This window comes from Micromonospora sp. 15K316 (assembly GCF_004348525.1).
Classification (GTDB): domain Bacteria; phylum Actinomycetota; class Actinomycetes; order Mycobacteriales; family Micromonosporaceae; genus Micromonospora.
This window is the reverse complement of the sequence record NZ_SMKG01000003.1, coordinates 57672-115342: the sequence shown is the minus strand read 5'-3', so window position 1 is coordinate 115342 and position 57671 is coordinate 57672. Positions and strand designations below refer to the sequence as shown.

General features: G+C 71.3%; 41 protein-coding genes, 1 pseudogene and 1 riboswitch (2 of these 43 cut by a window edge). Of the genes and pseudogenes, 22 read left to right on the top strand and 20 right to left on the bottom strand.

Translation table 11 applies throughout. The features are described from left to right. The 4 genes from pseI to E1211_RS01900 all read right to left on the bottom strand — a co-directional run. Nucleotides 1–493: the start of a pseudaminic acid synthase gene (gene pseI, locus E1211_RS01915; RefSeq protein WP_132344708.1), read on the bottom strand. The gene continues 554 nt to the left of window position 1, outside the view; only the first 493 of its 1047 coding nucleotides appear in the window; its start codon is at nucleotides 491–493; the stop codon falls past the left edge of the window. Then, nucleotides 490–1032, bottom strand: a complete 543-nt coding sequence (locus E1211_RS01910) for a GNAT family N-acetyltransferase (protein WP_132344706.1) — start codon at nucleotides 1030–1032, stop codon at nucleotides 490–492. The genes pseI and E1211_RS01910 overlap by 4 nt, the downstream gene beginning before the upstream one ends. After that, on the bottom strand, nucleotides 1029–2171 hold the full coding sequence (locus E1211_RS01905; RefSeq protein WP_132344704.1) for a glycosyltransferase: 1143 nt from the start codon (nucleotides 2169–2171) through the stop codon (nucleotides 1029–1031). The genes E1211_RS01910 and E1211_RS01905 overlap by 4 nt, the downstream gene beginning before the upstream one ends. 89 nt (nucleotides 2172–2260) lie before the next feature. Beyond that, a complete protein-coding gene (locus E1211_RS01900) occupies nucleotides 2261–3586 on the bottom strand; it encodes a polysaccharide pyruvyl transferase family protein (protein WP_132344702.1) in 1326 nt (441 codons plus the stop codon). A 298-nt stretch (nucleotides 3587–3884) separates the two neighbouring features. Here E1211_RS01900 and E1211_RS01895 point away from each other — a divergent pair, with 298 nt between their 5' ends. From E1211_RS01895 to E1211_RS01875, 5 genes are all read left to right on the top strand, one after another. Next, complete coding sequence (locus E1211_RS01895; RefSeq protein WP_132344700.1) at nucleotides 3885–5033, top strand: acyltransferase; 1149 nt, start codon at nucleotides 3885–3887, stop codon at nucleotides 5031–5033. Between the two features lie 215 nt (nucleotides 5034–5248). Beyond that, the gene (locus E1211_RS01890; RefSeq protein WP_132344698.1) at nucleotides 5249–5692 is read left to right on the top strand and encodes a hypothetical protein; all 444 of its coding nucleotides are present in this window, start codon (nucleotides 5249–5251) and stop codon (nucleotides 5690–5692) included. Nucleotides 5693–5840: 148 nt separating this feature from the next. Next, nucleotides 5841–6614 carry a hypothetical protein gene (locus tag E1211_RS01885; protein ID WP_132344696.1) on the top strand — a complete coding sequence of 258 codons (774 nt, stop codon included), beginning with the start codon at nucleotides 5841–5843 and terminating at the stop codon, nucleotides 6612–6614. 363 nt (nucleotides 6615–6977) lie between these two features. Next, nucleotides 6978–7121: riboswitch (cyclic di-AMP (ydaO/yuaA leader) on the top strand. 242 nt (nucleotides 7122–7363) lie between these two features. Further along, entirely contained in the window at nucleotides 7364–8182 is an 819-nt protein-coding gene (locus E1211_RS01880) for a C39 family peptidase (protein ID WP_132344694.1), read from the top strand. 120 nt (nucleotides 8183–8302) lie between these two features. Continuing rightward, on the top strand, nucleotides 8303–9046 hold the full coding sequence (locus E1211_RS01875; RefSeq protein ID WP_132344692.1) for an alpha/beta fold hydrolase: 744 nt from the start codon (nucleotides 8303–8305) through the stop codon (nucleotides 9044–9046). Between the two features lie 55 nt (nucleotides 9047–9101). Here E1211_RS01875 and E1211_RS01870 read toward each other — a convergent pair whose 3' ends face one another. The 4 genes from E1211_RS01870 to E1211_RS01855 all read right to left on the bottom strand — a co-directional run bounded on the left by E1211_RS01870 (nucleotide 9102) and on the right by E1211_RS01855 (nucleotide 14238). Next, nucleotides 9102–10817: a CDP-glycerol glycerophosphotransferase family protein gene (locus E1211_RS01870; protein WP_132344690.1), complete on the bottom strand. Its 1716-nt coding sequence runs from the start codon at nucleotides 10815–10817 to the stop codon at nucleotides 9102–9104. A gap of 43 nt (nucleotides 10818–10860) precedes the next feature. Then, the gene (locus tag E1211_RS01865; RefSeq protein WP_132344688.1) at nucleotides 10861–12357 is read right to left on the bottom strand and encodes a bifunctional cytidylyltransferase/SDR family oxidoreductase; all 1497 of its coding nucleotides are present in this window, start codon (nucleotides 12355–12357) and stop codon (nucleotides 10861–10863) included. Between the two features lie 188 nt (nucleotides 12358–12545). Further along, nucleotides 12546–13343 carry an ABC transporter ATP-binding protein gene (locus tag E1211_RS01860; RefSeq protein ID WP_132344686.1) on the bottom strand — a complete coding sequence of 266 codons (798 nt, stop codon included), beginning with the start codon at nucleotides 13341–13343 and terminating at the stop codon, nucleotides 12546–12548. Then, nucleotides 13336–14238: an ABC transporter permease gene (locus E1211_RS01855; protein WP_132344684.1), complete on the bottom strand. Its 903-nt coding sequence runs from the start codon at nucleotides 14236–14238 to the stop codon at nucleotides 13336–13338. Before E1211_RS01855 ends, E1211_RS01860 begins: the two co-directional genes overlap by 8 nt. Nucleotides 14239–14401: 163 nt before the next feature. Between E1211_RS01855 and E1211_RS01850 the strand changes: the two genes are divergently transcribed. From E1211_RS01850 to E1211_RS01830, 5 genes and pseudogenes are all read left to right on the top strand, one after another. Further along, nucleotides 14402–15055: a TetR/AcrR family transcriptional regulator gene (locus tag E1211_RS01850; protein ID WP_132344682.1), complete on the top strand. Its 654-nt coding sequence runs from the start codon at nucleotides 14402–14404 to the stop codon at nucleotides 15053–15055. Between the two features lie 120 nt (nucleotides 15056–15175). Beyond that, on the top strand, nucleotides 15176–16285 hold the full coding sequence (locus tag E1211_RS01845; protein ID WP_132344680.1) for a DegT/DnrJ/EryC1/StrS aminotransferase family protein: 1110 nt from the start codon (nucleotides 15176–15178) through the stop codon (nucleotides 16283–16285). A 67-nt stretch (nucleotides 16286–16352) separates the two neighbouring features. After that, nucleotides 16353–17363: a Gfo/Idh/MocA family protein gene (locus E1211_RS01840; RefSeq protein ID WP_132344678.1), complete on the top strand. Its 1011-nt coding sequence runs from the start codon at nucleotides 16353–16355 to the stop codon at nucleotides 17361–17363. A gap of 5 nt (nucleotides 17364–17368) precedes the next feature. Next, on the top strand, nucleotides 17369–18412 hold the full coding sequence (galE, locus tag E1211_RS01835) for a UDP-glucose 4-epimerase GalE (protein ID WP_132344676.1): 1044 nt from the start codon (nucleotides 17369–17371) through the stop codon (nucleotides 18410–18412). Nucleotides 18413–18640: 228 nt separating this feature from the next. Next, nucleotides 18641–19731: pseudogene (locus E1211_RS01830) on the top strand (IS30 family transposase). A 42-nt stretch (nucleotides 19732–19773) separates the two neighbouring features. Here E1211_RS01830 and E1211_RS01825 read toward each other — a convergent pair. From E1211_RS01825 to wecB, 3 genes are read right to left on the bottom strand one after another with little or no spacing between them, the layout of a single operon-like run. Continuing rightward, nucleotides 19774–21927 carry a glycosyltransferase gene (locus tag E1211_RS01825; RefSeq protein ID WP_132344674.1) on the bottom strand — a complete coding sequence of 718 codons (2154 nt, stop codon included), beginning with the start codon at nucleotides 21925–21927 and terminating at the stop codon, nucleotides 19774–19776. Then, complete coding sequence (locus E1211_RS01820; RefSeq protein WP_132344672.1) at nucleotides 21924–23399, bottom strand: glycosyltransferase; 1476 nt, start codon at nucleotides 23397–23399, stop codon at nucleotides 21924–21926. The genes E1211_RS01825 and E1211_RS01820 overlap by 4 nt, the downstream gene beginning before the upstream one ends. 43 nt (nucleotides 23400–23442) lie before the next feature. After that, nucleotides 23443–24525 carry a non-hydrolyzing UDP-N-acetylglucosamine 2-epimerase gene (gene wecB, locus E1211_RS01815; protein ID WP_132344670.1) on the bottom strand — a complete coding sequence of 361 codons (1083 nt, stop codon included), beginning with the start codon at nucleotides 24523–24525 and terminating at the stop codon, nucleotides 23443–23445. Between the two features lie 121 nt (nucleotides 24526–24646). Here wecB and E1211_RS01810 point away from each other — a divergent pair, with 121 nt between their 5' ends. Beyond that, nucleotides 24647–26677, top strand: a complete 2031-nt coding sequence (locus E1211_RS01810) for a hypothetical protein (protein ID WP_132344668.1) — start codon at nucleotides 24647–24649, stop codon at nucleotides 26675–26677. Between the two features lie 13 nt (nucleotides 26678–26690). On the opposite strand, the gene E1211_RS01805 is transcribed toward E1211_RS01810, so the two are convergent. After that, entirely contained in the window at nucleotides 26691–27890 is a 1200-nt protein-coding gene (locus E1211_RS01805; RefSeq protein WP_243709290.1) for a hypothetical protein, read from the bottom strand. Nucleotides 27891–28198: 308 nt separating this feature from the next. Between E1211_RS01805 and E1211_RS01800 the strand changes: the two genes are divergently transcribed. From E1211_RS01800 to E1211_RS01790, 3 genes are all read left to right on the top strand, one after another. Next, the gene (locus E1211_RS01800) at nucleotides 28199–29767 is read left to right on the top strand and encodes a glycosyltransferase (RefSeq protein WP_132344666.1); all 1569 of its coding nucleotides are present in this window, start codon (nucleotides 28199–28201) and stop codon (nucleotides 29765–29767) included. 4 nt (nucleotides 29768–29771) lie between these two features. Further along, nucleotides 29772–31055, top strand: a complete 1284-nt coding sequence (locus E1211_RS01795) for a nucleotide sugar dehydrogenase (protein WP_132344664.1) — start codon at nucleotides 29772–29774, stop codon at nucleotides 31053–31055. A gap of 202 nt (nucleotides 31056–31257) precedes the next feature. Then, nucleotides 31258–33003, top strand: coding sequence for a CDP-glycerol glycerophosphotransferase family protein (locus tag E1211_RS01790; RefSeq protein ID WP_132344744.1), 1746 nt, complete (start codon nucleotides 31258–31260; stop codon nucleotides 33001–33003). An 87-nt stretch (nucleotides 33004–33090) separates the two neighbouring features. Here the strand turns inward: E1211_RS01790 and E1211_RS01785 are convergent, their stop codons facing one another. Both E1211_RS01785 and E1211_RS01780 read right to left on the bottom strand, forming a co-directional pair. Beyond that, nucleotides 33091–33633, bottom strand: a complete 543-nt coding sequence (locus tag E1211_RS01785; RefSeq protein WP_132344662.1) for an acyltransferase — start codon at nucleotides 33631–33633, stop codon at nucleotides 33091–33093. A 165-nt stretch (nucleotides 33634–33798) separates the two neighbouring features. Further along, nucleotides 33799–34137 (bottom strand): DUF952 domain-containing protein, encoded by a 339-nt coding sequence (locus E1211_RS01780; protein ID WP_132344660.1) that lies wholly within the window; start codon nucleotides 34135–34137, stop codon nucleotides 33799–33801. Nucleotides 34138–34270: 133 nt separating this feature from the next. On the opposite strand from E1211_RS01780, the gene E1211_RS01775 reads away from it, so the two are divergent. The 3 genes from E1211_RS01775 (at nucleotide 34271) to E1211_RS01765 (ending at nucleotide 36858) form a co-directional block, all read left to right on the top strand. After that, nucleotides 34271–34582, top strand: a complete 312-nt coding sequence (locus tag E1211_RS01775) for a hypothetical protein (protein ID WP_120682790.1) — start codon at nucleotides 34271–34273, stop codon at nucleotides 34580–34582. A 170-nt stretch (nucleotides 34583–34752) separates the two neighbouring features. Next, nucleotides 34753–35409, top strand: a complete 657-nt coding sequence (locus E1211_RS01770; RefSeq protein ID WP_132344658.1) for a response regulator transcription factor — start codon at nucleotides 34753–34755, stop codon at nucleotides 35407–35409. A gap of 9 nt (nucleotides 35410–35418) precedes the next feature. Then, nucleotides 35419–36858, top strand: a complete 1440-nt coding sequence (locus E1211_RS01765; RefSeq protein WP_132344656.1) for a HAMP domain-containing sensor histidine kinase — start codon at nucleotides 35419–35421, stop codon at nucleotides 36856–36858. Nucleotides 36859–37000: 142 nt separating this feature from the next. On the opposite strand, the gene E1211_RS01760 is transcribed toward E1211_RS01765, so the two are convergent. Both E1211_RS01760 and E1211_RS01755 read right to left on the bottom strand, forming a co-directional pair. Then, nucleotides 37001–37960 (bottom strand): TAXI family TRAP transporter solute-binding subunit, encoded by a 960-nt coding sequence (locus tag E1211_RS01760; protein ID WP_132344654.1) that lies wholly within the window; start codon nucleotides 37958–37960, stop codon nucleotides 37001–37003. Nucleotides 37961–38050: 90 nt separating this feature from the next. Then, entirely contained in the window at nucleotides 38051–38962 is a 912-nt protein-coding gene (locus tag E1211_RS01755; protein ID WP_132344652.1) for an AraC family transcriptional regulator, read from the bottom strand. A gap of 80 nt (nucleotides 38963–39042) precedes the next feature. Between E1211_RS01755 and E1211_RS01750 the strand changes: the two genes are divergently transcribed. Further along, the gene (locus E1211_RS01750) at nucleotides 39043–40008 is read left to right on the top strand and encodes an SDR family NAD(P)-dependent oxidoreductase (protein WP_132344650.1); all 966 of its coding nucleotides are present in this window, start codon (nucleotides 39043–39045) and stop codon (nucleotides 40006–40008) included. A gap of 85 nt (nucleotides 40009–40093) precedes the next feature. Here E1211_RS01750 and E1211_RS01745 read toward each other — a convergent pair whose 3' ends face one another. From E1211_RS01745 to E1211_RS01735, 3 genes are all read right to left on the bottom strand, one after another. Next, entirely contained in the window at nucleotides 40094–40768 is a 675-nt protein-coding gene (locus tag E1211_RS01745; protein WP_132344648.1) for a hypothetical protein, read from the bottom strand. A 158-nt stretch (nucleotides 40769–40926) separates the two neighbouring features. Continuing rightward, nucleotides 40927–41724 carry a peroxide stress protein YaaA gene (yaaA, locus tag E1211_RS01740; protein WP_132344646.1) on the bottom strand — a complete coding sequence of 266 codons (798 nt, stop codon included), beginning with the start codon at nucleotides 41722–41724 and terminating at the stop codon, nucleotides 40927–40929. Nucleotides 41725–41734: 10 nt separating this feature from the next. Then, nucleotides 41735–43357 carry a hypothetical protein gene (locus tag E1211_RS01735; protein ID WP_132344644.1) on the bottom strand — a complete coding sequence of 541 codons (1623 nt, stop codon included), beginning with the start codon at nucleotides 43355–43357 and terminating at the stop codon, nucleotides 41735–41737. A 226-nt stretch (nucleotides 43358–43583) separates the two neighbouring features. On the opposite strand from E1211_RS01735, the gene E1211_RS01730 reads away from it, so the two are divergent. Continuing rightward, nucleotides 43584–44570 (top strand): App1 family protein, encoded by a 987-nt coding sequence (locus tag E1211_RS01730; RefSeq protein ID WP_243709294.1) that lies wholly within the window; start codon nucleotides 43584–43586, stop codon nucleotides 44568–44570. A gap of 201 nt (nucleotides 44571–44771) precedes the next feature. On the opposite strand, the gene E1211_RS01725 is transcribed toward E1211_RS01730, so the two are convergent. Further along, complete coding sequence (locus E1211_RS01725; RefSeq protein ID WP_132344642.1) at nucleotides 44772–49448, bottom strand: LamG-like jellyroll fold domain-containing protein; 4677 nt, start codon at nucleotides 49446–49448, stop codon at nucleotides 44772–44774. A gap of 279 nt (nucleotides 49449–49727) precedes the next feature. Here E1211_RS01725 and E1211_RS01720 point away from each other — a divergent pair, with 279 nt between their 5' ends. The 3 genes from E1211_RS01720 to E1211_RS01710 all read left to right on the top strand — a co-directional run. Continuing rightward, nucleotides 49728–56177: an RHS repeat-associated core domain-containing protein gene (locus E1211_RS01720; RefSeq protein WP_243709288.1), complete on the top strand. Its 6450-nt coding sequence runs from the start codon at nucleotides 49728–49730 to the stop codon at nucleotides 56175–56177. A 53-nt stretch (nucleotides 56178–56230) separates the two neighbouring features. Further along, nucleotides 56231–56482 carry a hypothetical protein gene (locus tag E1211_RS01715; RefSeq protein ID WP_132344640.1) on the top strand — a complete coding sequence of 84 codons (252 nt, stop codon included), beginning with the start codon at nucleotides 56231–56233 and terminating at the stop codon, nucleotides 56480–56482. Between the two features lie 987 nt (nucleotides 56483–57469). After that, nucleotides 57470–57671: the 5' portion of a GntR family transcriptional regulator gene (locus E1211_RS01710; RefSeq protein WP_132344637.1), read on the top strand. It continues 17 nt past the right edge of the window; 202 of the gene's 219 nt are visible here — the first part of the coding sequence; its start codon is at nucleotides 57470–57472; the stop codon falls past the right edge of the window.

Here is a 57671-nt window from a genome sequence, read left to right as displayed (position 1 = left end):
TCTCGCCGACCGTGGCCATCCCCGTGGAGATCACCATCGGCTTGCCGGTGCTCGCCACGAGGCGGATCAGCGGCAGGTCCACCAGCTCCGACGAGGCGATCTTGTACGCCGGCACGTCCAGCTTCTCCAACAGCTCCACGGCCGTGTGGTCGAACGGCGAGGAGAAGACCGTCAGCCCGTGCCGGCGGGCCCGCTCGAAGATCGGCTCGTGCCACTCGTACGGGGTGTGCGCCCGCTCGAAGAGCTGGTAGAGGTTCTCACCGCCCCACAGTCCGTGCCCATCGGAGATCCGGAACGCCTGCGCGTCCACGTCGATGGTGATGGTGTCCGGGCGGTACGTCTGAAGCTTGAGCGCGTGCGCTCCGCTCGCCGCCACCGCGTCCACGATGGCCAACGCCCGGTCGAGGCTGCCGTTGTGGTTACCGGACATCTCGGCGACCACGAGGGGTCGCTCTCCAGGGCCGACCCGGTGCGGCCCGATGCTGACTGTCATGTTCCTCTGCTCATCTCCGTCCAGACCACCTGATGCGGCCTGCCCTCGACCTCCCGCTCGTACTGCCGCACGACGCGGAAGCCGAACCGCCGGTGCAGGGCGAGCACCGGCTGGTTGCTGGTCAACGTCTCGCCGCCGAGCGTGCGCGCCCCGAGCGTCTCGAAGGCGTACGCGATCGCCGCCCGCTCCAGGGACAGCCACGCCGGCAGCAGCTCGCCCCGCGCGTCCAGGCCGGCGACGTCGAGATAGAAGCCCCAGGTGAGGGACCGCTCCGGGGAGGTGAGGCCGGCGAAGGTGACGACCCCCGACGGGACGCCTCCGTGCCGGTGTATCAGCACCCGGCGGTCCGGGTCGACGCGGACCTTCGCCCACCAGGCGGTGTGTTCGTCCAGGCCGATCTCGTGGCTGGTCAGGCTCACACCACGGACCTGGGGGTGGTTACGCCAGTCCAGCATCCGGTGCACGTCGCCGTCGTCGGCGGGGCGGAACCCCTCGCCGGCCGCGCCGTCCTCCTCGATCCGCTCGCCGCGCTCGCTCATGCCCGCCCCGTCAGCGCGCCGGCCTGCTCCGCGTGCAGAGGTTGCCCGATCGAACCGACGGCGGCGTCGGTGTCGGCCTCCGCGTCGGCGGCGTCAGCCGGGCCACCGTCGCGCCCGCCGCGCAGCCGGCCGGTCACCCGGTGCGCCTGCCGCAGCGCCGCGTACGCCAGGTAGTCGCCCCGCCCCACCAGCCGGTGCTTGAGCCCCGGAACCCCACCGGGTAGCGCGTAGCCGTCGGTCGGCAGGTAACGGCGGTAGTGCTCGGTCACCCGGCGGAAGAAGGCCCGGCGCAGATGGGGGTGGAGCCGGTCGTCGTTGCCGGCGACCACGAGGTAGTGGTTCACCATCAGCTCGAAGAGGTCGGCCTGCAGCCGCTCGTCGGGGTGGCGCTGCCGCACCCAGTCCATCAGCCGCTCGTACTGGTCGAAGGCGTCGAAGTGCCGGCCGCTGCGGGTCGAGGTGATGGCGCCCAGCCGGCCCCGGCGGTACAGGTAGCAGACCCGGTCCAGCACCGAGATCTTCTCCGCGCCGATCAGCAGCGGGTGGCTGAACGGGATGTCCTCGTACCAGCCCGCGTGGAACCGTAGCCCCAGCTCGTCCAGGAAGGTGCGGCGGACCACCTTGTTCCAGGCGGTGTGCTGCACCCGCAGCAGCTGCGGCCGGTCGGCCAGCCGGACCACGCCCGGCACGTCACGCAGCAGGTGGCTGCTCGCGTCGACCTCCCGCCGGCCGTCCTCGTGCACCCGGAGGTGATCGAGCAGCAGCACGTCCGGTTCGTGCTGGCGAAGCCGGCCCAGCACCGCCGGGATCGTGCCCGGCGGCAGCCAGTCGTCGCTGTCGACGAACCAGACGTATCGGCCGGTCGCCACGTCGAGACCCGCGTTGCGGGCCAGCCCCAGGCCCACGTTCTGCGTCAGGTGCACGAGCCGGATGCCGGACCGGTCGGCCGCGTAGGAGCGCAGCATTTCACCGCACCGGTCCGGCGAGGCGTCGTCGACCGCGATCAGCTCGACCTGCTGCGCCTCGGCGGCCGGGATGTCGGCGCGAATCGACTCCAGGCACTGGTACAGGTATGCCTCGACGCCGTGGACGGGCACGACGAGACTCAGCAGCGGGGCGTGCGTCGGCTCGTTGACCACGCCGCCACCTTCGACCCTGCGGGTGGACGGGTCCGCAACCTCACATGACCGGCGGCGGTGAGCTTACTGAACAGCGGTCGAGCGGGAGGTTAACGGTTGAGGATGCGCCGCATCCGGCCGCCGACGGCCTGCCGTATCTGGACGTGCAACCGCACCTGCTCGAGGCTCTTCATCTCACCGCGCAGCCCGTCGGCGTGGTCGCGCAGCCACTGCAGCCGACCCAGCAGGACGTCCTGGTTGGTGGCGGCGGCGGGCCGTACGGCCGGTGGGTAGTTGGTGGCGCGGACCTGCTCGTCGAAGCGGGCGGGGCTGTCGCTGTCGGCGAAGGCGTTCGGGAGGTCATGCTTGGCGAGGAATGCCAGCATCGTCTCGAATCGCGCCTTGTGCCCGTTGTTGAGGGCCGTGTAGTCCGCCTCCTGGTACAGGTCGGCGGCGTCGACGTCGGCCGGCACGTCCTTCATGACGCGGTGCGGGATCTCGAAGTACCGAGCCAGTTCCAGCGTGCGGGAGTCGTGCGCGAACAGGTAACCCGGCGTACCGGCGATCAGGGCGGTGATGGTGCCGTGGATCCGGGTGCCGAAGTTGAAGTCGAACCCGGAGAGGTAGTCCATCCAGGTGGACGGGTCCACGAACATCCGCACCTTGTCCTCGGTGAAGAGCGGGTGCGAGGTGTGGATCGGGATCTGGCTCGACTTGCCCCGGTCCTCCGGCGCGTCGCCGTAGAGCAGGGTGCCGAGGGTCTTCAGGTCCTGCGGGATGTAGCGCAGGTTCGGGTACTTGCGGTGGTGGTTGGCCACCACCTCCGCCATCGACTTCACGTACGGCGAGATGGTCATGGCGATCCGGTCGTGCTGCTCCAGGAACGCCTTGCGCTTCTCCACCCGAAGGTTCTCCCCGTGCAGGAACATCGACGGGCAGCCGATCACGTCGACCGCCGAGAAGCCCAGGGAGCGGAGGTAGTCGCCGGTGATCTCCCCCCGGACGCCGATGCTGTGCGACCGGTCGAGCACCGCTTTGACGAACGCCTTCACCGCGTCGTCGATGGGGCGCAGGTATTCCAGGTCGCCCTTGACGTTGGTCTGGGCTCCCACCCCGAGCACCACCACCGGGATCCGCAGCCGCTGGATGAGCCGGGTCAGGTTGCCCAGGCGCTCGGCGTAGCTGCGCCGGAAGGCGTTGGCCAGCGGTACGACGAAGACGTCGTACCGCTCGTTGATCATGTCTGCCTCGCGGAGGTTCGCCCGGAACGCCGTCGGGTCGATCCGGGTGTTCGCGGTGCTGAGCAGCTTGTACGCCGCGTGGCTGAACACGAGGTTGCCAGCGTTCTCCCCGATCCAGTTCTGCTCGAAGGTCTCCTCCGGCGAGTAGACGTCGAAGGGGCCCTTCTTGGCCCGCATCAGGATCCGCTGGTGCATCGGTCGCTCCACCTCTCGTCCGTCCGCGACGGCACCTCGCTGCCGTTGGTGCGGTGCCACTCGGAGGTGCGCCGCATCCATCACCTCCGAGCCCCGCGATATTAAGCCACCGGACATGCACGGCATGCCGCGGCGTCGGAGTCGTACGACCGGCCGCCGGTCGTCATCCGCGTGGCGAGATAGGGTGCCCCGAACGGGCGGCCTGGATCAGTGGCGCCGCCGGGCGGCGGCCTCCGGAGCTCCGGGGGACGGCCGGGTCACGGGCGGCAGCCCGGGCGCCCCGGGGGAGGAGAGGTACATGCTGGTGACGGTGGGAGACCCGACGGTGGCGCCGACCGCCGGGGGCGGCGCTCCAGCCGGCCGGCTGCCCTCCCTCACCGGACTGCGCTGGATCGCGGCGCTGCTGGTGTTCGGGTTCCACGCCGGCACCATGCGGATCATCGCCGAGCCCGACTACCAGGGCGTGGTCAGCAAGGTCTTCAGCCTCGGTCTGTCCGGTGTGGAATTCTTCTTCATCCTCAGCGGCTTCGTGCTGGTCTGGTCGGCACGGCCGGGGGAGCCCCGGCGGACCTTCTGGCGTCGCCGGTTTGCCAAGATATGGCCGAACCACGCGGTGCTCTGGGCGGTGGCGCTGCTGGTGGCGCTCTGGTTCGCCGACCCGGTGCGGGTCGGCGTCGCGGTGGAGAACCTCCTCCTGCTCCAGGCCTGGGACTTCCGGGCCGGCCACTTCTACAGCGTCAACAACGTGAGCTGGTCGCTCTCCTGCGAGTTCTTCTTCTACCTCTGCCTGCCGCTGGCGCTGCCACTGGTGCGCCGGGCACGACCCTGGTCGCTCTGGGCGGTCGTCGTCGCGGTGCCACTGCTCATCCTGGCGCTCTGGCCCGCCCAGCTGCTGGTGCCCGAGGAGCACCGCTGGTGGTTCACCCAGGTCTTCCCGCTGACCCGGTCCCTGGAGTTCTGGATGGGGGTGGCCGCCGCCGAGCTGATGCTGCGCGGCCGGTGGCGCGGGCCACGACTTCCGCTCGCCAGCGTCCTCTTCGTCGCCGTCTGGGTGGCCGCCGCGGGCTGGATCCGGGCCGAGTTCTGGGCCGCGCTCCTGGCGGCGGCGTACGTCCTGGTCATCACCGCGGCGGCGGATGCCGACGTACGTGGCCTCCGCTCACCGTGGCGGTCCCGTCCGATGGTCTGGCTCGGTGAGGTCTCGTTCGCCTTCTACCTGGTCCACGTTCTCGTCATGACGACCGTGCTGCGGTTGACGGGAGACTGGGGCGTCGGCTTGCCCGGGTGGTGGGGGCCGGCCGCCGTGCTCGGGTTCCTCGTCCTCAACCTCGCCCTGGCCGGGCTGTTGCACCGCTGGGTCGAGATGCCGATGATGCGCCGGCTCGGTCCCCGCCGCATCCGCCCGCCCGCGGTCGCCGCCGCCCCCGCGCAGGCACGCCGGCGCTGAGAGTCGCGCCGCACCGGACCGACCCGGTCGTCGAGCCTGCCGGGCGACGCCGCGACCGGGACGGCCGACCTCCCGGAAGCCGAGTCGATGGTCACGCCCGGCTCCGACCTTTCCCCGAGCGCCGGAGCGTCCACCCTGGCCGATGCCATCGGCGCGGCGTTCCGACACGCCCGGCTCCGGTACGACTGCGGCGGCGACGGGGGTAGCGTTGCCCCATGCCGTCCCTCGCGCTCACCGATCCCTTGTGGTGGGTGGCGCGTTGGGTCGCTCGGCTGCTGGCCGGCCTCACGGTGCTCGGCGCGTTGACCGTCGGGTCGCTGTCGCCGTTCGAGGCCCCGCAGCCGGGAGCCGCCGCCGAGCAGGCGCCGGTGGGCGCCTCGTGGGCCTGCGGCTGCGCGCCCGCGTCGACCGGGGCCCCCGGCTCGCCGGTCGTCACCGTCGCGGCCGTCACCCACCCGGACGTCACCGTCACGCACCGCGCCACCGCCGACTCCGGGGTCCCGACGGCCGCCGGGCCGGCCGCGCACGGCGTCGCCGGCGAAGGGTCCGCCCTCGCCGCACCGGTCGCCGCCTCGGTCACCGTCGCGGCCACCGAGGCGGAGCCGCAGCGCAACGCGATCCGGACCGTTCGCGCGCCCCGGGCCCCGCCCGGAAGCTGACCCCGACGGCAGGGGCGAGCAGGTCGCCCCGCCGTGCCCGCCGAACGTGTCAACCGCGCCCGCCCCGGCGCCCGGCGTGGCCGAACCGGCCTCGCCCGGCCGGCCGGGCGGCTCCCGCATTCGCGTCTGCCTGTTCTGAGGTGCCGACATGGAGAAGACCGTCCTCTACCAGTTCCTCGTCGAGGTGCCGCAGGCCGCCGCCATCTGGTCGGCCCTGCTGCTGCTGGCCCTGATCGTGCTCACCGTGCTGGTCGCCCGCCCCGACCGCGACCGGCCGGAGGGCGACCCGAGCGCCCCGGCCGTGCCGACCGACCGCGAGCTGGCGGCGGCCGAGTCGGCCGACCTGCGCCGGTACGCCGACGAGGTGGCCGTCGCCGCGGCCGGCGCGGCGCAGACCGCCCGCCGGAGGCGGGCCGCGTGGTCATCGGCCCAGACCGACCTGGACCGGGCCTGGGCGGCGTACGACGAGGCCGAGAGCGCCGCCCGCCGGTTCGTCGGCGCCGGTGCCCTGCCGACACCCCGCACGCCTCGCACCCCGATGGAGTACGCGGCCCGGGAACGCCACCTGCACCGGGCGGCCACCGCGGCGTACTGGCGGGGTGATCTCACCCTGCGCCAGCTCGGCGACGTCTTCGGCCGGCGTGACGGCTGGGATCCCCGGCTGCACCCGGTCGACCAGGAGGTGCGCCTGGCCCGGGTGGTGCGGGACGGGCGGCTGGCCGGCTACCGGGCGGCCCAGGAGCGGGAGCGCAACGCCTGGCGGGACGCCGAACTCGCCGCCGACGCGGCCCGTGCCCTGGCCGCCGAGGCGTACGCGGCGGCGGCCCGGGTCCGCCCGGCCCGGTCGACGGCGAGCCGGCCGGCGGCCACCGCCCCCGCCCGGCTGGTGACCGCCCGTTGGCGGCCGGCGAGGGTGGGCTGACCGGGCGGTTCCCGGGCCTCGCTGCGGCTCTCCGGCGGCGGCCCGGCGAGGTCATCGGCCGGCTTCCGCTCCAATTCGGCGCGGCAATTCGGTGACGCCGGTCACAGGAATCCGGAAACGGTCAGTGGGATCAACCGATCCCAATCCTCCCCGCCTGCCGGAGAGGTTGCCGACGAGCTGTCCCGTTGTGGCCCTCCGGGTGCCACCCGAACTGCGCGTCCCATTGATTCACGCCAGCGCCGCACCGCCCGGAAAAATTGTTCGGTGGAACAGGTTTGAGCAGGTGAGACGGGGTTGGCAGGCCCAGCGGCGGCCAGTACTGTCAGCCCGTCCGGTGCGGTAACCGATCGCAAGTGGCGACGCCGCGCCGACCCGCCTAATCGTCGATTTCACGAGCCGGGGACCCACATGTACGTCCGGGGTGAATCCGCGAGCCACGGCCCGCGGTAGGGCGATCTTCCCGCCCGAATCCGTCAGCTAACCCGGTAGGCGGTGCCGGAAGGAGTTCCATCCCTGTGGTGCACGAACCCACCCCTCGGCCGTCCCCGAACCTCCACGGCGCCCCGGTGCCCGCGCTCGCCCGCCCCGTAGCAGCGAGCTGATCCGGCACCCGCGTCTCGCCGCCCGGTCCACCGGGCGTCCCCTGAGCGACCCACCAAACGTTCCGCGGACCCGGTCCGCGTGGTGCCGCCTACCCGGTCTCCGGTACGGCTGCCGGTCGCTCACCCCCCCCGAACCGTGGAGGAACCGTGAAGCACACCTTGAAGCGTCAGCTCCGTCGCCTGGCCGGCGCGCGCCCGTACCAGGTCGCCGCCGCCTCCGCCACCGCCGTGGTGCTGGCGACCACCACCGGCGCCCTGCTCAACGGCGCCGACGAAGCACCCGCCGCGCAGCGCGCCTCCGCCGCGGTCGCGGCGGAACTGCGCAGCGACGCCGGCATCGCCTCCCTCGGCGAGCAGCGGCCCGCGACGCCGGCGACCAGTTCGCCCACGACCAGCGCGCCGGCGGCGAAGAAGTCCGCGGACCCGGACCTGACCCGCAAGCCGGCACCGCCGAAGCCGCCGGCGAGCAAGGTCCTCGACTACGACTACCAGGCGCAGACCACCTTCTACTACTGCGGGCCCGCCGCCACCCGGAACGCGCTCAGCGCCGCCGGCATCGAACGCAGCCAGGACGACCTGGCCGCCCGCCTCGGCACCACCGAGATGGGCACCAACTCCGCCGAGGACACCACGCGGGTGCTGAACGCGATGGTCAAGGGCAACCCGTACAAGACCACGATGTTCCCGACGGCGCCGCGTCCGGCCCAGATGGACCAGCTCCAGGCCGACGTCGTCCGGGCCATCACCGACGGGCGCGGCGTGGTCGCGAACATCGTCGGCGACGCCGTCGACACCGACGGCGGCTGGCACTCCTTCGGCGGCGGGCACTACATCGCCGTCGTCGGCTACCGGGACCAGGGCCGCACCGTGAAGATCGCCGACTCGGCGAACCCGGCCGTGCCGTCGTACTGGATCACCACGATCGACCTGGCGAACTGGATGACCTCCCGCGGTTACTCCGCCTGACGACCGCGCGCACGTCGGGCGCCGGCACCCCTGACTCGGGGGCCGGCGCCCGACGTCGTTGCGGCCCGCTGTCGGATCTCCGCCCTCGCCCTGCCGACGCCCCGGTGGCACACTGCGTCCATGACCGACGCCGATGCCCGTACCGCCGGTCGGCCCGCCCTGCTGCTGCTGCACGGCATGGGCGCGACCGGCGAGGTGTGGCTGCCCGGGGCGGCGCTGCTGGAGCGGCGGTGGGCGGGGCGCTGGCTCGCGCCGGACCTGGCCGGCCACGGCACGTCACCGCCGCTGCCCGCCTACTCCTTCGCCGCGCTGGCCGAGCGGGTGGCCGCCGCGCTCGCACCGGAGGAGCGTCTGATCGTGCTGGGTCACTCGCTCGGCGGGGTGGTCGGCCTGACACTCGCCGCGCGCGGCTCCGGGCTGCCGGTCGCCGCCGTCGTCGGGCTCGGCATCAAGGCGATATGGTCCGACGCCGAGCTGGCGAAGGCGCGCGAGTTGGCCGCCCGTCCGGTCGCCTGGTACCCCAGCCGGGACGAGGCCGCCCAGCGCTACCTGCGGGTCTCCGGGCTGGCCGGGCTGGTCGCCCCGGACGATCCGCGGGTGACGGCCGGGCTGCGCGAGGTTGACGGGCGCTGGCGACTGGCCATGGACCCGGGCGCGTTCGCCGTCGGCGAGCCGGACCTGGCGGCGTTGCTGGCCGCCACCGACGTGCCGGTCCTGCTGGCGCGCGGCGAGTACGACCCGTTGGTCACCGACGCACAGCTGCGGCGTTACGGGGTTCCGGTCGCCACGCTCGCCGGGCTCGGCCACAACGCCCACGTCGAGGACCCGGAGGCGGTGCTGGCGCTCGTCGAGACCTACTGCTGAGCCACCACCGGGTCGGCGGTGGCCGGGAAGGCGGGGAGTCTCCCCGGCCACCCGCTCAGACGATGGTGGGCAGGGGCGTGGCGTCCGTCTCGACCGGCCGAACGGCCCGCGGCGCCGGCGGCTTCCCGGCCGGCTCCAGCTCCCGCCGGGCGGCGGCGAGGAATGCCTCGGCGTACGACTCGGCCGGAAAGTCGCCGAGGTAGCGACGCCGGGTCTCCCAGCGCTGCGCGGCGAGCGGGTCGCTGTCGAGCAGCCGGTCCAGCACCTCGTCCAGGTCGGCCATGTTCCGGCGCAGCACGTAGCCCGCGGCCGCCAGCGGGAACCGCTCGGTGAACGAGTCGCCGTCGGCGCCCATGTCCGTCACCGCGAACGGCTTGCCGGAGTAGAGGTAGTCCGAGATGACTCCGGAGACGTCGGAGATGAGCGCGTCGGACCGGTTCACGCACTCCACCAGGCTCAGGTCCCGGCTGGCCGCCGCGCCCCAGAGGTGCTGCCGACCGGTCCGCGTCCGGTCGGCGGCCAGCAGCTCGGTGAGCCGGCCGAGCTGCCGGGCGGACGCCGGATTCTGCGTGGTGTACGGGTGGGCGCGCAGGATGACCGTCACGCCCCGGTCCAGCAGCCGCCGCAGCAGCGGCTCGGCCACCGGCAGCGAGCAGTAGTCGGCGTCCGCGTGGTGGCCGGTCCAGGTCGGTGTGTAGAGGACGGTCCGGGGGGTGTGCGCGGGCAGCCGCTCGGGACGTACCTCGATCGACTCGACCTGGGGGCGGCCGACCACCACGAACTTCTCCGCCGGGATGTCCACGCCGACCCGCGCGTACCGCTCGATCGCGGCCTGCCCGGCCACGAAGATCCGGTCGAAGATCGCGGAGACCGGGTTGGCGCTCGGCGCCTTGTCGCTGTCGCCGTGGTGCAGCTGCACGTGGGTCAGCTGGGTGAACCGGATGAAGTGGCTGTTCTTCGCGCCGTGGTTGACGTAGAAGGCCGCCCTCAGGCTCGGCACCAGCACCTCGTCCAGCGCGCGCAGGGTGGGGCAGTAGACCACCGGGGCGCCGGTGGCCGCGGCGATCGGGGCCAGGAACTCCGGCTCGCGGAGCACCACCAGGAACGGCCGGCCGATCCGCTCCAGATACGGCAGCCACATGGTGACCTGGTACTCCGACCCGGGCGGTGCGGAGAAGTAGAGCACGAACTCCGGTTCGTACGCGCGCAACGCCCGGGGCACCGTCCCGCCCGACGCGGACGGCCGGAAGCGTCGCCGGGCCAGGTCCGCCCCGACCGCCCCGGCGCCGGCCGCGACCAGTACGGCCGCGACCAGCGCCGCCGGCGCGGGCAGGGTCAGCGCGGCGGCCAGCGCCACCACGGCGAGCAGGCCGAGCAGCGCGTCGCCGAGGTGCGTGGCGACCAGCGGAGCCCAGGACCGCACCGGCAGGTTCGCGGTGCGGACCTCCAGGCCGCCGGCCTGGCGCAGCGGCCCGACCAGCAGCACCAGCCCGAGCAGGGCCAGCGCGGTGGCGGCCAGCGCCGGGTCGAACCCGTCGTCGAGCCGCCGTGCGTACGCGACCAGCACGGCGGCGGCGATCAACGTCGTCTCGGCGGCGGTGTCCGCGCCGGGGCGGATCCGCCGCTCCATGGCCGCGGCCCCGAGGGCGGCGACCGTCAGCGCGAGGCCCCAGCCGGTCGCGCCGGTCAGCGCGGCGGTGAGGAAGGCCAGTACGGCGAGCCCGACGCTCAGGCACCGGGCGATCAGCTTGCGGAACAGGTCACCACGCATGTTGCTCCGTTCACGGCCGTTTCGAGGATCAGCAGGTGCGCCGTCAGCCCACGGCGTCGGCGCCGGCCCGCACCGCCTGGGCGGGCACCGCCGGCGGCGCCTCGCCCTGCGGCCGGCGTACGTCGATGACCTGCCCGGTGAGTTCGGAGATCAGTACGTCCAGCGAGGCCTGCGCCACCGCCTCGGCCGAGAGCAGGGTGTGCTCCGGCTCCTCGCCGAAGGCCCGGGTTCGCATCGGGGTGGCCGTCCGCTCCGGGTTGACGCAGTTGACCCGGACGCCGACCTCCGCCCACTCGTCGGCCAGCGCCTGGGTGAGGTTGACCAGCGCGGCCTTGGTGGCCGAGTAGAGCGCGTAACGCGCCCGACCCCGGGTGTACGAGCTGGAGGTGTAGAGCAGCAGCTGCCCCTTGGTCTGCTGGAGGTAGGGCAGGGCCAGGCGGGCCACGGTGACCGGTCCGACGAAGTTGACCTGGAGGACCCGGTCCATGGTCTCCTCGTCCATCTCGGCGAGGTTGCCCTTCTCGAGTACGCCCGCGGTGACGACCACGTGGTCGATCCGGCCGGTCGCCTCGAACGCCGTCTTCAGCGCCGCTTCGACGTCCTCGGGTCGCTCGACGTGGGTGCCGGTGCTGCTGCGGCTGAACGGGAAGACCTGCGCGCCGTGGCGGGTGGCGAGTTCGGCCAGGTCGTGGCCGATGCCGTAGCTGCCGCCGAAGATGACCACGGTCCGCCCGGTCAGCTCCTCCCGGTAGCCGCGGTGGTCGGCGAGCCGGGGCACCCGCGCGGCGGCGAGCTGGAAGAGCTTGTCCGCGAGGTGGACGTCGACCGGGTGGGTGACCTTGATGTTCTCGTCCGAGCCGTCGATCACCTTGATCGGCGTGCCGGGCAGGTAGCGCAGCACCACGCCACAGTCGTCGGTGGCGGCGAAGTGCGGGTCGCCCTCGGCCAGCCGGTAGGCCTCGCGAATCGTGCCGGAGCGGAACGCCTGCGGGGTCTGGCCACGGCGCAGCGAGGAGCGCACCGGGATGTCGGTGATGCACTCGTCCTCGTCCACCTGGATGATCGTGTCGGCCGACGGGATGGCCACGTCGACCGCTGAGTAGGTCCAGAGGGCGTTCACGCACTCGCGGACGATCCGGTGGCTGACCAGGGGCCGCACCGCATCATGGAAGAGGACGTTGCAGTCCTCCTCGCCGATGGCCTCCAGGGCGATCCGGGTGGTCTCGTTACGCGTGTCGCCCCCCTCGATCACCTTGCTGACCTTGTGCAGCCCGGCCTTCTCGACGATTCGCTGTGCGTCGGGCACGTGGCCGACCGCCATCAGCACGATGATCTCGTCGATCTCCGGCGCGGCCTCGAAGACGGCGAGAGTGTGTTCGATGATCGGCTTACCGGCGATCTTCAACAGTTGCTTGGGGATGCCGAGTCCCAGTCGTGTCCCGGTCCCCCCGGCGAGGATCACAGCCACCGTCCGCGAGGGCCGCCAGGGTGCCGGCGTCGCCGGCGTGGCGTCCGTCGTGGTGGTGTGGCGCTGCGTCATTACCGTCCCTCGCTTCTGCCTGATGACGTGCTTTGTGTCCGGGTGACCGGATGGCTCGGCGACGGCCGGTAGGTCGAGGCCTCGAACCCGGCGTGCCATGAACCACGGGTGGCGCCCAGAGAACCTTAGCGCCTATGACTGAGCGCACCGGCCGGGCCAGCGGACCGGTCGATGCGCTCGTCGAGGCGCTACTTTCCTTCGTACGCGTCGCAGACCTCGTTGGTCGGGCCGTCCATCTTCAGGACGCCGCCCTCCAGCCAGATGGTCCGCTCGCAGGTGTCCCGGATCGAGCCGAGCGAGTGGCTCACCAGGAAGACGGTGCCGGCGCTGTCGCGCAGCTCCCGGACCCGCTGCTCGCTGCGGGCCCGGAACTTCCGGTCGCCGGTCGCGAGCGCCTCGTCGATGAGCAGTACGTCGTGCTTCTTCGCCGAGGAGATGGCGAAGCGCAGCCGGGCGCCCATGCCGGAGGAGTAGGTGCGCATCGGCAGTGAGGCGAAGTCGCCCCGCTCGTTGATGCCGGAGAACTCAATGATCTCCGGGGCCAGCCGCTTGACCTCCTCCGGCGGCATGCCCATGGCCAGGCAGCCGAGCACCACGTTGCGCTCGCCGGAGAGGTCGTTGAGCAGGGCCGCGTTCACGCCGAGCAGCGACGGCTGCCCGAGGGTGTAGACCGCGCCTCGGGCTGGCGGGAGCAGGCCGGCGATGGCCCGCAGCAGGGTCGACTTGCCGGAGCCGTTGCTGCCGATCAGCCCGATGGCCTCGCCCTGATACGCGGTGAAGCTGACACCCTTGACCGCGTGTACCTCCCGGATGTTCGGGGCGTTGGTGCGCGACACGATGCGCTTCAGGGCGGAAACCGGGCTGCTGCCGCTGGTGGCGCCCTTGTGGATTCGGTAGATCACGTGCACGTCGTCCACGACGACGGTGGGAATCCGACCAGCGTCCGTCACGGCGATCTTGCCCGCCGGCTGGGTCTGCTCAGCCACGGCCGTACTCCTCTTCTCCGCGCCAGAAGTAGACGAACCCGCCCAGGCCCATGACGACCGCCCAGGCTATGGCGAGCAACCAGAGCCGGGTGGGCGAGGTGACCAGGTTCTCCTGGTTGGACTCCAGCAGGGCGTGCCGGGCCAACTCGATGTAGACCAGTGGGGGGTTGCACTCCAGCAGGTTGGCTGCCCAATGCGGCAGATGCTGCCGGAACAGCGTGACCGGGTAGAGCACGCCGGAGGCGTACAGCCAGGTCCGCATTACGAAAGGCATGACCTGCTTGAGGTCGGTGACCTTGGAGCCGAGCCGGGCCATCACCATGGTCAGCCCGACGTTGAAGATCGTCTGGAGCAGCAGCATAGGTATGATCAAGAGCCAATTGAAGGTCAGCGGCTCACCGGTCAGCAGCACGATGCCCGCCAGCACCACCATCGACATGAGTAGCTGTTGGAGCTGGATCAACGTGACGGTGATCGGCAGCGCGGCGCGGGGGAATTGCAGAGCGCGGATCAGGCCCAAGTTGTTGGTGATCGCGCTGGTGCCGTTTTGCACTGCGGCCTGGGTGAACATGAAGACGAACACGCCGGTGCAGAGGTATGCGATGAAGTTCGACACGTTCCGGTGCTGGGACAGGATCACGCCGAAGATCAGATAGTAGACCGCCGCGTTGGTGAGCGGGGTCAGCACCTGCCAGAGCTGGCCGAGCTGGGTACTGCTGAACGAGGACGCGACCTTGGCCCGCGAATATGTGGCCATGAAGTGCCGGTACGCCCAGAGCATGCGGGCGTATTCAACGAGGGGCGGGCGTTCCCCGGCGACCCGTAGTCCGTACCGTTGCGCGAGCTGAGCGGGGGTCAGCCCAGATTGGGGGTCGGCCACGGCGGTGTTGGCCATTGTCAGGCGCTCCGATCTTTCGTGCCGATGGGGAGCAGTGAGAGTGTCGCGGCGATGAAATCTAGCGTGGCCGGTGCGGGGAGGGCTGCCGCGCTGCTGCGTGGAAGGTAGTGGAAAACACGTCGGGACGCAACCGTACCGTCGTTGCGCTACATTGTCCCACGTGAAGACCGAGAAGAGGCGCGCTCCAGCCGGCGCGGCCGTTCTTCGCGACGACATCACCAGCGCCATCCGTCGCGCCGTCATGAGGGAACTCGCGCAGGTCGGCTACGGCCGGCTCTCCATCGAGGCGATCGCCCGGCGGGCCGGTGTCAGCAAGACGGCGATCTACCGCCGGTGGCGTTCGAAGCTCGAGCTGGTGCTCGACATGGTGACCGCTGTCGCAGGACGGAAGCTCCCGCTGCTGGACACCGGCAGCCTGCACGGCGACGTGCAACTGCTGCTGATGGTCGCGTCGGCGGCCCTCGGGCACCCGCTGGCGTCGCAGATCATCCCGGATCTGTTGGCCGAAGCCGCGCGCAACCCGCAGATCGCGGAGACCCTTCAGAGGGCGCTGCGTGACTACCAGAACCGTATCGGCGAGCTCGTGGTCGGCCAGGCGGTGGCCCGCGGCGAGCTGCCCCGGGGCGCCGACCCGTCCATTGCGATCGACCTGATCGTCGGGCCGGTCTACTGGCGGCTGGCGATCTCCCGGACGCCGCTGGAAGCCGCTCAGCTCGCCGATATGGCGACGGCGATCGTGGCGGCGCTGCGAGTAACCTGTTCTGGTTTGGCGGATCAGGTGTCAGCGGCTTCTGACATTCATCCCTCGACCTGATCTGAGCAACATCGGGCCGGCACGTGAACCTTGCGGTCGTGTCAGTTTCCGGGAATTGGAGACCGGCTAGTATCGCCATCCGAACCCCCGCCAGCACCATCTAGACCCAGGAGGACCCCCATGGCTGGGCAGCACCCAGACTTCATCCCACCAGCGCGGCCGATCATCGGTGAAGCCGAGGTCGAGGCGGCTGTGCGGGTGCTGCGCAGCGGCAAGGTGGTGCAGGGCCCCGAGGTGGCGGCGTTCGAGGAGGAGTTCGGCGAGCTGGTCGCCGGGCGGCAATGCGTTGCCGTCAACTCCGGCACCTCGGCACTCCAGCTGAGCCTGATGGCGCTTGGGTTCGGCCCCGGTGACGAGGTCATCGTGCCCTCGTTCTCCTTCGCGGCCAGCGCCAACGCCGTCCGCCTGGTCGGGGCCGAGCCGGTCTTCGTCGACATCGAGCCGGGCAGTTTCTGCGTCGACCCGGAGGCGGTCGCGGCCGCGGTCACCCCGCGCACCGTCGCCATCATGCCGGTGCACCTCTACGGCCACCCGGCCGCGATGGACCGGATCATGGCCATCGCCGAGCGGCACGGCCTCGCCGTCGTCGAGGACGCGGCGCAGGCCCACGGCGCCACGCTGCACGGCACTCCGGTCGGCGCCTTCGGCACCGCGGGCTGCTTCAGCTTCTACCCGACCAAGAACATGCACTCGCTCGAAGGCGGCATGATCACGACCGGGGACGCCGGGCTCGCCCGTACCCTGCGGCTGCTGCGCAACCAGGGCATGGAGCAGCGGTACGCCAACGAGATCGTGGGTGCCAACATGCGTATGACCGACGTCGCGGCCGCGATCGGCCGGGTGCAGCTCACCCAGCTCGCCGAGTGGACCGAGCAGCGCCAGGCGAACGCCAAGTTCCTCGACTCCGCCATCACCGGCATGCTCACCCCGCCGGTGGCCGATGGTGCCCGGCACGTCTACCACCAGTACACGGTGCGTACGCGGGGTGACCGGGACGCTGCGCAGCAGCGTCTCACCGAGCTGGGCGTCGGGAACGCGGTCTACTACCCGACGCCGATCCACCGGCTCAAGCCGTTCCTCACCGAGGACGGCAAGCCGGGCCCGTGGGAGCTGCCGGAGACCGAGCGCGCCGCCGTCGAGGTGATCTCGCTGCCGGTGCACCCGTCGCTGAGCCAGGCCGACCTCGAGCGCATCGCCGAGGGCGCGAACCTCGCCGGAGGTGCCCGGTGAGCGAGCGAATCATCAAGCACAGTGCAAAGGTGCCTCACGGCGCCACCGAGCGGAGTGGAGTGGCGGCATGAGCGGAGGTCGCAAGCTGCGCGCCGGCCTGATCGGCCTGGGTGCCATGGGACGTAACCACGCCCGAGTCGTGTCCAAGCTGGACGGTGTCGAGCTGGTCGGCGTCGTCGACCCGGCCGGCGACACGACCGGTATGCTGCGTGCGCCCGTTGTTCCCGAGCTCGGTGACCTGCTCGCGATGGGCATCGACTACGCGGTGGTCGCCTGCCCGACCGCGCTGCACGAGAAGATCGGCCTGGAGCTGGCCGCCAACGGTGTCGGCGCGTTGATCGAGAAGCCGCTGGCCCAGTCGGTCGAGGCGGCCACTCGGCTGGTCGAGGCGTTCGAGGCCGCCGGCGTCGTCGCCGGCGTGGGGCACATCGAGCGCTACAACCCGGCGCTGCAGAGCCTGCGCACCCGCCTGGAGGCCGGCGAGCTCGGCGAGGTCTACCAGGTCGTGACCCGGCGCCAGGGTCCCTTCCCGCACCGGATCGCCGACGTCGGCGTGGTGATGGACCTGGCAACCCACGACATCGACCTGACCAGCTGGGTGACTGGTCAGGAATATTCCTCGGTGTCGGCCCGGACGGTCTCCCGCAGCGGCCGGCTGCATGAGGACATGGTCGCCGTCGTCGGTCAGCTCGCCGACGATACGATGGTCAACCACCTGGTGAACTGGCTGAGCCCACTCAAGGAGCGGTCGACCGTGATCACCGGTGACAAGGGTTGCTTCGTCGCGGACACCCTTACCGCCGACCTAACCTTCTACGCCAACGGCGCAATCGACACCGAGTGGGAGGCGCTGCGCGCGTTCCGCGGGGTAGCCGAGGGTGACATGGTCCGTTACGCCATCCCGAAGCGGGAGCCGCTGCTCGTCGAGCACGAGCGGTTCCGCGACGCGATGGACGGCAAGGAGAGCGACATCGTCACCCTCCGTCAGGGCCTACGGACCGTCGAGGTCGCCGGCGCGGTGCTCCGCTCCGCGACCGAGGGCGGCACCGTGTCCATCTCATCGGCGACGCGGAGCTGACTCCCGTGAAGGTTCTGATCTCCGGTGGCGCCGGCTTCATCGGCAGCACCATCGCCTCGGCCTGCCTGGACGCCGGGCTCACCCCGGTCGTCCTGGACAACCTCAGCACCGGGCGGGCCGAGTTCGTCGAGGGCCGGATCTTCTACCGCGGGGACATCGCCGACCGGGCGCTCATCGACCGGATCTTCGTCGAGCATCCGGACATCAGTGCGGCGGTGCACTGTGCAGCACTGATCGTGGTGCCGGAGTCAGTGGAGCAGCCGTTGCGCTACTATCGGGAAAACGTCGGCAAGTCTGTCGATTTCCTGGATGCGCTAATCGCCAACGGGTGCGAGCGGTTCCTGTTCAGCTCATCTGCGGCGATCTACCAACCGGGCGAGGACTTCGCGGTGGACGAGTCTTCCCCGGTCGCGGCCAACAGCCCGTACGCCGAGAGCAAGGCGATGGTGGAGCGGGTCTTGGAGGACAGCGCCCGCGCGTACCCCCTGCGGGTCGTTTCGCTGCGCTACTTCAACCCCGTCGGGGCGGACCCGAAGATGCGGACGGGTCTGCAGCTGGCCCGCCCCTCGCACGTGCTCGGCAAGATGATCGAGGCGGCGCGCACCGGCGCCACCTTCGAGCTCACCGGCACCGACTGGCCGACGCGCGACGGCTCTGGCATCCGGGACTACGTGCACGTGTGGGACCTGGCGCAGGCGCACGTCGAGGCGCTGCTCCGGTTCGACACCGTGCTCGGCGGCGACCGCCGGTACGAGGTCATCAACCTGGGGACGGGCAACGGCACGACGGTCCGGGAGCTGCTGGACGCGTTCCACACGGTGCTCGGACGGCCGATCACGACCGTGCTCTCGCCCCGCCGCCCGGGCGACTCGGCGGGCACCTACACCCGCAGCGACCGGGCCTTGAGCCTGCTCGGCTGGACACCGACGCTCTCGCTCGCCGAGGGGATCCAGCACTCGCTGCAGTGGGCGGACCTGCGGGACAGCGTCCTGGGCCCCGCGGACGACGCCGAGCTGACCCCGGCGGGCCGGGTCCCCAGCCCGCGCTGAGGCCCCGGCCGCGCACCGGCACACGAAAGGAGAATGGCCCCGACGGTCACAGCTTGGGTTCTAGGGATCGTTGCAACGTCTGACCTGATCAGGGGTTGCAGTGTTCGAGATCCGTGGGGATCGTCGGCCGCAGGGTCGCAAGAAGCTTCGCGCGGAGCGCCAGGCATATTTGGATCTTCTGGCGCGGGGTAGTGAGTACGAGTGAAGCGTGCCGGCTGATCGGGATCAATCGCAAGACTGGTCACCGCTGGCGGTACGGCCGCACAAGCCAGACGAAGGCCGGGCAGCAGGGGAATATCTCCCGCTGCCCGGCCTTTGGCCGTGTCGGGCCGGTTTGTGTCTCAGGACGAGCGGATCGTGATCGCTGACCGACTGCGGGAGGGCGCCCCGCAGGCGACGATCGCCGCTGAACTGCGGCGGTCGCCGGCAACGATCAGCCGGGAGATCCGCCGTAATCGGCACCCGGGCAGCGGTGACTATCGGCCCTACGCGGCCCAGCAACGCGCTGACAGCAGGCGACCTCGCCCGAAGATCGGCAAAATCGCCGGATGCCCGGCGCTGCGGGAACACGTCCAGGCCATGCTGGATCGCAAGCACAGCCCGGAACAGATCAGCCGTCGGCTGCGCCGTGACTTTCCCGAGCGGAACGAGCTGCACGTGTCACACGCGACGATCTACCAAGCGCTCTACGTTCAGGGCCGTGGTGAACTGCGCCGAGAACTGACCGCCGCGTCGCCCACCGGCCGCACGGTGCGACGTCCCCGCCGTCAGCCTGGGCAGCGACAGCCCCGTTTCACCCATCCGATGGTGTGATCAGCGAACGGCCCGCCGAGGCCGACGACCGTGCCATGCCCGGACATTGGGAAGGCGACCTGACCATCGGCAAGGACAACGGCCCCGCGATCGGCGCACTCGTCGAACGTTCCACCCGCTACGTCCTGCTCGTGCACCTGGGGGCCAGCCGCAGCGCCGACCGGGTCCGCGACGGCCTCCTCACCGCCATGGCCACCCTGCCGCACCATCTAAAACGGTCTCTGACCTGGGACCAAGGCATCGAAATGGCGATGCACCATCAATTCAGCATCACCGCGCAGATGCCGGTCTACTTCTGCGACCCCCACTCACCCTGGCAACGCGGCCCCAACGAGAACACCAACGGACTGCTGCGCCAGTACTTCCCCAAAGGCACCGACCTGGCTGTCCACAGCCCCGACCACCTCGCCACCGTCGCCGCCGAACTCAACGGCCGCCCACGCAAAACGCTCGGCTGGGACACCCCAGCCGAGCGCCTCGCTAAGCTCCTAGCCGTCACCGGCTAGCCGACGTGCGGCAACGACCCCTTGAAACCGCCCCCGAGGGGGTCATTCTCGTCGTCTCGACTCAGAGCGCGGGTCGTCCAGCAGCAGCCGGTCGAAGTGGTGCTGGACCACCGACCAGTCCCACTCCCGCAGGGCGTACGTGGACGCCTCGCGTCCGGTGGTGCGCCAGGCCTCCTCGGTCGCGGTGGTGCGCAGGATCCGCTCCACCGCCTCCTCCGGGCTGCCGATCACCCAGCCCTCCGGGTAGAGGGTGCGGGCGCTGTTCGGCTTGCCGGCGAAGAACGGCCAGTCGCGGACCACCGGGACGGCGCCGCTCGCGGCACCCTCCATGAGGCCGCAGTGGCAACCCTCGCGCACCGACGAGCTGATGATGACGCCGATATCGCTCAGCATCTTCGGCACGTCGTCGGTGGCGCCGAGCCGCCGCACCGCGCCGGTGGCCTCCAGCTCGCGCACGTCCCGGTTGAACGCCTCCAGGTATTCCCGGCTGGCGACGCTGACGTCCGGGTTCATGTCACCGCCCACCAGCAGCATCCGGTAGCGGTCGTCGCGCTCCCGCAGCAGCCGCAGCACCTGGATCGCCCAGCGCGGGTCCTTGGCCACCTGGCTGATGCCCACCATGCCGAGCTGGAACCGGGCGTCCGCCGGCTTGTCGATCTGGAAGCCACGCAGGTTCATGGCGTTGTCCAGCACATGCATCCGCGGCCCGTCGGGGCCCTTCAGGTAGGGCACCAGCGTGGTGGTCAGGTCCTTGATGTGGTCGGCCACGAAGACGAGGTCGTCAATCCGGGAGAAGTCGACCATGTACGGCCAGCGCGACAGCGCCTCGTAGCTGTGCAGCCGGACGATGACCCGGGTGGTGCCGGGGTCGACCATGGTGAACAGCGCGGCCGGCGCCACGCACCAGTCCACGAAGACGGTGTCCGCCCAGTCCAGGTACGGCCGCAGCCGCTCCTCGGCCTTCTCCCCGTACGGCGTGGTGTCGGCCGACAGCCGGTGCTCCAGCATCGGCTTCGACGCCCACGTCACACTCTTGAGCGCGGCGTTCGCTGCCAGGTCCACGAAGCGGACCTCCACTCGCGGGTGCGCGTCGTAGTAGGACCGGATCAGCTTCAGGAAGTTGTCGTTGGCGCTCGTCGCGATCAGCAGGCGCAACGGCCGGTCGGTCGGCGGCGGCGCGGCCGGCTGGCGTCGGCCACGCGGGCTCGCCACCGTTGTGGCCGCGAGGGAGCGCCGGAACGGGGCGATGAAGCCCTCCGGGTCCTCGGCCAGCGGCGAGGTGAGCTGGTCGATGTGCAGCACCCGGTCGAACGCGAGCGTCATGGCCCGGTTCAGCAGGTCGGCGGCGGCGGCGTTTTCGTCGGCCCGGTGCCGCTGGTCGGCGACCTTCAGCAGCGCGTTGACCGCACCCGCCAGATCGCGCGGCGGCATGCCGGCCTTCAGCTCGCGGCTGGCCGCCTCGCCCAGTATCCGGGCCCGGGCCGTCGGCTTGCGCAACTTGCTCGCCGTGGCGGTAAGGATCAGCGCCTCGCCGTCGGGCCGGTCCGCCCAGGCCATGCCCTTGGCCACCTGGTGGCCGACCTTGGTACGCAGCGAGTCGGGCACCTTCGGGGCCTTCACGGCGGTCAGCCAGAGCTGGGTGCCGGCCTTGCTGCGCATGATCGGCCGGGCGGTGACCGCGTTGACGGCGGCGCGCGGCGCCGCGTTGATCAGGCGGTTGACGCTCTGTTTCACCGCCGTGGTCGACGGGATGCCGTTGGTGAGCCGCCGCAGCGGGCCAGTGCTGGGCCGGCCCTTGCGCTCGACCAGTGCCTGCACCGCGGCCTGGATGCCGTAACGGGCGTCAGCCGCCCGGTTGCGCTGGGCGAACCGCCACACCGTGTAGATGGCGTGTGCGTCGAGGGCCACCAGCACGTCGGCGCTGCGGGCGTGCTCCCGGGCCCACGGCTCCCGGCGAATGCGGCTCCACACCCGCTCACCGGGCACCTGACGGGCGGCGACGCGGGTGGGCGTGTCCTTGGCGATGTCGGCGGGCAGTGCGCACAGGCCGTCGAGCTGGAGGTCCTCCGCCAGTTCGTCGGGGTCGACGGCGCCGACCAGGTGCACCCGCGCGCCGCTCTCCCGCAGCCGCCGCACGGCCGTGGCCAGGATCCCCGGCTGCGGGGCCACGCCCGCCACCAGCAACACGTCGCTCATGCCCGCACCCCACCGGCTCGCTCGGTCTCGTTTATTGTCGAAGGTTCGTCCGACGGGTGCACGGCGGCGCCGTTCACCGGCAGGTCGCCGGGTGCGGCGAGGGCGTGCGCGGCCAACTGTTCGACGGCCTTCTGCATGAGGGTCTCGCGGGTGAACGGGTCGGCGTGGTCCCGCACCCCGGCGCGCTGCTCGTCGGTCGCCTCCACGACCATCCGCGCGGCGTCCCGGAAGCTGTCCACCAGCCGCAGCTCGTCCAGCCCGCAGGCGCCCGTCCAGAGCGGGTGCCCGTCGAGCACCCGGGAGGCATCGTGGTCCACCTCGTGCACCGAGACGATGGGCAGGCCGGTGGCCATGTACTCGTACACCTTGCCGGAGGTGACGTAGCGGCCGCCGATCAGGATCAGCACGAGGGCGTCCCACCGGCCGTACGTCTCGGCGACCTCCGCCTTGCGCACCGGGCCGCCGAAGGAGACGCCGTCGTCCGCCGCCTCGCGGATCAGCTCGGTGAGCCCGTTGGCCTCGCGGTTGGCGCCGGCGCCGATGTGGCCGCGGATCTCGAAGCGGGCGTTACGCAGCAGCGGCTCCCGCTTGCGTGCCTCACGCCACGCGTCGAGCACCACCCGGAGCTGATGGGTGGTGTAGTTGACGGTGCCCAGGTAGCCGAACGTCAGGCCGGCTTCCGGGTCGGGGCGGCGCGGCCGGATCATCGGCACGCTGTCCTTGTCGTACCCGTTGCGAACCACGTGCACGCGGTCGGCCACGTGCGGGTAGCGCTCCCGGTAGTGATCGGCAATCGGATCGTTGACCACCCAGAGCGACTGGCAGTGGTCGAGGATCCGCCGCTCCCACGTGCCCGCCTCGGAGTCGGGGGTGAACGCCTGGCCGCCGTTGACCACGTCGATGGACCAGCCGTCGCGGAAGTCCACCGCGTACGGGACGCCCTGGGTCTCCCACAGCTTCCACGCCGCGGCCAGGTTCACGTAGGGCACGCAGCTGGCCAGCAGCAGGTTCGCCGGGCGCTGGCGGTGGACGTCGAGCACCGCCTGCTCCAGCGTGCCCCGCCAGCTGCCGAAGACCGGCTCCGGGAAGATCTTTTTCTCCCGCTTGCGCAGGTTCGTCAGCCACTTGGCCGGGCGCAGCGCGCGCTCCTCGCTGAACCGCCGGATGTCGGTCTCGAGGTCCTCGCGGGCGAGCGGCAGCTCCACCACCCGGATTTCCGGGTCGACCTGCTCCAGGAGGCTGTAGTCCAGGCCGGAGTCCCGCTCCCAGGACGCGGCGGCGATAGTCACCACGGTGACGTCCCAGCCGATGCGGCGGAACTGGTTGGCGGTCTCCCGCATCCGGTACGCGCAGCTCTTGGCGGCCGGGGGAAAGCCGATGGCCAGGTAGATGAGGTGGGGGCGACGGCCGCGGCCGGCCGCGGCCGGCCGCCCGTTCGAGGAGGAGGTCGACACGTCGAGGGATTGTGTCATGGTCGGGTGAACACCCCGGGTCTCTCTCTGTGGGCGGGCAGGTTCACTTCGCGGTGAGGGTCTCGACGACCCGCCGGGCGGCCCGGCCGTCGCCGTAGGGCGTGCCCTGGGCGGCGGTGGGCGCCGGCCGGGTGGCGATGTCGATCCACTCGGCGCGGGAGTGGCCGGACGGGTCCGGCACCAGGCGGTTCCAGCCGTCCACCAGGGTCTCGATCCACTCGGTCTCCGGCCGGAGGGTGGTGCACGGCCGGGACAGCAGGTAGGCCTCCTTCTGCAGGCCGCCGGAGTCGGTGACCACACCGGTCGAGCCGAGCACCGCCGCGACCATCCCGGCGTACGGCAGCGGGCGGCCGACGTGCACCGCCCCGCGGGCCAGCTTCAGCCCATGCTCCTCGGCCTTGGCCACCAGCCGCGGGTGCGCCAGCAGCGCCACCGGCACGGGTAGGTCGGCCAGGCCGTCGAGCAGGCCGGCGAGCCGCTCCCGGGAGTCGGTGTTCTCGGCGCGGTGCAGGGTTGCCAGCAGGTAGGGCTCCTCGGGGCGGATGCCGTCCGGCAGCGCCGGGGCGGGGTGGTCCCCGGCCAGCACGGCGTCCCGCACGCCGAGGCAGACGTCGACCATGACGTCGCCGACCAGCGCGGAGCGGGCGGCCAGACCCTCGGCGGCGAGGTGGCGCATGGCCTCCTCGGTCGGGGCCAGCAGCAGGTCGGCCGCGTGGTCGGTGAGGATCCGGTTGTGCTCCTCCGGCATCATCCGGTTGAACGAGCGCAGCCCCGCCTCGAGGTGAGCGACCGGCAGGTGCAGCTTCACCGCGGAGACGGCGCCCGCCAGGGTGGAGTTGGTGTCGCCGTAGACCAGCACCCAGTCGGGCTTCTCGGCCATGAAGACCGGGTCGAGCGCGGCGAGGGCCTTGCCCGTTTGCACGCCGTGCGACCCGGAGCCGATGCCCAGGTGGATGTCGGGGTCGGGGATGCCCAGGCCGGAGAAGAAGACGTCGGAGAGGTCCGCGTCGTAGTGTTGGCCCGTGTGCACGATCATGTGCTCGTGCTCCGTGGTGGCGAACGCGGCGGCGATGGGGGCAAGCTTGATCAGCTGAGGGCGTGCCCCGACGACGCTGATGACCTTCACCTGGCTGACTCCTCGTCTGATCTTGTGAAGGGCAGCCGCGCGTCGGCTGGCGCTGTCCCTTGAGTCAGACGAATTCTGCCTCAGCCGGACGTGACCGCCAAATTCCCGCACCGTGCGCGGGGTGACGCTCGCGTCGCCCGGATGTGGCCTGCCCGTCACCTTCGCCGTTCCCCGCCGACCGTCCGAGGTCGCGCCGCCGGGCGTCGGGCAACCCGTAGGATTCGCCGGTGTGACGGCGGCGTACTCCTCCGGCAAGCTCCCGACCAGCCCACCCGAGGCCCCGGCGCGTCCCACGCCCGGGTCCGCTGGGGCGGTGGTGGACGCCGCCTCGGCGACGGACGCCGCTCCGGTGACGGACACCGTCCGCTCGGCGGACAGCGTGCCGACGGCGCCCGCCGAGCCCCGGTCCGGCCGGGGCCGACGGCTGCCCACGGGCCGCCTCATCGACCTGCTCGTCGGGCTGGCCTTCCTGCTGGGTGCGTTCTGGGTCACCGGCCGGGGGTGGTTGGACGTGCACGGCCGGCTGCTCGGCAGCCGCCCGGACGACCAGGGATTCAACGAGTGGATGCTGGCGTACGCCGCCCACGCGGTGATCCACCTGGAGAACCCGTTCTTCACCACGCTCCAGAACGCCCCAGAGGGCGTGAACCTGATGTCAAACGTCGGGATACAGCTGCCGGGCATAGTGCTGACGCCCGTCACGCTGCTCGGCGGGGCGCCCCTGTCGTACCTCGTGTTGATCACGCTGAACCTGGCCGGCACCGCCTTCACCTGGTACTGGGTGCTCTCCCGGCACCTGGTCGGCTCGCGTCCGGCGGCCGTCGTCGGCGGCCTGTTCTGCGCCTTCGCGCCGGCCATGGTCACCCACAGCAACGGGCACCCGCACATCACCGCGCAGTGGCTCGTGCCGTTCCTGGTGTGGCGTGTCGTCCGGCTCACCCGGTCCGGCTCCCCGGTCCGCGACGGCCTCGTCCTGGGTGTGCTGGTCGCCGCGCAGTTCTTCATCTCCGTGGAGATCCTCTTCCTGGTCGCCCTGGGCGCGCTGCTGGCCACGGTCGCCCACCTGGTGCTGCGCCCCCGGCAGACGCTGCGGATCGCGCCGCGCGCGCTCGGCGTCCTGGCGATCGCCGGCGGTCTCGTGCTGCTGGTCACCGCGTACCCGCTGTGGATGCAGTTCGCCGGGCCACAGCACCGGATCGGGCATCCGGGCGACCCGGACGTGTACACGCTGCGGCTGCGGTCATTCGTGGCCTACGCCACGGAGTCGATCGGCGGTGGCCCGGACAGCGCGGTGGGGCTGGCGCCGAACACCACCGAGCAGGCCAGCTTCTTCGGCTGGCCGGTGGTGGTGCTGGCCGCGGCAGCCGTCGCGGCGCTCCGCCGCGAGCTGGCCGTCCGCGTGCTTGCCGTCGTGGCGCTGGTCTCCGGCGTGCTCGCCCTGGGCTCGACGCTGAGCTGGGGCCCGGAGAAGAGCGACATCCCGGCGCCGTTCGTGCTCCTGCGCGGCCTGCCGATCGTGGACGCCATGGTCATCGCCCGGTTTGCGCTGATCACCACGGTCGCCCTCGGGCTGCTGTTCGCCCTGGCGGTGGCCCGCCTCGACGGTCTCGCGGCGCGCACCCCGCAGGTGGCCGCCCCGCTGCGGCTGCTGACCGCCGCCGCGCTGGTGGGGGCCCTGCTGCCGATGCTGCCGACCCCGCTGCCGGCGAAGGGGAGGGTGTCCGTGCCCCAGTTCGTCGCCTCCGGGGAGTGGCGTCACCACGTGGCCGACGGGCGCACCCTGGTGCCGGTGCCGGTGCACAACATGACCTCGATCAACTGGGGCTCGGCCGCCCTCACCGGCTTCGCGGTGCCGCAGGGCTACTTCCTGGGGCCCACCTCGCCCACCGACGACACCGGCCGGTGGGGCACCCTACCCCGGCCCACCGCGCTGCTGCTGACCGCGGTGGGCGCGGGCGCCCGCCCGCCCACCGTCAGCGCCGCCGAGCGGAAGCAGGCGGTGGCCGACGTGCGCTGGTGGCGGGCCGACGCCGTGGTGCTGCCGAAGCACGCGCACGAGACCGAGCTCAAGACGTTCCTGGACGCCTGCTTCGGCCCGGGTCAGCGGGTGCGTGACGTCTGGCTGTGGGACGTGCGGCCGCTCACGCGGTGACCGGTGCCGCCGGTCAGGGGGAGTATTCCCAGACCAGCAGGAGGTAGCCGCTGAAGTAGGCCGCGAACGCGGTCATCCCGACCAGGATGATCAGCAACCGGGCAGTGCTCGCGGCCGCGAGCCCTCGGGCGACCGGCAGCAACAGCGCGAACGCCGGCACGAGGAACCGCGCCTTGGAGTTGAAATAGCCGGAGGCGCCGATGGTGGTGACCAGCATCAGCGCGCTGTAGACGAACAGCGGCCAGGGCTGCCGGTCGACCGCGCTGAGTGCCAGCAGGATCAAGCTGCTGGCCAGGACGGCGACGATCAGATACCACTGGAGCGTGACCGGCTGGTCCAGGGTGATGCCCGTGTTCTCCAGGGTGCCGGCCCCGCCGTCGAAGCTCGATCGCCAGCCCTCGGTCTGGATGTGGAACCAGCCGTCCACCCGGCCGGTCCGCCAGCCCACCCAGCCGACGAAGCCCAGCCAGCCGAGCGGCGCCAGGAGTAGGGCCAGCGCCGGACGCCAGGTGCCCCGCCGCCACACCAGCGCGATCAACGCGGCCAGCATCACCACCGGGATGAGCGAGGTAGCGGTGGGCCGGGTCGCGCCGGCGAGCAGGCAGAGCGTGCCGGCGGTGACCCACCGGCCGGTCAGCACCGCGTACAGAGACCAGGCGGCCAGCGCGGTGAAGAGCGATTCGGTGTACGCCATCGACTCGACGATCGCGTGCGGCAGAAGCCCCCAGACCACGGCGAGCAGGACCCCGGTCCGCCGGTCGTGCAGGTGGTTGCCGATGGCGAACAGCCCCCAGGCGGCGGCGAGCGAGGCGAGCCAGGCCAGCACGATCGCGGTGTTGCGGAACTGCAGCGGGGAGAGCGGCTCGGTGAAACGCACCAGCAGGGGATAGAGCGGGAAGAAGGCCATGTTGCTCTGCAGCGTCTCCGCGCGGTCGTACCCGTGCTGAGCGATCGCCAGGTACCAGCCGGCGTCGGCCCGGATGCCGATCAGCCGGAGGAGGCGGGCGTCGCGCGCGTCCCCCCAGATGGCCAGGGTGATCAGCCCGACCGCGCGGACCGCGGCGTAGCCCACCAGCGCCGGCCAGGCCGCCAGCAGCGGCCGGCGCAGCCGGGCCATCCGGCCGGTGCCCCCGGTCACGTCGGGCCGGTCACCCGACCGCTCCTCACGGCTGTCGATCTCGCGGTCGGCGATCACGCCCATGTCGCTTCCCATCTCGGCCACCCTGTCCCCCCGACAGGTGCGAGAGGCATGGTGAGGTTAGCAAGGGGCCAGTTCACGATAGGTCCCGCGACCACCCGGCGCCGCTGGTCACCGGCGGCTCGCTGCCGCGCCCGCTCGGCGCCACTGACCGGCCACCTCCGTGCCGTACACTCGCGAAGGTTCCGCCCGGGGCTGGGGCCGTGCGAGCGCACGGCGTGGGCGGAGTTCGCTGTCAGATCGTCGGCACCAGCCGGCGAGCGCACCCGTGGCCAACGGCGGATCCCCGCCCGCAGCGAACACGGCGATCGGGGAAGGATCGGATGAGCACGCCCGACGTGAGCGTCATCGTCGCCGTCTACAACACCATGCCCTACCTGACCACCTGTCTGGATTCGCTGGTCGCGCAGACGATCGGGCTGGATCGGCTGGAGGTTGTCGCGGTCGATGACGGCTCCACCGACGGCAGCGGAGCCGAGCTGGACCGGTATGCCGAGCGCTACCCGGACACCGTCCGGGTGCTGCACCAGGCCAACTCCGGCGGTCCGGCCGCACCGAGCAACCTGGCCCTGGACCACGCCCGCGGCCGGTACGTCTTCTTCATCGGCTCCGACGATCACCTCGGCCCGGAGGCGCTGGAGCGCCTGGTCGCCGCCGCCGACCGGTGGGACTCCGACGTGGTGCTCGGCCGGATGGTCGGCACCAACAAGCGCTACGTGCACCAGGCGGTCTACGCGAGCACCGAGGAACGGCTGGACCTGTTCGACAGCCCGCTGCCCTGGTCGCTGTCGAACACTAAGCTGTTCCGGCGGGCCCTGGTCGAGCGGCACGGGCTGCGGTTCCGCACCGACATGCCGATGGGCAGCGACCAGCCGTTCACGCTGGAGGCGTGCTTCCGGGCGAGAAAAATCTCCGTGCTCGCCGACTACGAGTACTACTACGCGGTCAAGCGGGACAACGCACAGAACATCACCTATGCCAGCCGCTTCGAGGAGCGGCTGCGTTGCGCCGAGGAACTGATCGGCTTCGTCGCCGGTCTGATCGAGCCCGGCCCGCGCCGGGACGCCGTGCTGCTGCGCCACTTCAGCTGGGAGGTGGCGAAGCTGCTGGCGCCGCCGTTCCTGGACCTCTCCCCGGACGTGCAGCAGCACGTCCACGACCGGATCCGCAAGCTCGCCGAGGCGTACCTGACCGAGGGCGTGCTGGCCCGGATGGCGACCGACCTGCGGGTGCGGCTCGCCGTCGCGCGCGACGGCGACCTGGCCCAACTCCGCGAGCTGATCGGGCAGCAGGCCGACCGTTGGCTACCCGAGGTCACCGTCGCCGACGGCCGCTGGTACGCCCACCACGTCGGCTTCCGCGACCCGGCGTTCGGCTACGCCGACGACTGGTACGACGTCACCGACCGGGCCGCCGAGGTGCTCGCGAAGCTCACCGCGACCAGGCTGGCCTGGGGCCGGGACGCCGCCGGCGCCCGGGCTCTGGTGGTGACCGCCCGCAGCCCCTTCGCCGTGCTGTCCGAGCTGGCCGCCCACGGGCTCCGGGTCAGCCTCGGCGAGATGGTGGGAGTGACGTCCGTCGCGCCCGACGGCACCGGTACCGTCGTACGGACGGACTTCGCGGTCGACCGGCTGCTCGCGGTCGTCGCGCCGAACGGGGAGCGGCGGGTCGCGAGGGTCGAGGTGACCGCGATGGACGGAACCGGCTCCGCGCCGATGCGGACCGACCGGCGGGTCGGTGCGCCTCGACTGCTCGTTCGCCGCGGCGTCCGGGTCCACCTCGTCACGCCCAGCACGAACCACAAGGGCCAGGTGATCGTCGCTATCACGCCGGTGACTCCCCGCCGGGTCCTTGCCCGCCTGCGCCGAATCTGGCCCTCTGGAGGAAAGTAGTTCCATGAACATCTCCGTCGTCGCGCTCGGAAAGATCGGGCTGCCGCTCGCCGTGCAGTTCGCCTCGAAAGGGCACCGCGTAATCGGGGCCGACGTCTCCGAGCGGGTCGTCCAGCTGGTCAACGACGGTGCCGTGCCGTTCCCCGGTGAGACCGACCTGGACGTCAAGCTGAAGGAGGTGGTGGCCGCCGGGCTGTTGTCGGCCACCACCGACACCGCCGCCGCGGTCGCCGAATCCGAGGCAGTCGTCGTGGTCGTGCCGCTCTTCGTGGACGCCGACGGGGTTCCGGACTTCGGCTGGATGGACGACGCCACCCGGGCCATCGCCCGTGGAATCAAGCCGGGCACCCTGGTCAGCTACGAGACCACGCTGCCCGTCGGCACGACCCGGAACCGCTGGGCCCCGATGATCGAGGAGAGCTCCGGCCTCACCGCCGGCACCGACTTCCACCTGGTGTTCAGCCCGGAACGGGTGCTCACCGGCCGGGTCTTCGCCGACCTGCGCCGCTACCCGAAGCTGGTCGGCGGCATCGACGAGGCGTCGGCCGAGCACGGCGTGCGCTTCTACGAGGCCGTGCTCGACTTCGACGAGCGGGCCGACCTCAACCGCGCCAACGGTGTGTGGGATCTGGGCTCGGCCGAGGCGTCGGAGCTGGCGAAGCTCGCCGAGACGACCTACCGGGACGTCAACATCGGTCTGGCCAACCAGTTCGCCCGCTTCGCGGACACGGTCGGCGTCGACGTGACCAAGGTCATCGAGGCGTGCAACACGCAACCGTACAGCCACATCCACCAGCCCGGCATCGCCGTCGGCGGGCACTGCATCCCGATCTACCCGCGGATGTACCTCTGGAACGACCCGTCGGCCACGGTCGTCCGCTCCGCCCGCGAGGCCAACGCGGCCATGCCGGAGTACGCCGTCGACCTGCTCGCCGCCGCGTACGGCGACCTGACCGGCGTGGGCGTGCTCGTGCTGGGTGCGGCCTACCGTGGTGGCGTCAAGGAGACCGCGTTCTCCGGCGTTTTCCCGACTGTCGAGGCGCTGCGTCAGCGGGGCGCGAAGCCGTACGTTTCCGACCCGATGTACACGAACGAGGAGCTGGTGGCGCACGGCCTGCCCGCGTACGACGGCGAGCCGGTCGGCGCGGCCGTGATCCAGGCCGACCACGCCGAGTACCGCAGTCTCACCCCGGCCGACCTGCCGGGGGTGACCGTCCTCGTCGACGGTCGCCGGGTCACCGACCCCTCCCGCTGGGAGGGTGTGCGCCGGGTGGTTATCGGCGGCTGACGCGACGGACCCGTCGACGGGCCCCGGCCGTCCGGCCGGGGCCCGTCGCCTTGCGTGACCTCGGTCGCACCCGGCGCGACGGCCGCCACTCGTCATTCACCCGTCGGACACCCCGGCAATTCCTGTGGCACTTGCCCCGTTTAAGGTCGCACCGACCCGTATCGGACCTCATCACATGATGAGCAGACAGGGGAGTGTGTCGTTGTTCAGCAGAGTACGCAGCCAGCAGGGATTAGCCGTCGTCGGCGTGACCCTGCTGGGCTACGGGATCGTGGTCCTCTCCGGCGCCCTGGGCTGGGTGATCCCGTTCGCGGTCGCCGCACTGGTCGTGCTGGCCGGTGAGCTCGGCCTCGCCGTCCGCTTCGCCGAGACAGACGAACTGCTCGAGAAGGCCGGCCTCGGCCCGGTCTGGCGGTGGCTCGTCCGCGACCTCTCCGCCGTCCTGCTGGCCGTCACCGCCGTACGCCCCGGAGTGGCCGCCACCGTCGGGGTCCTGTTGTTGCCGGCGGCGCTCTGGACCGTGGCGGTCGGCACGACCGCCCTGGGCCGGGTCGTCGACGGACGGGCCGCCACGCCCGCGTTCACCCGCAACATCGATCTCGGTTCGGTGCGGCGGGTGCCGGTCCCGCCCGGCTGGGCCAGTCGGGTCGCAGGGCTGCGGATGCCACTGCTCAACTTCCTGCTCCTGCCGGCGGCCGTGGTGGCCGCGCTCGTCGACCGGGTCTCGCCGGTGGTGGTGGCCGGCCTGGTGACCCTGGCCGCCGGGCTCGTCGCGGGGGCCGTACTGGCGCTCACCCTGGTGCGCGGTCGTGGACGCGCGCCGGGGATCCTGCCAGTGGTGCATGCCTGGATGGACCGTGAGCGTCCCGAGGTCGCGCTCTACTTCGCCGGTCCCGCGAAGGACGTGTACCAGGCCAACATGTGGCTCGCGCCCCTGGAGGCTACGGGCCGTCGCGCCGTGGTGCTGCTCCGGCACGAGGACGCCTTCCGTGCGCTCGCCGACACCCGGATGCCGGTGGTCTGCGTCCCCGCCGGCGTCGATTTCATGAACCTCGACTTCAGCTCCGTCCGCGTCGCCCTCTACGCCGCAAACGTGGGCGCCAACATCCACCTGCTCCGGGAGCCGGGCGTCAAGCACGTCTTCGTGGGTCATGGCGACAGCGACAAGCAGGCGAGCGTCAACCCCTACAGCAAGGTGTACGACGAGGTGTGGGTGGCCGGTCCCGCGGGCCGTGAGCGGTACGCGCGGGCCGACGTCGGCGTGCTCGACCGGGACATCGTGGAGGTCGGCCGGCCGCAGCTGGCGGGGGTCCACACGTTCGGATCCGGCGCGACGGGCCGCCGGTTCACCGTGCTGTACGCGCCCACCTGGGAGGGCTGGCTGGACGACGATCCGCACCACACGTCGCTGGTGGCGATGGGCGAGCGCATCGTGTCGGGCCTGCTCGCCGCGAACGTCCGGGTGATCTACAAACCGCATCCGCTCACCGGCAGCCGCTGGAAGAAGGCGCAGGCGGCCAACGACCGGATCGTCGCGATGATCCGGGCGGCGGGCGGGCAGGCGGACGCCACGTCGCTGGCCGGCGACGCCCACCTCGTCGTGACCGGCCGGGTACCGGCCCTGTTCGACTGCTTCAACGTCACCGATCTGCTGATCAGCGACGTGTCCAGTGTGGTCTCCGATTTCGTGCAGAGCCAGCGGCCGTACGTGGTCGCCAACCCGGCGGGCCTGCCGGAGGAAGAGTTCCGCCGTTCGTTCCCGACGGCTCGCGCGGCCTACCTGCTCTCGGTGGACTGCGGTGAGCTGGGGAAGATTCTCGACCAGACCCGTTCCGGCGACGACCCGATGGCCGAGGCGCGGCGTGAGCTGAAGGCCTACCTGCTCGGCCCCGACGAGCCGAACCCGATGGAGCGCTTCCGGGCGGAGGTAACCCGTCTCTGCGCCTGATCCACCCTGCCGGTGAGCCGCATGGCTCACCGGCAGCCGCGTCGCCCAGCCGGCCGCTGCGCGGTGCACCGGCCGGCTGGGCGACGCTCAGTCCCGCTGCGGCGGCGTCGCCACGTCGCGGGAGATGACCTCGCCTTTCTCGTCGACCCAGCCCCGCGGCCGGGCCGGGTTGCCGACGACCAGCTGGTACGGCGCCACGTCCCGGGTCACCACGGAGCCCGCCGCGATCATCGCGTACTCGCCGATCTCGACCCCGCAGACGAGGGTCGCGTTCGCGCCGATCGAGGCTCCCCGACGTACCACCGTCGGCGTGATCGTCCAGTCCGGGTTCTGCGCCCGGGGCCGGAAGTCGTTGGTGAAGACGGCGCTGGGCCCGACGAAGACCTCGTCCTCCAGGGTCACGCCCTGGTAGACCGAGACATTGTTCTGGATCTTGACGCGGTCGCCGACGGTGACGTTCGCGTCGACGTAGACGTTGCGCCCGATGACGCAGCCGGCGCCCACCTTCGCCGACGACCGGACGTGGGCCAGGTGCCAGACCTTGGTGCCGTCGCCGACCTGGGCGCCCTCCTCCACGTCGGCGGTGGGGTGCACGAAGACGGAGGGTGCCGGGGAAGTGTTGTCAGTCATCCTTCAACTCGCATCGGGTCGCAGGGAGCGCCGTGGCGCCGTCCGGTGAGCCGCGCCGGCGTATGCCCGGAGACCGGCCGGCGGCCGCGCGACTCGGGCCGCCGCGCCGGCGGCGGGACGGAGCGTGCGGGCCGGGCGCGGAACCCGGCGTAGCATAGCGAGCCCTCAACCGATCAACGCGGCCACCGCGTCCGCGGCCGGCACGTCCGCCGGTAACGCCTGCGCCTCGACCACCGCCGCCACCGGCAGCGGGCCGTAGAGGTGCGGGAAGAGCTCCCCGCCGCGCGACGACTCCCAGCGCAGGCGGTCGCCGAGCCGGGCCGGGTCCACGGTGAGCAGGGTCAACCCGGTGGCCCCGGCGAAGTGCCGCCGAACCGTCTCCACCACCTGGTCGTGGCCGGAGAGGTGGATGAAGCCGTCCTGGTGGTCCACCGCCGTGCCGACGAGGTGGCCGGCGGCGCGGGCGTCGTCCCACTCGGTCGTCGGGAGCAGCTTGTAGATCATTTCCGCAGCGTACGCGGGACGCCCCGGGTGGACCCGGTCGACGGCGTGCCCGGCACCGTTTCCCCGGTACCGGCCCGAGGTCGACGCCCGGCCCGGCATGCTCAAGACGGAGCGGGTCGCAAAGGGGTGGGCGATGCGGAACTACGACGACGACTGGACCGACAGCCAGCGCGCGCTGTACGACGAGTGCTACCAGGCGGGCAGCGACTGGGCCCAGGATCCGGAGACCCCCTCCGACGACGTGCAGTACGTGATCAACCTGGCCGAGGGGGACGACGACTCCCTCGGCGACTCGGAGCTCGACTACCCACCCCTGGTCGACGCGGTCACCGAGGCCACCGGCGAGAACATCACGAGCGTGCCCGCGAGCCACGACGACCCGGCCTTCCGCGGCTTCGTGGACGGCGTCCGCGACGGCATCGCGGACGACACCTTCGGCCTCTGACCGCCGTCGCCGGATCCGCCCCCGCACCGGACGCGCCGCCCGGGATGCCCGGGTGGCCGGCCCTCCGGCCTCGGCCGTCCGGCGTGGGCCTGCCACCGGGGCGGCTCTCCCGCCCGGACCCGGCTTCTGCCACCATTTCGCAGGACGAGGGTTCGACGGATGGGGGCACGGTGCGCATCCTGCTGGTCGAGGACGATCGCCGGGTGGCCGCTGCCCTGTCGTCCGCGCTGAGCCGCCGTGGCTACCAGGTCGAGCACGCGGCGACCGTCGGCGCGGCGCTCTCCGCGGCGCCGTGCGACCTGGTCCTGCTCGACCTGACCCTGCCCGACGGGGACGGCACGGACCTGTGCCGGGAGCTGCGCCGGCGCAGCAGCCAGCTCGGCATCATCGCGGTGACCGCCCGCGGTGAGGAGCGCGACCGGGTGCTCGGCCTGCGGCTCGGCGCCGACGACTACGTGGTGAAGCCGTTCTCGATGGTGGAGCTGCAGGCCCGGATCGAGGCGGTGCTGCGGCGTACGGCGCAGGCCGCGCCGGAACGGAACCTGATCGAGGCCGGCGCGGTCCGGATCGACGTGTCGGCGCGGACGGTGACCGTCGACGGCCGGGACGTCACGCTCACCCGCAAGGAGTTCGACGTCCTGCTCTCCCTCGCCCGGCAGCCCGGCGTGGCGGTGCCCCGCGACCGGATCCTCCTGGACGCCTGGGGCACCACCTGGACCGACCGGCACACCGTCGAGGTGCACGTCGGCTCGCTGCGCGGCAAGCTCGGCGATCCCCGGCTGGTGGAGACCGTACGCGGCATCGGCTACCGGTTGCGGGGCGAGTGAGGTGGTTCGGTGCGTCGTCGGCTGGTGATCAGCTACCTGCTGCTGATGGTGCTGGTCCTCATCGCGCTGGAGACCCCGCTGGCGCTCATCCTCGCCACCCGGGAGACCGACCGGGTACGCGCCGACCGGCTCGCCGACGCCACCCGGTTCGCCTCGCTCGCCGGGCCCGCGCTGCGCGGCGGCAGCACCGGCCCGTTGCGGAGCGAGCTGCGCAGCTACGACGCGCTCTACGGCATCGGCGCGGTGGTGGTCGACCGGGACCGGGACACCGTCGTCGACTCGACCAGCTGGCACGGCGCCCCGGGCACCACCCTGGCGTTGGACGCCGCGCTCGCCGGGCAGCAGGTCAGCGGCCCCGAGTCGGTGTGGCCGTGGCAGGGCGGGCCGGTGATCGTCGCGGTGCCGATCAACGACGGGGGCGAGGTGCTCGGCGCGGTCGTCACCGCCAGCCCGTCCGCCGCGCTCCGCCGTACGGTCACCACCTGGTGGCTGCTGCTCGCCGGGATCGGCCTGCTCGCCGTCCTGGCGTGTGTGTTGACGGCCTTCGGGCTGGCCGGCTGGGTGCTGCGTCCGGTCACCGAGCTGGACGCGGTCACCCACGAGATCACGAAAGGCGACCGCAGCGCCCGGGTGCAGCATCATCTCGGCCCGCCGGAGCTGCGCCGGCTGGTGGCCAGCTTCAACACGATGGCGGACGCGGTGTCGGACGTCATGGACCGGCAGCGCGCCTTCGTCGCCCACGCCAGCCACCAACTCCGCAACCCGTTGACGGCGCTGCGGCTGCGGGTGGAGGAGCTGGGCCCCAGCCTGACCGATGCGCAGGGCCGGGACGAGCACCGGCTCGCCCTGGAGGAGACCGACCGCCTCGCGCTGGTGCTGGACGGGCTGCTCACCCTGGCCCGCGCCGAGCGTCAGGAGAACGAGCGGGTCACCGTCGACGCGGCCGAGGTGGCGGCCTCCCGGGTCGCCGCGTGGCGACCACTGGCCCGGCACCGGTCGGTCGCGCTCGGCCTCGTCACGTGCGACGCGCCGGTGTACGCCCGGACCGTCCCGACCGCGGTGGACCAGGCGCTCGACGCGCTCATCGACAACGCCGTCAAGTTCAGCGGGACCGGCGGGGAGGTCACCGTGACGGTGGCGGCCCGGGAGGGGGGAGTGGCGCTCGAGGTGCGGGACAACGGGCCGGGGATGACCGCGAGCCAGCTCGGCCAGGCGACCGAGCGGTTCTGGCGGGCGCCGGACGTGCAGAACCTGGACGGCGCGGGCCTCGGTCTGGCCATCGCCGCCGTGCTGGTCGACGCCTCGGGCGGACGGCTCACCATGTGGGCGGGGGAGCCGCGCGGCCTCGTCGCCAGCCTCTGGTTCCCCGGTCCCGACGACGGGCCGAAGCGCGCCGTGCCGCCCGAGATGGCTCCGGCGCAGCCGCGGCTGCCGGCCGCCCTGGGCTAGCGACCGCCGAACGGGGCTACCTCTCCGGCGGCGCCGTCGAGCGGGGCTGCCTCTCCGGCGGCGCCGTCGAGCGGGGCTGCCTCTCCGGCGGCGCCGTCGAGCGGGGCTGCCTCTCCGCGCGGCGCCGTCGGGCGGGGAGCGGTCAGGGTTTCGCCGCTCGGTACCAGGCGGCGGCCCCCGAGTGCAGCGGCAGCGGCGAAGTGGCGATCGCCGAGCGGGGACTCATCCGTCGGGCCGCGGGGTGCGCGGCGGCCAGCTCCGAGCGTCGCTCCATGAGCAGCCGGGTCACGTTCCGGACCAGCGGCTCGGGCAGGTCGGCGCGGACGATCAGGAAGTTCGGGTTGGCGACGGTGGTGATCGGATCCATCCCGTACACCGAGCGGGGGATGTCCCGGGAGACGTAGAACTCCCCGTAGCGCTCCCGCAGCGGTTCGGTCCAGGCGCCGAGGTCGACGATCCGGGTGGGGCTGCCACTGGCCAGGTCGGCGATCGCCCCCACCGGTAGGCCGCCGGAGAAGAAGAACGCGTCGATCCGGCCGGATCGCAGCGCGGCCACCGACGCGTCCAGGTTGAGCCGGGTCCGGCGGACCCGGTCACCGCCGAGCCCGGCGACGTCGAGCAGGCGAGTCGCGGTGATCTCGGTGCCGGAGCCGGCCGGGCCGAGGGAGACCCGCCGACCGCGCAGGTCGGCGACCGTGCGCACCGGGCCGCCGCCGGACGTGACGAGGTGCAACTGGTCGTCGTAGACGCGGGCGATCGCGGCCACCCGGGGATCCGCGCCGGGGGCCGCCGGCAGCACGTCGGCCTGGGTGAAGCCGAGCTCGGCCCGGCCGGAGCCGACCAGTCGTACGTTCTCCGCCGACGCGGCGGTCACCACGACGCTGGCCCGGACCCCGGGCAGCTCCCGGTTGAGGATGGCGGCCAGCGACTCCCCGAACGCGTGGTAGACAGCGGTCGGGCTGCCCGTCGCGATCCGGATCGTCACCGGCTCGCCCGGCGTATCCCGGCAGCCGGCGAGGGTGAGGCTCACGGCGAGCAGCACGGCCAGCAGCGTGGCGGGTGGGGCGGCACGTCCGGGCCGGGTACGACTCACGGGCTGCACTCTGCGCCCGGGTATCCGGCGGGCGCAACCCCCGCGCCGCCGGGCGTTCCTGGCCGTCCGGCTCGTGTGGCCGGCGCCGCGCCAGGGGATTCAGCCCGTCGGGGCGAGTCGGCTGCGGTAGGCGCGCGGCGTGACACCGGTGGTGCGTTTGAAGGCCACGCTGAGCGCGCTCTCCGAGCCGTACCCCACCGCCCGGGCGATGCTGGCCAGGGTGTCGTCGCTGCGGCGGATCCGGTCGGCGGCGAGCTCGATCCGCCAGCCGGTGAGGTACTCCAACGGACTCCGGCCGACGACCTCCCGGAACCGGGCGGCCAGCGTGGACCGGGAGACCGCCGCGACCCGGGCCAGCTCGGCCACGGTCCAGGGCTGCGCGGGGTGGGCGTGCATCGCCCGCAGCGCGGGGCCGAGCACCGGGTCGGCCAGGCCGGCCAGCCAACCGGAGCCGCCGGTCCGGGCGAGGTGCAGCCGCAGGATGCGGATCAGCATGACCAGGGCGAGGTGCTCGGCGACCAGCGTGCCGCCCAGCGGCGTCGCCCGCAGCTCGGCGTCGATCTCCCCGACGGCCCAGCGCACGGTAGCGGCCTCGGGCGTCGCCGCCGGCACGTGGATGACCGGCGGCAGGGCGTCCAGGAGCAGGGTGCGGGCGCGCTCGGTGAAGGAGAACGCGCCGCCGATGAGGAAGGCGTCGTCGCCGGCGCCGGCCCGGGCGACGCCCTCGACGGCCGCCCTGAAGATCGGCCCGGCCGGTTCGGGTGGAGTGTCCGGATCACCGGCGAGGGTGAACGCCCGGGGCCGGGTCAGCAGGAAGCAGTCACCCGGGGCCAGGGCCACCGGCTCCGGCACGCCGTCGACAGTCAGCAGGCAGTTGCCGCGCCGCACGGCGTTGAACTTGACGCCGTCCGGCGGGTCGAAGCGGACCGCCCAGCGGCCGCCGGCCGCGAACGCGGCGGAGAGCCGGCTGGTCACGCCGACAAGCGCGAGCACCTCTTCCAACGGATCCACGACGCTCCTCTGGACGCTCCCTAAAGAGTGACGGACTCTAAATTACAGACAGTCCGACGGGTCGTTCGTAGCGTGGACGTATGAGCGCCGAAACCCGAACCAGCACCCCGTTCACGGCCCGTACCACCGCCGCCGAGATCCTCGACGGCGTCGACCTCACCGGTCGCCGCATGATCGTCACCGGCGGCGCGTCCGGCATCGGCGCCGAAGCCGTCCGCGCCCTCGCCGGGGCCGGGGCGGAGGTCACCGTCGCCACCCGGAACCCGGCCGCCGCCGACGGCCTGGTGGCCGAGTTCGCCGGGGCGGGGTCCGGTGTGGTGCGGGCCGCCGCCCTCGACCTGGCCGACCTGACCTCCGTGAACGCCTTCGTCGCGGCCTGGGAGGGGCCACTGCACGCGCTCGTCGCCAACGCCGGGATCATGGCGATCCCCACCCGGCAGCTCACCCCGCAGGGCTGGGAGCTCCAGCTCGGCACCAACTACCTCGGCCACTTCGCGCTCGCCCGCGGTCTGCACGACAGCCTGCGGGCCGCCGGCTCGGCCCGGGTCGTGATCGTCAGCTCCGGTGCGCATCTGCGGGAAGCGTTCGACTTCGACGACCCGCAGTTCGAGCGGCAGCCGTACGACCCGTGGTCGGCGTACGGGCGGTCGAAGACCGCGGACGTGCTGCTCGCCGTGGGCATCGCCCGGCGCTGGGCCGCCGACGGCATCGTCGCCAACGCGCTCAACCCCGGCTACATCAACACCAATCTGCAGCGGCACATGGACGAGGAGACGTTGCGCTCGTTCGGGGTGCTGGACGAGGCCGGCAACCGGATCGACCTGGAGTACTACAAGACCCCCGCCCAGGGCGCGGCGACCACCGTGCTGCTGGCGGCCTCGCCGCTGGTCGACGGGGTCACCGGCCGCTACTTCAGCGACAACCAGGAGGTCGAGGTGGTGGTCGGCGGTCCGGAGGCCACCGGAGGGGTGGCCGTGCACGCCACGGACCCGGCTACGGCCGATCGTCTCTGGGCGTACGCGGAGCGGGCCCTGACGTCCCGCTGACCGGCGACCCGGTTCCCGTCGGGGCCGGCGTCGTCGACGCTCGCCCCGGCCGGGGAGCACCGGGTCGGGTCGCCGCCGCCGGCGGTCAGGCAGACTCGGCGGCCGGGGCGGGCGCCAGCGCGGTCTGTTGCAGGATCCGGCGCCGGTCCGGACCGTCGGCCACGCTGACCAGGAAACAACCGGTGCCCGGGCGCAGCTCCGCCGGCACGCGGAGCAGGGCGGCGCTGCGGATCAGCACGGCGGCCAGCTCGCGGTCGGTGAGTCGTACCCCCAGGATGTGCCGGCGGACGTGCCGCCCCCCGGCCAGCAGCGCGGAGCGCCAGGCCGCGGCGGCCAGCCGCGGCACCCAGACCCGGCGTGGGGTCGACGCGCCGGGAACCGGGGCGGCGAGCAACTCACGGCGCCCCTGCCACCAGCCGGCCTCCGTCAGGCGCGAGTAGCGGCCCCGGTGGGCCGGCGGTACCCGCAGGCGGTGCAGCTCGTAGCGGCGGCGCAGGCCACCGAAGGTCATCTCGTGCTCGACGGGTATGTCCAGTCGGTCCAACAGCTGCCGCATCCGCTGTGCGGCGTCCTCCCGATTGAACTCCACGACCGCGGCCGAACGCCGGCCCACCGCGCGGTGCGGGCGCGGCTCGGCCGGCGGTGGCGTGCAGCGCAGCAGGCAGGCGGCCTCGAAGGCGTCGGCCAGGGTCAGCCAGTCCAGCGGAGGTGGCGTCGCCGGGCGACGCGGCCGGTCTAGCAGGGCGGGTTCGGAGGCCAACGGAGGTACTCCTTTGTCGGAGTCGGGGTATTCCTACCGTGACCGGTACGCGCCGGACACGGAACCGATCCGCCCCAGCCTTGAGGAAATCTTGCGCACGCCCTGAAAGGTCGCCGGGAACGCCCGCAGCGGCTGCGGCGGAGTGTCCCGACGGTCTCCTACAGCTGGGTGACCACCAGGTCGACAGCCCGTGGCCGGCCGGCCGGCGTCGGCTGCTCCACCACGGTGTACTTCAGGTCCCGCAGCGCGCCGACCAGATCGTCGGCGGTCCGGGGCCGGGCGCCGGCGAGCAGCAGGTCGCGGACCAGCCGCCCCTTCGTCGCCTTGTTGAAGTGGCTCACCACGGAGCGGACCGGGACCCCGTCCACCTCGCGCTCGTGCAGCACCCGCACGGTCACCGTCCGCTCCGCGACCGCACCCCGCGCGGCCCAGGTCGCGGCGTACGCGCCGGAGCGCAGGTCGAGCACCGGGCGGTTCCCGGCCGCCTCGGCCATCACCGGCCCCAGCGCCCGCCGCCAGTACGCCCCCAACGCACCCGGGCCGGGCAGCTTCGCCCCGATGGGGCAGCGGTAGGGCGGGATCCGGTCGGTGAGGCGTACGGCGCCCCAGAGCCCGGAGCTGATCAGTATCGAGCGGCGGGCGGCCCGGGTGGCCTCCGGGGGGAGCGACGGGAGGTCCAGCGCCTCGTAGAGCACCCCGGTGTAGATCCGGGCGGCCGGCGCGGTGCGGGCCTGCGGCAGCCGTGCGTTGCGTCGCAGCTCGTGGTGCTGACCCTCGCTGAGCCCGAGCGCCGCCCGGGCCGCGGTCTCGTCCGGCCCGGCGCAGAGCGCGCCCAGCGCGGCGAGCACCTCCCCGCGGGCCGGGTTCAGCTCCGGCAGGGAGAGTGTGGCCAGGTCGAGCGGGCGGCCGGTACCGGTGTCGGCCTTCCCCTCAGAGGGCGGCAGCAGGATGAGCACCCGGTGGAATCTACCGCCAGGGCCGCAGCGGGGTCTCCGGGTGGTAGACGCGGTAGCGGCCGACGTCGCGTACCGGCGTGGTCTCGACCCGGTCGCCGAGCAGCCCCCGCAGGTGCCGTTCCACCGGCGAACCGGCCTCCACCACGTACCCCGGACGGTCCGCCCGACCCACCTGACGCCAGTACGGCAGGTACCGGTTCTGCCCGGGCATCAGGTTGTCGTCGAGCACCCCGCAGACCACCTTCTCATCGGTGTTGAAGACCAGCCGGTTGCAGATCCAGTAGCCCGCGTACACCTCGTGGGGACCGTCGGCGCGCAGGACGGCGGCGAGCTCCCGGGCCTGCCGCTCCTCCTCACGGGACGCGCCCAGACCGGTCGCGGCGAAGAGCACGGTGACCACCAGGCCGGCCGCCGCCAGCCCGGCCAGCACCCCGGTCGCCACCGCGCCGGTCAACCGGCCGAGCGCGCCCACCGTGCCCCGCCAGCAGGCCTCCGCCGCCAGCCAGAGCGGCCAGAGCACCGCCGGCAGGGAGAGCTGGAGCACCGACAGGTACCGGGCGTAGCCGAGCGGGTCGGTGGCCGAGAGGGGGCTGCGCACGTACGCCAGCAGGGTGAGCACCGCGCCGGCGACCAGCGCGAGGTGCGTGACCCACCGGATCCGCGCGGCGAGCGGTGCGCCGGCGGTGCGCCGGTACGCGATCAGCGCGAACGCCGCCGAGCCGACCAGCAGCAGCGGGTAGATCGCCCCGAACCACTGCTGCGACGGCGCGCAGCCGCCGATCGGGCAGAGGCCGCCGGCCAGCGGCACCCCCTGCAGCAGGCCGCCCTCCAGCCGCTGCGACCAGGGCGGCGACGGACCCTCCTTGGTGCTGATCTCCCGGAACACCGACAGCGAGTCCTGGCCGGGCGGGGCGACGGCGTTGTCCCAGATCATCGGGGCGACGCCGACCAGGAATCCGACCACCAGCAGCGCCCCGGCCCAGCCGAGGAGTTCCCGGCGCGCCGCGTAGACCAGCAGCAGCCCGACCACCGCCAGGTACGGCACGATCAGCCAGTCGGACCAGAGCGCCAGGCCGGCGAGGAGCCCGAAGAGCCCGACGGCCGACCGTCGTCGCCGGATGGTGCCGCCGGCCAACCCCACCGCGATCAGCAGCATCAGCAGCACCGCCGCCTTGACCTCGGGCCGGCCGCCCACCACCGTCAACTGGTCCCGGACGACCCGCTCCGGGCCGAGCGCCAGCAGGCCGACCACGAACGTGGCGAACCACGGGGAGCAGATCCGCCGGGTGAGTCGGTGGATCAGGTAGAGGAAGACCGCGTAGAGGACGAGCATCGGCAGCCGCAGCACCGGCCAGTTCGGCCCGGAGAGCGCGATCAGCGGTGCGGCCAGGTACGACTCGAGCATGCCCATGTAGCGCTGGCCGTAGAGGAAGACCGGATGCTCCCGCCCCTGCGCGATGTGCAGGGCGGCCAGGCCGAAGGTGGCCTCGTCGCTGTTCGACACCGGCACCGTGAGCAGCGTCAGGACCAGCCGGTAGCCGAACCCGGCCAGCCCGAGCAGCAGCGCGACCAGCGCCGGGCGGTCGAGCCGCCGGCGCCGCCGCCGGCGGTGCTGCTGCACAGGTTGCGACACGACCACGCCCCCGTCGTCGTCCCGACCGGAGTGTTTCACGTTCGCCGAGCCGGGCGAGGGCGATCCGGCAGACCGGTTCGGCTCGGTGAGCTCGGGCCCGGCCACGCGGGCGGCCGGACGGGAGATCGCCCGCGTGGCCGCCGCCGCGCTCGTGTGGCAGGGTGTCAGCGTGCCACCGACTCCCGCCGGCCAGTTGGCCGTTCCGCGTCTGCACCGGGCGGCGCGGATGGAGGACGCCGTCCACCAGTTCTTCGAGCGCCGCCTCCGGCGCACGGGCTGGCGGATCAACATCGTCGCGTACACCTGTTACGGCGCCCCCGGCTGGGTGCGGGTGATGTGCAGGGTGCTGATCGGCCGACCGGACACCCGGCAGCGGTCCCGGCTGGAGAAGGTCCGTGGCTGGCGCAGCTTCACCACCCTCCCGGCGAAGCACGTGACGGTCACCGTCGAGGCGGGGGGCGTGCGGCACGAGACGCAGACCGACCGCAGCGGGTTCATCGACACGGTGGTCGAGGCGGAGCTGCCCCCGGGCTGGGGCAGCGTACGGCTCAGCATGCCCGACGCCGAGCCGGTCGAGGCGCCCGTGCGCATCCTCGACCCGGCCGTGCGCTTCGGCATCCTCTCCGACATCGACGACACGGTCATGGTGACCACCCTGCCCCGGCCGCTGCTCGCCGCGTGGAACACGTTCGTGCTCGACGAGCACGCCCGGGCCGCCGTGCCCGGCATGGCGGTGCTCTACGAACGGCTGGTCACCGCCCACCCGGGCGCGCCCGTCTTCTACCTCTCCACCGGCGCGTGGAACGTCGCGCCGACGCTCACCCGGTTCCTCTCCCGGCACCTCTACCCGGCCGGCCCGCTGCTGCTCACCGACTGGGGGCCGACGGCCGACAGGTGGTTCCGCAGCGGCATGGAGCACAAGCGCAAGACCCTGGCCCGGCTGGCCCGCGAGTTCCCCGACGTGCGGTGGCTGCTCGTCGGCGACGACGGCCAGCACGACCAGGAGATCTACCGCGAGTTCGCGGCGGCCCACCCGGAGAACGTGGCCGGGGTGGCGATTCGCCGCCTCTCGCCCACCCAGGCGGTGCTCGCCGGTGGCCTGCCCGCCCCGGCGGAGCGCCCGCACGCGGAGGGGCCGGTGGGGCAGCGGTGGTTCTCCGCTCCCGACGGCGCCGGGCTCTGGAAGCTGCTCTGCGAGGCGGACCTGGTCTGACGGCCGGTGTTGATCGACTCGGCTTCTTGGATGTCGGGGCGTCCGCACGCTCCTGACACCCCGACATCCAGGGAATCGAGTCGATCAACGGCGCCGCTGCGAGAACGGGCCCTGCCCCGCGACGCGATCGCGCCGCAGGACAGGGCCCGGTTTGCTCGGGCGCCCCGACACGGATGACCGTGGCACGGCACCGTCAGCGCATCAGGAGATCTCCGTCCAACTCCCGAACGCTGCCCCGGCCGAAGGCTGGCCGACCGTGTAGACCCGGTTGTCGGTGGTGCGGGCCAACAGGGTGATGGCGCCGTTTCCACCGAGCACCGCGCTCGGGTCACTGGCGAACCCACTCGACGGCTGGCCGGCCCCCATGACGCCCCAGGTGCCGAAGCCGCCGCCGACGGCGGACTGCCCGGTGCCCCAGATCTTCCCGTCGGTGCCGCGCCCGTAGAGGACGATCCGGTCGGTGGTGCTGAGCAACGCGGTCGGACGACCGGTGAGCGCCGGCTGCCCGGTGCCCGCGACCGACCAGTTACCGAAGGCCGCGCCGGCCGACGGCTGTCCCGCCCCGTAGAGCTTGCCGTCCGCACCCGTGCCGTAGACCACGAGCGTGCCGTTGGCGCCGAGCAGCACGGCCGGGTCGCCGACGAACCCGTCGGAGGGACCACCCAGACCGATCCTCTGCCAGGGGCCGAACGCGGCGCCCGGCGACGGCTGTCCGACTCCGTGCATCTTCTTGTCGGTGCCGCGCGCGTAGATGACGAGCGCACCGTTGGCGGCCTTCGTGACGAACGGCTGTCCGGCAACGCCGGCCCCACCCACGCCGATGCGCCGCCAGGTGCCGAACACGCCACCCACGCTGGCCTGGTTGGTGCCCCAGACCCAGCCGTCCGCGCCCCGGGCGTAGATCGCGATGGTGTTGTTGCTGGTCAGCACGGCGCGGGGGTCGCTGGCGAAGCCTGCGGCGGGCTGCCCGGTGCCGACCGCACCCCAGTTCGTGAAGGCCGCCCCCACCGAGGGCTGCCCGACTCCGTACATCTGGTTGTCGATGCCTCTGGCGTAGACGACGATCGTGCCGTTGGCTCCCTTCAACGCCGTGGGGCTGCCGATGAAGCCGCCGCGGTTGCCGATGCGCTTCCACACGCCGAAAGTGCCGCCGACGGTGACCTGGCCGCTGCCCCAGATCCAGCCGTCACCGCCGCGCCGGTAGGCCAGCACGGTGCCGTTGGACGCGGTGACGCCCGTGACGTCGCCGCTGGCCGCCGTGTCCGCGTCGATCGTCCAGACCCGGTTCCAGGTCTGGACGTTCGAGAGCTCACCCGCGAACCAGCCGCCCCAGGTGCTCGCTCCGGTCTTGTGGCCGCCCATCCGGAAGCCGCCCGCGGCGCTGAACACAGCGGGATGGCTCACCCTTCCGGCGTTGACGCCGCTGACGTAGAGCGTCATCGTTCCGGTCGCCTTGGTGAAGCTGACCATCACGTGCGTCCAGACGCCGACCTGCGCGGTGCCGGGAGCGCTCGCCGCGGTGTCGAGGACGGGGCTCGCCACATCGGTACGGGCCATGGTGAACCGCCAGGACCTGTCGGCGGCGTTGGTCCAGAGCCGGAAGCCGGCGGTTGTGGTGCCGCTCTGGGAGAGCACGGTGCCGCCGAGGGCCGTCGGCCTGACCCAGGCGGCGACGGTGAAGTCGGCGGTGGTGTTCACCGCGGCGGTGCTGGTGGTCAGCGCGCCGTTGGTGCCGTCGAAGAGCACGTCGGGGTCGAACGTCCCACCGGTGCTCCACTGCACACCACCCGTGCCGGTCGCGTGCAAAGTGCCCGCCACGTCCGACGCGTTGGTCGCCGGGCCCGTCGTGCCGTCGTCGAGCAGCCAGTTGTGGTCGGAGGTGACCAGCGTCTGGGGCTGCTGGGCGGTGATCGTTCCGGTGCCGGCCGCCAGGTCGCCGACGTGCCAGGCGCGCGTCACGCCGCCGGCGCCGACGGTCCAGAGGTCGGCCGTGCCGTCACTGTTGATGTCGGCCGCTTGGAGCTTGAGGTCGGCACCCGGGTTCCAGCTGGTGGAGAGCTGGTAAGGGGTGTAAGTGAACGCGTCGTTGTCCCTGTTGTAGCCGAGGTCGGTCCAGAGGTGCAGGGCGCCGGTGGTGCGGTTCCAGAGGAACATGGCGGTGCCGGTGGACATCTGGGCGGTGGCGAGCGTCCATTGGTCCCAGGCGTCGTCCCCGGCCGGGGTCGGCACCGGAATGTGTGTGGGGTTGAAGTAGACGCCGGGCGCTCCGAGGGCCTCGTAGTAGGTCAGGTGATAGCCCGTGGTGGGGTCGCCGCTAATGCCGATGAGGTCGGGGCAGGGCAGTCCTGCACGACGGGTGTCCCCGGCATTGGTCAGCTGGAGCGGAGCGTTGCCGTCCGTATCCTTGAGCAGATCAGCCATCAGCGGTGATTGGTTACCGTCGATCCTGGACTGGATGACGCTGCCGTCGCCGTTGGCACGGAGCACGGCGCCGCCCCCGGCGTTGCTCCCCGTGGGGTAGTAGGCGAGCACGTCCTGCAGACCGGTGCAGGTGAAGTGACCGCTGAGGACCTGCGCGCCGTCGAAGGCGGCGGGGGTGTTGCTGAGCGCTCCGGTGCCCTGCGCGCCGATGTTCGTGCCGGCCACGGCGGCGTGCTCATTGCCCCCCGGTAGGAGCCACAGCCCCGGCGGGAGTCCGTAGGTGCCGCCGACGGTCAGCAGGTCCGGGGCGTCGTCGCCGTTGAGGTCGGCGTCGGCCGCCATGGCGGCGGGCTGGGAGTTGAAGACGAGACGCGCGCTGTCGCCGATGTTCCCGCCGCTGGAGACGCTGGTAACGGTCAGCGTGTTGGTGAACCGGGTGGGTACGACGGTGATGGTGGCCGCGCCGTCCGCGGCGTTCACCTCGACCGGCGGGCCGGCGTTGAGCTGGTAGGTGTAGCCGTCGGGTTTGGTGGCATTGCCGAGGTTCACGGCGGGGGTCACGTCGATGGTGAAGGGCTCGCCGATGGTGGTCGTGAGATCGGGCACCTCGCGCATCGAGGGTGCCCCGGGGCGGGTCGGGTCGAATTCGAAGGTGCAGGTCGCCGACGGCGCGCTGGGCGTGCGGAAGTCGGTTGCCTGGACTGTCCACGAAAAACTGGTGACAGCTCCGCCAGCCGCAGTCCTGAGCTTGCCGACATCGACGACGAGGACTGCCGTGCTGCCCGACGGGTAGGTGAGCAGGTTCGGGTTGGAGGAGGCGATGGCGGTCTTGCTGGCATCGCTGGTCTTCCAGAGCTTGAAGGTGACGCCGAGGGTGCCACCGTTGCGGTCGGATACGGGGGCGTAGAGCGAGACCGGGCCGTCGCCGACCGTGGTGCCGCCGGTGCAGACGGTCCTCGGCGAGGTCGTCATACCGGTCGGGGTGTTCGGCTTGTGGTTGTAGCGGATGGTCAGCGTGGGGCTGGTCTCGAGGAACTCTTTCCAGCTCTGGGTGTCGCTGGCCTCGTTGGCCGCCACCATCCAGAGGGTGCGCGTTGCCTTCTTCGCGGTGACGTCCGCCGCGATCTGGTCGGTGATGTCGAAGGAGACGGCGGCGGCGTCGCAGCCGCTGTAGCCGTAGGCGAAGCTCTTCGAGGCGATCGCGCTGCCCTTGCTGACGCCTTCCCAGTAGTTCCAGGTGGCGTTCGACGCGGACAGGGTGGTGCTGGGGCCGTAGATGTGGACGGTCTTGCCGGTGCAGGACCACGACCACGTGTTGGTGATCTTGAAGATGGCGTCGTAGATCTCGGCGCCGGCCAGCGTGCCGTAGGGCACCGGGAAGTTGATCAGCGTGTTGGAGCGTTGCTCGCCCGAGTTGCCGACCTGCATCCGGCCCTGCGGGTCCGGGGTGTTCTTCCAGTAGTTCGTCGACTGGTGCTGGTAGGAGATGCTCGCCCAGCCGGACATCTTCTGCCCGACCGGCGTCCAGGTGAAGGTCGGATCGATGAAGACCGGAAACGCGGTCTTCGGGTCGGTGAGCAGGTCGCGGTCCGGGGTCAGGCGGAGCTTTCCGGGGCTGAGCTTGACGGCGATGGGTGCGGTCCGGGCCGCCCGGCCCGGCGCCACCGCCGTGGACGAGGCACCCCGCGCGGCCGGCGCGGCCGCGGCGGTGGAGTCCCACATGATCGGGGCGGGGGCGGTCAACACCATCTGGTTCCGGCGATCGCGGCCGACGATGTTGCCGGCCGGGTCGGCGGCGAGCGTGACCCCCTCGCCGGTCGTGCTCAGGTCGAGGGTGGCGAGCTTCGGGTTGGCGGCGGCGGCGCGGTTCTTGACGACGAAGACGTGCGAGAAGGCGCCCTCGCTCGTGACCCGGACGGTGAGGTCGACGCCGGGGAGCACCTCCGCGTAGGTGGCCGTGGGTCCGGACAGCGCCGGCGCGGGCAGCGTCAGCGGCGCGGAGAGGGTGAGCGTCCGGTCGCCGCTGACCAGCTTCGCCAACGGCCCGCTGCCACCGGGTGACAGGTGGACCTGGTTGGTGGTCACCTTCGCGCTGATGCCGCCGTCGCGGTTGCGGACGAGGGTCGGGTCCAGGTCCTTCCACTGGCCGTCGACGCGGGTACGCGTCGGCACGGCCGACTGGGTCAACTCCATCGTGCCGTCCGGCCGGGCGGTGACCACCGACGTCGACGTGCCCGCCGCCGTCGCCTCCACCGGCTTGCCCGTCCGTCGGGCCTCGGTCATGGCCTGATCCACGGTGAGCGGCCCGGCGGTGACCTTGGGCGTCGTGGGTGCGGCGGCGGCCGCCGGGGGGCTGGGCAGAGCGGCGGTCGCCGTCGCCAGGAGGAGGGCGGCCGCGACGCCGGTCGCGGTGGCTCGCCTTCTTCTGGTGAACAGCGGTGGGCTGTTTTCGCGCATGGGGTGGCATCTCCCGTGTCGGTCCGCGCTGGACGGTCGTTCCAGTGCGCTGAGCGGCCACAGTGAAACAGCCGATTCGGCAGACCGGCACGACATGTGTCACATCACGCTGCCCCTTTCGCGCAGCCTGAGCCCCATTTGGTCCACACCGGCCCAGCTGATCGTTAACTTCTCGTGATCTTCTGAGGCGATCAACGTGAAAGATTGTTTCGCGCCACGGGGGTGCGCGTCCTGTCACCCTGCGTGGTTCTCCTGGTATCTCGCAGAGGTGAGGTTCGGATGGTCGGGCAACACGGGGGCCTGCGCCTGTGGGGGCGTCCCACGCGAATGGTCGCGGTGGTGGCGGCGGCGTCGCTCATGGCGGGTTTGCTGTCGGGTACGCCGGCGTCGGCGAAGCCCAAGGACGACGGGTTGGCGAAGCCGCCGGCGGTCTCGCCCGGGCCCTCCGTGAAGGGCGTGAAGCCCCTCCCGACGAAGTTCGTGACGCCGAAGGACGACGCGGCGACGACGTACAAGCCGACCCGTACGGCGTGGCCGAAGGCCGCGTCCGCCCAGCTCGACCTGACCTCCCCGGCCGCATCGTCGGCCGCCCGCTCGGTGGCGCCGGCGAAGGTCCGGGCGGCGGACACGCCGATCTGGGCCCAGCCCGTGCTGAAGGACGGCCGGTACGCGGGCCCGCAGCGGGTCGACGTCCGGGTCGCCGACCGGGCCGCGGCCGAGGCGGCCGGGGTGGACGGCGTGCTGCTCTCGGTCACTCCGGACGTGGCGTCGGGCGCGGTGCGCGTCGGTGTGGACTACGCCCAGTTCGCGGAGGCGTTCGGCGGCAACTACGGCTCCCGGCTGCGGCTGGTGACGTTGCCGGCGTGCGCGCTGACCACCCCGAAGGTGGAGAGTTGCCGGACGGCCACCCCGTTGCCGTCATCCAACGACCTCGCGGCGCAGACGGTCTCCGCCGAGGTGCCGCTCGCCACCGGCGGCGCAGAGTCCCGCGTGGCCGGCACTACCGTGCTCGCGGCGGTCGCCTCGGCGGGGGAGGAGGGTGGCAAGGGGGGAACCTACGCCGCCACCGACCTGAAGCCCTCCGGATCCTGGACCGCCGGTGGGAGCACGGGCTCCTTCACCTACTCGTACCCCATCACCGTGCCGCCCGCCGCGTCCGGCCTGGTGCCGACGGTGGCGCTCTCCTACGACTCGGGCAGCGTGGACGGGCAGACCGTCTCCACCAACGCGCAGGCGTCCTGGGTGGGCGACGGCTGGTCGACCCCGCGGTCGTACGTCGAGCAGACCTTCGCGTCGTGCCAGGACGACCCGGGTGGCAAGCCCTCACCGGTGGAGACCTACGACCGGTGCTACGACGGGCCGATCCTCACCCTGTCGCTGAACGGCTCCTCGACCGCGCTCGTGTGGGACGCGACGAAGAAGGTGTGGAAGCCGGAGTCGGACAACGGCGAGGTCATCACGCACGTCGAGAACTCGGGCAACGGCTCCGGTACCTACAACACGGACTACTGGCGGGTGACGCTGCGCGACGGCACCACCTACGAGTTCGGCCGTAACCGGCTGCCGGGGTGGACGTCGACCAAGGCGGAGACGAAGTCGGTCGACCACACGCCGGTCTACTCGCCGCACTCCGGTGACCCCTGCTTCGACTCGGCCGGCTTCTCCTCGTCGGTCTGCACCATGGCGTACCGGTGGAACCTGGACTACGTCACCGACACGCACGGCAACGCGATGGCGTACTACTACGAGCAGGACACGAACTACTACGGGCGGAACAAGGGCGCCAGCGACGTCTCCTACATCCGCGACAGCCACCTGGCCCGGATCGACTACGGGTTCACCGACGGCAACGCATACGGCACCGTCCCGAACCGGATCGTGTTCAAGACCGGCGACCGCTGCCTCTCCGGGACCTGCCAGCCGCTGAACTCGTCGACGAAGGCGAACTGGCCGGACGTGCCGTTCGACCTGGTCTGCAACGCGGGCACCGACTGCGACAGCTGGGGCCCGTCGTTCTTCTCGACGGTCCGGCTGACGTCGATCGAGGCGCAGCAGTACAACACCGCCACCTCGCAGCATGAGAAGGTCGACTCGTACGCCTTCACCCACACGATGCCCGCCACCGGGGACGGCACCTCTCCGACCCTGTGGCTGAGCTCGATCACGCGCACGGGGCACGACCTCAGCGCTGGCGGCTCCACCAGCGCGATCTCGCTGCCCTCGGTCTCCTTCGTCGGTGTGAAGCTGGCCAACCGGGTGGACGTGACGGGTGGTCTGCCGAACTTCTACCGGCAGCGCATCTCGGCGATCACCACCGAGAGCGGCTCGGTGATCTCTCCCAGCTACGAGCTGCCCAACCCGTGCACCGCACCGGTGACCGTCTCCCCAGCGTCGAACACCAAGTCCTGCTACCCGGTGTACTGGACCCCGGACGGCTTCACCGAGCAGACCCGTGACTGGTTCAACAAGTACGCCGTCACCCAGGTCGTCTCCACCGACCCGACCGGTGGGGCGCCCGCGCTGAAGACCAGCTACAAGTACCTCGACGGTGCGGCCTGGCACTTCGACGACAACGAGGTGGTCAAGGCCAAGTACCGGACCTACGGCCAGTTCCGCGGCTACGCGAAGGTGCAGACCTTCAACGGCGACGGCGTCAACGATCGGCGCACGCAGTCCGAGGCCACCTACTACCGCGGCATGAGCAAGAACAACAACACCACCGTGGTCAACCTGACCGACTCCGCCGGTGGCACCCATGAGGACGTCAACGAGCTCGCCGGTAAGGAGCTGGAGAGCACCCAGTATCTCGGTGAGGGCGGCCGGGTCGACTCCTCCACCATCAACTCCTACTGGGTCTCCGGCGCCACCGCGACGCGGGCACGCACCGGCCTGCCGGCGCTGACCGCGCAGTGGGTCGCACCGATCAAGACGTACAGCCGGCAGGCCGTCACCAGCGGCGGCTCGACCACCTGGCGGTACACGGGTAGCGACAACAGCTACGACGCCGACACCACCAGCCCCACCTTCGGCGAGCTGAAGCACACCTACACCTACTCGGTCCCGACCAACGCCGCCTACGACCAGTGCACCAGCTACACCTACGCACCGGTCAACGCCGGCAAGAACCTGGCCGGCCTGGTCAGCCAGACCGAGACGGTCTCCGTCGCCTGCGGCGGTTTCACCCAGGGCAGCCCCGCGTCGGAGCCGGGTGGCGCCAACACGCTGACCGCGCCGGCGACTGTCGACCGGCCCGCTCAGGTGGTGAAGGCGGAGCGGACCTTCTACGACGACACCAGCTTCGCCACCACCTTCCCCCAGCCGAAGGCCCCGACCAAGGGTGACGTCACCCTGACCCAGGTCGCCAAGGACTGGGCCTCGAACGCCTACGCCTGGCAGACCGCCGGGCGGACCGCCTACGACTCGTACGGCCGGATCACCGAGTCGTACGACGCCAAGGGCAACAAGACCTCGACCGCCTACACGATGAACAGCGTCGGACTGGTCACCGGCACGTCGACGACGAACGCGTTGAACCAGACCGCGTCCAGCACGGTCAACCCGAGGCGCGGCAGCACGCTGACCGCCACCGACCCGAACGCGGTCGTGGCGCGCCAGCAGTACGACGCGCTCGGCCGCAACACGGCGGTGTGGTTGAACAACCGGGCGACGAGCAGCCTCGCGAACCTGAAGTTCGCCTACACCGTCTCGAAGACCGGTGTCACCGCGGTCACCAGCCAGAAGCTGACCAACTCGAACGCCTACATCACGTCGGTGAGCTTGTACGACGCCCTGCTGCGGACGCGGCAGACGCAGACGGCGGTGCCGAACGGCGGCCGGATGATCACCGACACGTTCTACGACAGCCGAGGTTGGGCGCGGGCGTCGTACAACGGCTGGTGGGACGACGCCGCCGACCCGGCGGTGAGCACCCCGGTCTCGGCGGCGGAGCTGAAGAAGCAGGTGCCCAACCAGACGTTCACCACCTACGACGGCCTCGGCCGAGCGGTGATCGTCCAGGCGGCGAAGAACGGCGTCACCGTCTCCACGACCACGACCGTCCACGCCGGTGACCGCACCACCGTCGTGCCACCGGAGGGCGGCGTCGTCAAGGCCGCTCTCACCGATCCGCTGGGACGGCAATCGGAGCTGCACGAATACACCGCTCGTCCCACGGTGACCACTCCGGCCGACACCTTCACCGGCACCTTCACTGCCACCGGCGGCACGGCGACCGTGAGCAAGTACGGCTACGACAGCCACGGCAACCAGTCGACGCTGACCGACGCCAAGAACAACGTCTGGACCTCGACCTACAACCTGCTCGGCCAGGTGGTGGCGAAGTCCGACCCGGACGCCGGTAACAGCTCGATGCGCTACGACGCCAACGGCAACCTCGTCGAAACGACCGACAGCCGGGGCAAGACCCTCTCCTACACCTACGACGCGCTGGACCGGAAGACCGCAGAGTTCGCCGCCACGGTGGCGAACCAGGCCGCAGCGAACCAGCGCGCGGCGTGGGTGTACGACAACAGCAACGCCGTCGCGGGGGTGACCAGGGCGATCGGCAAGCTGACCACCACCATCGCCTACCGCGGTGGGCAGGCGTACACCAGCCAGCAGAAGGCGTTCGACGTCTTCGGCAACAGCCTCGGGACGACGGTTACCATCCCTGACGCCGAGGGTGCATTGGCCGGCTCCTACGCCTTCGGCCACACGTACACCTCGGTCCTGGGCCTGCCGTTGACGGACACGTACCCGGCGAAGGGTGGCCTCCCGTCGGAGACGGTGGTCCACGGCTACAACGAGTTCGACATGCCGGAGCGTCTTGTTGGGCTCAACAGCTACACCACCGATGTCAGCTACGACGCCTGGGGCCGGGTCGACCAGCAATCCCTGGGTATCTCGACGAGCGCTGCCTACGTCACCAATACCTACGATCCGCACACCGGTCGGCTCACCAACCAGCTCGTCACCCGGAACAAGACAACCCCGTCGACGGTAGACGAGCAGGAGTACAAGTACGACCTGGCCGGCAACATCACCCGGAAGATCAGCAAGCGGAACGGTGCCAGCACCCCCGCCGAAACCCAGTGCTACGGCTACGACGGTCTCGCCCGCCTTACCGAGGCCTGGACCGCCACCGACGACTGTGCGGTCACGCCCACCGTCAGCAGCAAGAGCATGGTCGGCAACAGCATCGGTGGTGGCAGCGCCTACTGGACGAGCTGGAGCATCGACGTCATCGGCAACCGCACCAAGCAGGTCGACCACGGCGTCGGTACCGCCGGTGACACCACCACCACCTACACCTATGACGGGAACGGTCAGAACAAGCCGCACACCCTGACCTCCACCACGACCACCGGGGCGGCCACCGGCACCGGCAGCTACACCTACGACGCCGCCGGCAACACCACGGGTCGCAACGCCGCCCAGGGCAACCAGACCCTCACCTGGGACGACGCCGGCAAGCTCACCAAGGTCACCGGTGGCACCAGCGGCGACAACACCTTCATCTATGACGCCGACGGCAACCTGATGCTCCAAAAGGAGCCCGGCAAGAACACGCTTTACCTGCCGGGGCAGCAGCACATCCTCAACACCGCCACCGGCGTCGTCAGCGGCAACCGCTACTACGACCTGCCCGGTGGCGGCACCTGCGTCCGCTCCGGCAGTGGTACGGCGTACACCTTCGTGGTCACCGACCACCAGGGCACGCCGTCGCTCTACCTCGACAACACCGCCCAGAACCCGACGTGGCGGCAGTACACCCCGTACGGCGGACCGCGCGGCGCCGCCGTCACCGCACCCGATAACCGCGGCTTCCTCAACAAGCCGATGAGCCCCACCGGGCTGACTATCGTGGGTGCGCGCGCCTACGACCCGGCAGCCGGCCGCTTCATCTCGGTCGACCCCCTGCAAGATGCTGGCGACCCTCAGCAGTGGAACGGCTACGCCTACGCCGACAACACGCCGGTCAGTTCGAGCGATCCCACCGGATTGATCCCGGACGACTGTGCGCACTTCGACTGCTACGGCTACAACCCGTCGACGGGCTGCCCGCACGGTTGTGGATCGACCGACAACGTCTCGTGGGGGCAGGAGAACCACAAGACCAGCACGAAGCCTAAGCCGGGAAAGTATGTACCGCCAGTTGACCGGCGTCGACCGGGTGGTGGTGGCAAGGGTGGCCCGACCAAGCCGAATAATCCTTGCGCTGGTGCCCCAGGTTCCGAGCGCTGCAGGGCTGCTGTGGGATCGATGTTTGGCGCTATGCCGAACTATCTGCGGTCCGACGACCCGAACGAATTCTGGAACACTGCCGGGTGTGGCACTTCGCTGCAATGGCTTCTCTGTAAGGAGTACGTCGACAGTCATATGTTTATCGACGTTGGCGGCTGTTATATGATTGTGTGCGTTGAGGCAGAATGGACCAACAATGAATGGCACTTCAGTGGCTCCGGTACCTTCAATAAGTCTCTGACTGAGTTGAAGGATTGGCGTTCTCTTTTGAAGGGTGGTGGGGCCGCACAATATGCCGTTATCGGATGGTCTACCGCCACGCGGGCGGAAAAGGGAACTAACGTGACGACGAAGGTGTGTGGTGGAAGCGGGCCAGGCGGCTGCTATGGGCATGGGACGACTACGTCCGGGAAGTCGTGGAATTCATACGGAGTCGGGATTTCTGGCGGCGTCATGCTCTCCTTCCTTTTCGATCTCGGACTATGAGTTTGGTGCCAAATGCGCCGCCGGTCCGGGATTCTGAAAGGCTTGATGACTAAGTGTCTGTTGGTCTTGCGAAGTTTCTTAATGTGTTCGGTGTGATCGTCGCGGCTGTCTGCTTCGCTCCTGTGTTTCGACCAATTATCGCGGAACGGGTCTTACGCAAGTCTGATCCAAAGGACCGGGTGTCGGTTGAGCGTGCTGTGAAGATTTTGTTCTGGACCGGCCTGGGCCTGCTTCTGGCTAGCCTGTCCTGGCAGGCCGTCAAGGTGATGCAGCTGCTAATTTGGTCTATGTCGGTGGGCGAGTGAGGCGGAGCGCTGGGCGGCTGGGGAGGCTCGCGGCTGCCCTGGAAAAGGGGGCGGGTGGCCCTGTGCTTATGGTGGTGGGATTACTCTTCGCCATCATCGGGGTCGCTGGGTACCTGCACACAGTCCAGACTGAGCGGGTTGCAAATACCCAGGGGCGGACGGTCATGGGCCGGGTGGTCTCTGTCACCGAACTTCAACTCGGTGGTCAGAGTGTGGCAATCCGATTCGCTGATAGTGACGGGGTGGAGCGCGTCGCTGTCATAGGACCGCTAGACGAGAACACTGCTGGGCGCCGCTTCGAAGTGGGGGATGGCGTTGAGTTGAGAGCGGTCCCTGGCGGGACAAATGGCGTACGCCTAATGTCGACAAAAGAAACGCGGAACGGCTGGCGGAACAGTGTTGTTATCGGTCTCGTCGAATTTGTCTTAGGCTTGCTGCTCTGGCTGAGGTTCAAGTCTTTGAGTAGGGAAATGAGTAGTTAGCGATTGTCTGCCCCGCCACTGGTGCCCGCTGCTGGGTGGGTGGGGATGCTTTCCTACGCCTTCTGCAACATGACGGACGCGACGTCCGCCACGACCGCCAAGGACCAGTCAAGCTGACGACAGGTGTTACGGCCCTGGCATTGCAGGCATCCACCTACCCGCCATGGATGGTCGAGCGCCCGAGTCCAATGAGCCTCCAATGTCCTCATAGCGGCGAACACTTCAGCTGCCCTGCTCACCGGCTCATCGATCGGCACGGCTGGGACCCTCTCCGGGATGACGATTGGGGCCCACCTGGGAGGCAGGGTCCATGCGTCGTGCTCCCCAGGTGGGTGTGCCGCCGGAACCCGGGAGTTTGCCGAAACCAGGGAACCGACTGAAGAGAACCTATTCCAACTTGTAGGAGCAGGTCAAGTGCTACCTGCCATAACTAGAAACTTGCTGGAACAGGTTCTCCGTGATCAGATTGGCCTGCCGAAGCCAGGGAACCGACGGAGATCGACTCATGCCGACCGAGAAGGTTGACTACCGGCGCATCGCCAACGAGATCGCGGAGAAGATCAAGTCTGGGGAGCTGGCGCCTGGCGTCAAGTTGCCGTCCACCCGCGAGCTGGCCGAGCAGTACGCCGTCCACATCTCCACGATCAACCGAGTCATGACGATCCTGAAGGACCGAGAGTTGGTCGTGGGACATCCCGGTAAGGGTG

Coding starts and splice junctions, on each gene's coding strand:
- E1211_RS01910 (WP_132344706.1), bottom strand. CDS start 1,032: ATGAGCGAGCGCGGCGAGCGGATCGAGGAGGACGGCGCGGCCGGCGAG.
- E1211_RS01900 (WP_132344702.1), bottom strand. CDS start 3,586: ATGCACCAGCGGATCCTGATGCGGGCCAAGAAGGGCCCCTTCGACGTC.
- E1211_RS01895 (WP_132344700.1), top strand. CDS start 3,885: ATGCTGGTGACGGTGGGAGACCCGACGGTGGCGCCGACCGCCGGGGGC.
- E1211_RS01890 (WP_132344698.1), top strand. CDS start 5,249: ATGCCGTCCCTCGCGCTCACCGATCCCTTGTGGTGGGTGGCGCGTTGG.
- E1211_RS01885 (WP_132344696.1), top strand. CDS start 5,841: ATGGAGAAGACCGTCCTCTACCAGTTCCTCGTCGAGGTGCCGCAGGCC.
- E1211_RS01875 (WP_132344692.1), top strand. CDS start 8,303: ATGACCGACGCCGATGCCCGTACCGCCGGTCGGCCCGCCCTGCTGCTG.
- E1211_RS01870 (WP_132344690.1), bottom strand. CDS start 10,817: ATGCGTGGTGACCTGTTCCGCAAGCTGATCGCCCGGTGCCTGAGCGTC.
- E1211_RS01865 (WP_132344688.1), bottom strand. CDS start 12,357: ATGACGCAGCGCCACACCACCACGACGGACGCCACGCCGGCGACGCCG.
- E1211_RS01855 (WP_132344684.1), bottom strand. CDS start 14,238: ATGGCCAACACCGCCGTGGCCGACCCCCAATCTGGGCTGACCCCCGCT.
- E1211_RS01845 (WP_132344680.1), top strand. CDS start 15,176: ATGGCTGGGCAGCACCCAGACTTCATCCCACCAGCGCGGCCGATCATC.
- E1211_RS01840 (WP_132344678.1), top strand. CDS start 16,353: ATGAGCGGAGGTCGCAAGCTGCGCGCCGGCCTGATCGGCCTGGGTGCC.
- E1211_RS01825 (WP_132344674.1), bottom strand. CDS start 21,927: ATGAGCGACGTGTTGCTGGTGGCGGGCGTGGCCCCGCAGCCGGGGATC.
- E1211_RS01820 (WP_132344672.1), bottom strand. CDS start 23,399: ATGACACAATCCCTCGACGTGTCGACCTCCTCCTCGAACGGGCGGCCG.
- E1211_RS01805 (WP_243709290.1), bottom strand. CDS start 27,890: ATGGGAAGCGACATGGGCGTGATCGCCGACCGCGAGATCGACAGCCGT.
- E1211_RS01800 (WP_132344666.1), top strand. CDS start 28,199: ATGAGCACGCCCGACGTGAGCGTCATCGTCGCCGTCTACAACACCATG.
- E1211_RS01795 (WP_132344664.1), top strand. CDS start 29,772: ATGAACATCTCCGTCGTCGCGCTCGGAAAGATCGGGCTGCCGCTCGCC.
- E1211_RS01785 (WP_132344662.1), bottom strand. CDS start 33,633: ATGACTGACAACACTTCCCCGGCACCCTCCGTCTTCGTGCACCCCACC.
- E1211_RS01780 (WP_132344660.1), bottom strand. CDS start 34,137: ATGATCTACAAGCTGCTCCCGACGACCGAGTGGGACGACGCCCGCGCC.
- E1211_RS01775 (WP_120682790.1), top strand. CDS start 34,271: ATGCGGAACTACGACGACGACTGGACCGACAGCCAGCGCGCGCTGTAC.
- E1211_RS01750 (WP_132344650.1), top strand. CDS start 39,043: ATGAGCGCCGAAACCCGAACCAGCACCCCGTTCACGGCCCGTACCACC.
- E1211_RS01730 (WP_243709294.1), top strand. CDS start 43,584: ATGGAGGACGCCGTCCACCAGTTCTTCGAGCGCCGCCTCCGGCGCACG.
- E1211_RS01725 (WP_132344642.1), bottom strand. CDS start 49,448: ATGCGCGAAAACAGCCCACCGCTGTTCACCAGAAGAAGGCGAGCCACC.
- E1211_RS01720 (WP_243709288.1), top strand. CDS start 49,728: ATGGTCGGGCAACACGGGGGCCTGCGCCTGTGGGGGCGTCCCACGCGA.